This is a genomic window from Streptomyces sp. SirexAA-E (assembly GCF_000177195.2).
In the GTDB taxonomy this organism is placed as follows: domain Bacteria; phylum Actinomycetota; class Actinomycetes; order Streptomycetales; family Streptomycetaceae; genus Streptomyces; species Streptomyces flavovirens.
In genome coordinates this window covers 4966528-5023420 of the sequence record NC_015953.1, presented here as the reverse complement: position 1 = coordinate 5023420, position 56893 = coordinate 4966528, and the positions used below count along the sequence as shown (strand labels likewise).

The following is a 56893-nucleotide window of genomic DNA, read 5'->3' as shown; positions in this document are numbered from 1 at the left end:
CACGGGCACGGTGACGCCGATGAGCCCGGGCCGGTCCGTGGTGAGCAGCCGCACCCGGTTCAGCTGCGTCTCGGGCAGCCCGCCCCAGTTGCGGCCGATGTCGAGCCGGTACACGCGGTACGCCGTCGAGTTGGCCACCGTGAACGCGCGTTCCTGGAAGCGCTCGGGGAAGGCCTCGTTCACCCGGTCGTCGAGTGTGTACCACGTGTTGCCGTCCATCGAGCCCAGCAGGCGCCAGTCCCGGGGGTCGCGATCGCGGTAGTCGTTGGCGGAGGTGAGCGTGTAGGCGGTGACGGCGGTCGGTTCGAGGGGCGAGAAGTCCAGGGTCACCCTGTCGTCCCAGCCCAGCCACTTGTCCGGGCCGTCGCCGAGGAGGTTGTCGGCGACCTCGTCGGCCTCCGGGTGCTCGTCGCTCGCCACGACCTCGCCCACCTTCACCGGCACGGTGCTCTCGACCCACGGCACGGCTCGCAGCGCCACGGATATGAAGGTGTCCCGCCGGTCTCGCCAGGTGATCCGCTCGACGGGGGCCCCGCCGTCGTCCAGGACCAGGCGCAGCATGCCGTCAGCCACCGGAGCGCCGGGCCCCGACACCTCGGTCGCGAAGACACGCGTCCGGCAGTCGGACACGTCCGCGGCGTCCGCCCGGTGCCGGCTCTCCGTCCCGCGGTACTCCTGCGGTGTTCCGTCGGCGGCCCGCCGGTGCCCGCGGAATCGGCCAGTCCCCCCGTCGAAGACGACGGTGGCCTCCGCGCCGTCCTCGGACCTCCAGGCCAGCTCCACCAACTCGGTCGCCTCTCCCCGGTCCAGACGCACCGTCAGCCGCGGGGCCCTCTCCCACTCGCCCTCGGCTCGGACCTCGGTGTCGTAGACGGTCACGGGGCTGCCGGGGGCACCTGCGGAGGAGCCGGTCGGGCGGGGAAGGGTCAGGCCGGGCATGGGACGCTCCATCGAGTCGTTCGTCGGGTCGCTGCGCGGACCGTCCCCAGCCGTCACCCCGGCCGGAACGGTCCGACGGAGAACACTCAAGCAGGGGGGTCTGACATCGACGCCCGTGGCAACGGGCGGCTCGGGCCGACGCCTTGGGGCTCCGGTCACGCCCGGGTGCGCTGTTGGGGCCGCTGCGGGCGCGCGGGGGCGCCTCGTCGTAGGGGGTCAGCTCCGGGGAGGGACCCGCAGGGCCAGCAGCGCGGTGTCGTCGCTGGCCCAGTCGCCGCTGTGCTCGGCCAGCAGTTCTCCGAGGTGGGCGACGATGCCGGCCGCGTCCATGTCCCGGCAGCCGGACAGCGCGGCGGCCAGGGCGTCCTCGCCGAACTGCGGGCGGGCGCCGGACACCGCGGTGCGCCGGGCGCGGGCCTCGGTGGCGCCGTCCGTGTAGAGCAGGAGCGCGTCGCCTGGGGCGAGGCGGAAACGGACGTCGGCCAGCCGGGCCTCCGGGAGGACGCCGAGGAAGCTGCCCTGCCGTCCGACCTGCTGGATCCGGCCGTCGGCACGGCGGATCAGGGCCGGGGGGTGGCCCGCGGTGCAGAGGCGCCCGGCTATACCGCCGGGGGTGACCCGGAAGGTGGCGTAGACGGCGGTCAGGAACCGCTCGCCCTTGCGCTGGTCGATGAGCGCGGAGTTCAGGTGCTCGAAGACGGTCGCCGGTGAGAGGTGCTGGGTGGCCTCGGCGCGCAGGGTGTAGCGGGCCAGGGCCGTGACCTTCGCGGCCTCGGTGCCCTTGCCGCACACGTCGCCCATCACGGTGCACCACCACGGGCCCTTGGCGTGGAAGAGGTCGTAGAAGTCCCCGATCACGGTCGTGCCGCCCGCCGCCGGCAGGTACGAGGCGGCCGCCTCCAGTCCGGGGACCGTCCGCAGGACCGGGGGGAGCAGGCTGTCCTGGAGGCTGCGGGCCAGCCCGGTGGCCGCGGTGAGGGCTTCCCGCGCGGTGGCCAGTGAGGTGCGGAGGTTGATCTCGTTGCTGACCGCCCTGGCCATCGTGGCGAGCGTGCCCAGCTCGGCGGGCTGCCAGGCGTGCGGGGCGTCGTCGATCACGCACATACTGCCCAGCACCTCACCGGCCGGTCCCAGGATCGGGAATCCGGCCCAGGCGCCGATCTTCATCGGCGCCACCGACGGATGCCCGCTGGTCCTCGGGTCGGTGGCCGCGTCGTCGATCACGAACGGCTCGCCGCCGAGACCGACGAGAAAGTAGCAGAAGCTCTCGTTCACGGGGTTCTGCCGTTCGGCCACCCCGTCGACGGGCACACCGACGCAGGACTTCCAGAACGAACGCGTGTCGTCGACCAGTGTGATGAAGGCGCGACGGCAGCCGGTCACCGTGGCCGCCAGCCGGGCAAGATCCTCGAAGGCTTCCTCCGGACCGCTGTCCATCAGCCCGGTCGCCTTCACCGCGGCCAGCCGTCGCGGGTCCGACAGAGCCGCCGGGAGACCGTCTGCTCTCGGACCGTCGGGGAACAAGGTGTCCAGCACCGCGGCTTCCCTGCCCTTCGACAGCTGTACGGCGACAGCCGCCATGGCAAACGATCATGGATCGCCCGTGCGTCAAACCGTTTGGCGCACGACAACATTAACTCGGTCGGCCCCCGGTGAGGTCGCCCTCCTCGGCGCGGCCCACCCGTTCAGGGCGACCACGCGTGGTATCGCACCTGGCAAGCCCCTGAGCGGCCGAGCTCCGAGGAGACGCAGATCACGGTCTGAGCGGCACCGGAACGGGCACGTGTGCCCGGGCGGAAGGAGCGGCGTGCCTGGGGAGGTCTGCCGCTCCTTCTTCTCCTCCCGGGACCGCGTCCCACGGTGAACGGCCTGACCGCCCTGCCCCGTCCGGTCGGCGCGCGACCGCCGCCGCAGGCGGGTGACGCCCCGCTCCGGCGACCTGACCGGGGCGCCGGGACCCGGCCCGCGCCGAAGAGCTGGGCCGCCGGGCCCGGACGTGGCGGAGCCCGGGAGTCGTATCCAGCTCCCGGGCCCCTGGGGTTGCCGAAGCTGGAGCGGGAGTCTGAGTGTGCTCACGGTGGGCCTCTGCCCTGTCGGGCCACCCCGGCAGGTGGTGTCGGGGAAGGACTCGAACCTTCACCTTCGACCGTGTCGTCAGGCTGAACGTCAGTTTCAGCTTGCGCTCGTCACGCGGTCCGGGCCTCGTTCCGGCCGCGTCAGGTCACGCAACCCCCGCGTCACGCGTGGGGCGATCGGGGATCGTACTGCGTCCGGTGTCAGCCGAGCAGGTAGCCGAACACCGCTTCGCCGACCCGCTGGTCGGTGGCCTCGGCACCGTTGGCACGCTGACGACGTCGGCCGGCGACAGGGAGCCGTGTGCGGCGAGGGGGTGCCCGGCGGGCAGGACGGCGATCTGCCCCTCGGTCATCAGTTCCTCGCTGTCGAACCCGGTGAGGGAGTTGAACGGCGCGTGCATGAGTGCCACGTCGGCCCGGCCGTCGCGCAGCATCTCCCTCGGCTGCTGCGGCGGTCGCCGAACATCCCGCTCATCCCCGGCACCTCGTCGGTGGCGCACCTGCGCGAGAACATCGCCGGCGCTGGGCTCCCGCTCCCCGACGAGGCGCTCGCCGAACTGGACAGGATCGGACTCCGAGCCCTAAAGCCCGTCCCCACCCGAACGAGACGCCTGGCCGCCCGGGGCGATCCCGTCGATGAGCAGGTCCAGCCGCGCGCTCTCGCCGAGCGCCGGGACCCTGCCGGTCGCCGAGAGAGCGGAGATCCCGTGCAGAGCGGCCCACAGCAGTTCGGCACGGGCCTCGCGCCCCTCGATCCCCTCGGGCAGCGCCTCCACGAACACGTCGAAGGCGGCACGCAGCGCCGGCGGAGTCTCCTCAGCGGCGAACGCGAGCTGCGTGGGCATCACGAACATCGCCTGGTAGAGCGCCGGGTGTTCGACGGCGAAGCGCAGATACGCCCGGCACACGGCGCGCAGGCCCAGCCGCGGCTCGTCCCCTCGGGCGGCGGCCCGCTCGCGGCCCAGCAGCTCGGCCAGTTCGGTGAAGCCCTGCTCGGCGACGGCCGCGACGATGGCGTCCTTGCCCTTGAAGTGGCTGTAGAGCACCGGCTGGCTGTACTCCACGCGCTCGGCGAGGCGGCGGGTGGTGACCGCCTCCCAGCCCTCGGCCTCGGCCAGCTCCCGTGCCACGGAAAGGATCAGGCGGTGGCGCTGGGCGCGCTCCCGCTCGCGGCGGTTCCCGGTGATGGACATGCCCGGATTCTAGCATTGCTAGACATCGGGCCAGCGCTATATTCGGCATCGACCGGTACGCCGAGCGGCACCCGGCATCGAGCGGCACGCGGCGAACCTGGCGTCGAGCGGCACGCCACAAGGGGCCGGGCCCGCCCGTGCCGGTCGCCCGCCCCCCCGTCAGCCGAGGAGCCGTACGGGCGCCCCGTCGAGGTACGCCCGGATGTCCTGCACGGCGTGCGTGTAGTACGTCGCGTAGTTGGCCCGCGTCACATAGCCCAGGTGCGGGGTGGCCAGCAGGCGCGGCGCCGTGCGCATCGGGTGGCCGGCCGGCAGGGGTTCCACGTCGAACACGTCGACGCCCGCTCCGGCGATGGCCCCCCTGGCGAGTGCGTCGAGCAGCGCGTCCTGGTCCACGATCGCCGCCCGCGAGGTGTTGACGAGGTAGGCCGTGGGGCGCATCAGCGCCAGCTCCGCCGCCCCGACCAGACCCCGGGTGCGCTCACCCAGCACCAGGTGCACGGAGACGAAGTCGCTGCTCTCCAGCAGTTCCTCCTTGGACGCGGCGAGGCCCACCCCCACCTCGTCGGCCCGCTCCTGGGTGAGGTTCCGGCTCCACGCCACCACGTCCATACCGAAGGCCAGGCCCACGGCGGCGACCCGGCCGCCGATCTTGCCCAGGCCGAGGAGTCCGAGCCGGCGGCCGTGCAGATCGGCCCCCACGGTGGACTGCCAGGGCCCTCCCTCACGCAGGGCACCGGACTCGGCGACGATGCCGCGCGCCAGGCCCAGCAGCAGCGCCCAGGTGAGCTCGACGGGCGGCGTGACCGTACTGGCGGTGCCGCAGACGGTCACCCCGTGGAGCGCGGCGGCCGCGTGGTCGATGACGGAGTTGCGCATGCCGGAGGCGACGAGCAGCCGCAACCGGGGGAGCCGCTCGATCAGCCGGGCGGGGAACGGCACACGTTCCCGCAGGGTGACCACGATGTCGAACTCCGCCAAGGCGGCAGCGAGTTCGTCCTCGGTGGCGAAGTGCTGGGCGAAGCAGACGACCTCGACCTCGTCGGTGACCGGTGACCAGTCGGCGGCGGTGGACGCGACGGACTGGTAGTCGTCGAGCACGGCACAGCGCAGCTTCATCGTGTCTTCTCCCTCGGCGGCGGCACCCGGAATCTACCCGGTGCCGCCGCCCGGATCAGGCACCCGCCCAGGCCTCCCGGTGCCGCGCCACGTCGTAGACCCGCTCCACCTGGGTGGGGGTGAGCACACCGTTCAGCGGGGCCAGCGCCGACACCTGACGCTCCCTCAGGATGCGTACGTCCGGCGGGGTGGTGACCACGTCCAGCGACGAGACACCGGTGAAGACCAGGACGGTCCCGACCGGCACGGGGAAGGTGCAGTACGCCTCCAGCACCCGCTGGGCCCGCCCGGCCCCGAAGCGGTCGTCCAGGGCGTACGGCTCGGGATCACCGTCGCCGATCCGCAGGGTGCCGTCGCCGATCCGTACCGACGCCTGGGGATGGTGCTCCGCGTGTACGGCGAAGACCCCGCCCGGGCCGATCAGCAGGTGCCCGATCTCGGTGCCGTCCGGCAGTGGTACGGAGTGCAGGACCCGCCAGCCGTGCCGCATCAGCCGCCGCAGCTCGGCCCCCACCCGGCGCTCACCGGCCAGTGCGGTACGGCGGGGGTCCGCCTCCTTCTGCCTCCGCAGCGCCCCGGTGGCGACACGCACGAGGGTGCCGGCCCCGGACTCGCCCAGCTGCTCGCGGAGCATGGCACCGGGGCGGCGCGCGGCGAGATCGTCGGCTGGGCCGAGCGCGGGCAGCTCCGGCGGCCCGGTACGCCCGGTGGCCTGCTCCTCGGGGCGCGGCTGCGCCTGCTTCACCGGGGACGTCTGCCGCCGGGCCCCCTGCTCCCGCTCCGGCCGGGGCTCCGATGTCTGCTCCTGGCGGGGCGGCCGCGCCTGTTCCGGGACGCGCGGGCCCGGTGCCGGAGGCGCGGCGGCCTCCGCCTCCGGTACGCGCGCCACCGCACCCTCCCCCTTGCGCATCCGTGTCCGCCGCAGCGGTGGGATCCGGGGGACCGGCGGGGGCGCGAACGCCGGCCTCGGGGGCTCCGCCTCGCCGAGGGCCGGCATGTCCGGGACCTGGCGGGCGAGCGCGTCCGTGACGGCGTCGCGGTAGCGCGGGTGCAGGACGGTGATCGTGCCGCTGCCCAGGTCCGCCCAGCCGATCGCGGTGCCGTCGGGCAGGTTCACATAGAGCCGGTCATGCCCGAAAAGCTGCCATGACGTGACCTTCAGATCGTGCATCGTGCCCCCTCGTGTTCGCCGTTCCGCCTCTCCGACTCCCCCGCTCCCCCGGTTGCTCTCCACCCTGTACGGCAGTTCGACCGCCGGACAGGGCGCAGAGCGGGCGCGCGGAGTCGATGACCCGGCGTTCCGGAGCGGCCTTGACCCCGCGCACACCGCACTGCCCCGGCGGCCCGGTCAGACCAGGGGGAGGCCCGGTGCCGGACAGGCGTCCATCATCGCCTTCACCTCCGCCCTGACCTCGGAAATCCTGGTTTCGTCACCTGTACGAGCGGCATCCACCACACGATCGATCCACTGTGCGACGGCGCCCATCTGCGAGGCGGGTACGCCCCGGGACGTCAGGGCGGGGGTCCCGATACGGATGCCGGACGGGTCGAACGGCTTGCGGGGGTCGTACGGGACGCTGTTGTGGTTGACGACGATCCCCGCCCGGTCCAGGGCCTTGGCCGCCACCTTCCCCGGTACGTCCTTCCCGGTGAGGTCGATCAGCAGCAGGTGGTTGTCCGTGCCTCCGGAGACCAGGTCGAAGCCGCGCGCGGCCAGCTCCTCCCCCAGGGCGCGGGCGTTGGCGACGACCTGGTGGGCGTACGCGCCGAACTCCGGTGCGGCGGCCTCCTTCAGGGCGACCGCGATGGCGGCCGTGGTCTGGTTGTGGGGGCCGCCCTGGAGGCCGGGGAAGACCGCGCGGTCGATGGCCTTGGCGTGCTCCGCCCTGGACAGCAGCATCGCGCCGCGCGGCCCGCGCAGGGTCTTGTGGGTGGTGGTGGACACCACGTCCGCGTACGGGGCCGGCGACGGATGGGCGCCACCGGCGATCAGTCCGGCGATGTGGGCCACGTCGGCGACCAGGACCGCCCCGACCTCGCGGGCGATCTCCGCGAACCCGGCGAAGTCGACGACCCGGGGCACCGCGGTGCCGCCGCAGAAGATCACCTTGGGCCGTTCGGCGCGTGCCAGGTCGCGCACCTCGTCCAGGTCGACGCGGCCGGTGTCGCGTCGCACCCCGTACCGAACGCCCCGGAACCAGGTGCCGGTCGCCGAGACCCCCCAGCCGTGCGTGAGGTGACCCCCCATCGGCAGCGACATCCCCAGGACGGTGTCCCCCGGCTCCAGGAACGCCAGGTAGACGGCCAGGTTGGCCGGGGAGCCGGAGTACGGCTGCACATTGGCGTGGTCCATCCGGAACAGCGCGCGGGCCCGCTCGGCGGCGAGCGTCTCCACCTGGTCGATGACCTGCTGGCCCTCGTAGTAGCGGCGCCCGGGGTAGCCCTCGGAGTACTTGTTCTGGAGTACGGTGCCGGACGCCTCCAGGACGGCGGCGGACACGTAGTTCTCGCTGGGGATCAGACGCAGGGTGTCGGCCTGGAGCCGCTCCTCCGCGTCCACCAGCGCCGCGAGTTCCGGATCAGCTGCGGACAGGGCGGGACGGCGGTCTTCGGTCGTTCGTACGGCCACGGGGGTCCTCCCGGGTCGGTCGCGCGGAGGCGACGTGGACCCGGACTGCCCAGGCGGACGGCCTTCCGGCGACGACGCCCCGGGGCGGTGCCCGGGGAGTGCCGCTCCCTCGTGGTCGGTTCCACGGAGCGCCCTGCCGGGCGCGCGCCAGTCGCGGCACCGAGAACTCTACTGCTCCGGACCCCGTTTCGGCATGGCACCACGCACCGTTCCGGGACGGCCGGCCGGACTCGTCGGACGCTCGGTGGCCCCAGGCGGGGCCGGGTCGGACGGGACCGGGTCAGGCGGAGGTGCGTTTGCGGGTCTGCCGGGAGGACGAGCCGGACGTGTCGCCGCGCCCGCCCGAGGCCGTCTTCTTCCCGGCGGCTCGCTTCCCGGCGGGCGCCTTCTTCGCGGGGGACTTCCGGGACGCCGCCTTCTTCGATGCCGACTTCTCCGGCGCCTTCTTCTCCGGTGCCGTTTCCTTCGACGCCGTTTCCTTCGACGCGGTCTTCTTCGCAGCGGTCTTCTTCGCAGCGGGCTTCTTCGCGGCGGGCTTCTTCGCGGCGGGCTTCTCGCCCGCCGCCGTCTCCTTCCCCTGGGCCGCCCTTTTCCCGTCCGTCCCCCGCGACGCCTCCGCCGCCTTCTTCCTCGTGCCGCCGCCGCGCTTCGCCGATGCCTTGCCGGAGGAGATGGGGTGGACCTCGGCCACCTCACCGTCGTCCTCCTGGCCGCCGTGGGACTCCTTCGCCGCGCGCACGCTGTTCTCCAGGGCCGCCATGAGGTCGATCACCTTGCCCTCGCCCGGCTCCTCCTCGCCCTCCGGTTCCACGGGCTCCCCCGCGGCCTTCGCCGCGACGAGCTCCTCGACCGCCTCCCGGTAGTCGTCGTGCAGGGTGTCGAGGTCGGCCTCGCCCAGGGTGTTCATCAGGGCGTCCGCCAAGTCCAGTTCGGCGTCCCGCACCTTGACGTTCGAGTCGGGTGCGACGCCTTCTGGGGCGCGGATCTCGTCCGGCCACAGGAGGCCGTGCAGAGCGATCACGTCGTCGATCACCCGGAGCATGCCGAGCCGTTCCCGGCCGCGCAGGGCGTACTTGGCGACGGCCACCTTCTCGCTGCGGCGCAGCGCCTCCCGCAGCAGCGCGTACGGCTTGGCGGCGGGCACCCCGTTGACCGCGAGGTAGTACGCCGAGTCCAACTGGAGCGTGTCGACGGCGGAGGCGGGCACGAAGCCCTCGATCTCGATCGTCTTCGCTGTGGGCAGCGGCAGTGAGGCGAGGTCCTCGTCGGTGATGGGGATGACCGTGCCGTCGGCGTCCTCGTACGCCTTTCCGGTCTCGGCGCTGCTGACCTCCTGCTCGTCGAGCTCGCACACCTTGCGGTACCGGATCCGGCCGCCGTCGGCGAGGTGGATCTGCCGGAAGGAGATCGAGTGGTTCTCCGTGGCGTTCATCAGCTTGACGGGGATGCTGACGAGCCCGAAGGAGATGGCGCCGTTCCAGATGGACCTCACCGTTCACCCCTTGCGCGTGCGACGACCTGTTTGCCACGGTTTCGTGCGATTCTTATCGTATGACGCCGATCACAGAGGTGGAGGGGCGGCGCCTGGCGCTCAGCAATCTCGACAAGGTGCTGTATCCGGCCACCGGCACCACCAAGGGCGAGGTGCTGCACTACTACGCGGCCACCGCGGCCGACGCGATGCTCCCCCACCTGCGCGACCGCCCGCTGTCCTTCCTCCGCTACCCCGACGGGCCCGACGGGCTGCGCTTCTTCACCAAGAACCCGCCGCCCGGTACGCCCGACTGGGTGCGCACCGCGCCGGTGCCCCGCACCGATGACCCGGACGCCCGGCAGGTGCTCGTGCAGGATCTGCCCTCGCTGATGTGGGCGGCCAATCTCGTGGTGGAGTTCCACACCCACCAGTGGCGCCGCGGGACGCCCGCGGTCGCTGACCGGATGGTGTTCGACCTGGACCCCGGAGCACCGGCGAGCGTCGTCGAGTGCTGCGCCGTCGCCCTCTGGCTGCGGGAGCGGCTGGCGGCGGACGGGCTGACCGCGTACGGGAAGACCTCGGGCTCCAAGGGGCTGCATCTGATCGTGCCGCTGGAACCCGCCCCCGCCGAGGACGTCACGGCCTACGCCAAGTCGCTGGCCGTCGAGGCGCAGAAGGCACTGCCGGATCTGGTGGTGCACCGGATGACCCGGGCGCTGCGCCCGGGGAAGGTCTTCGTCGATTTCAGCCAGAACGCCGCGGCGAAGACGACCGCCGCGCCCTACACCCTGCGGGCGAAGGACAGCCCCACGGTGTCCGCACCCGTCACCTGGGAGGAGGTCGAGGCCTGCGCCGACCCCGCCGACCTGGTCTTCCTCGCCGGGGACATGGCCGCACGGCTGGAGCGGTACGGGGATCTGCTCGGCCCGCTCACCGGCCCCGGCCCGGCCCGCCCCCTGCCGGGCGTCTGAGGCCGGCCCCCGGGCGACGCGGCGCGGACAGGAAGGTCACAGCACGTCCACAGGCGGCCCTGCACACGTCAGGAAAGGCCGCAAGTGGAGGGTGGATTGTCAGGCACGTGGTGCACACTCTGCCCAGAGCTGCTTCTTGGACACGGCCCACCGGGTTCGCGGTGCAGAGGACGACACGGGGAGGGAACGGCGTGTTCGCGGGGATCGACGAGGTCGACTGGGCATCGATGGAGCACGCCTACGGGCCGGCCGACGACGTGCCCGCACTCCTGCGGGGCCTGGCCTCGGCCGACCCGGCCGAGCGGGAGAGCGCGCTCGACGGGATGTACGGCGCGGTCCACCACCAGGGCGACGTGTACGCGTGCACGCTCGCCTGCATCCCCTTCCTCTTCGAGCTGGTCGTCGACCCCGGCGTCCAGGACCGGGGCAGCATCGTCGAACTGCTCACGAGCATCGGCGGCATCGACCTCGACGAGGACGACGAGGACGAGATCGACGAGGACGAGATCGAGGGCGCCGCGAACTACGCGATGGCGGCGGCCGCCGTCACGGCCGGTGCCGGGGTGTTCTGCGAGCTGATAGCCGACGAGGACCCGGGCGTGCGGCTCGCCGCCCCGCTGGCCCTCGCCACCCTGCACAGCCGCCCGGCCCAGGTGCTGGCCCTGCTGCGCGAGCGGCTGCCCGTGGAGGCCGCGGAGGAGGTGCGCCTCGCACTGGTGGAGGCGGCGGGACGCGTCGCCCTGCGCCACCGCCCGCTGGCCGGGCAGGCCGCCGACTGGCTGAGCCGCCTCGCCGCGGAGGCGTACGCGCCCGGTCTGCGGCTCGCCGCCCTCGCCCAGCTCGCCCGGTGCGCCCCGGACGCCCTGCCCGGCGACGTCGTCACGATGGTGTCGGGGCTGCTGCGGGAGTTGCGCACCCGCCCCGGGAGGGCGGGGCGTGGCGGGCCCGAGGTGCCCACCGGTGACGCGGCGTCGGAGCGGACGCCCGCCCCGACGCTGGTGGGGCAGTTGCGGGCGCTGTCCGCCGAGGAGACCTCGGGGCGCACCGCGCCCTGGGCCGCCGACCTGCTCCGCACCCTGCACGTGGGCCTGGACGACCGGGTGGCGGAGCGTACGGCGCTCCTCGCCGACCAGCTGCGCAGCCCCGACCCCTGGCAGCGCATCGACGCCGTACGGATGAGCAGCGGGCTGATACGGGCCTGGCGCGGCGCGTACGACGAGCTGGTGCGGCTGGTCGCGGGGCAGCTCACCGACCCGGAGCCGCGTCTGGCGGAGGCGGCCTCGCACGTGCTGGAGGAGCTGTTCTCGCTGGCAGCGCCGGCCGCCGACGCCCTGGCCGCGCGGGTGGCGGCGGAACCCGGTGCCTGGGTGCGGCAGTGGGCGAGCGGCCCGCCCGGCCTCGGCTCGGCGGTCAAGGCGCTGGCCAGGCTGGGGGACGCCCGGGTGCTGCCCGCGCTCGCCACGGCTCTGGCGCAGCCGGAGGTGCCGCACGACGTGGGGTTCGCCATCCGGTATCTGGGCGAGGCGGCCGCTCCCCTCGCGGGGACGCTGCGGCGCCGCCTGGGCGAGGTCGGCCTGGACGAGGGCGCGTACGACCGGGCGGCTCCGCTGCTCGCCGGGCTGACGGCGCTGCGGGCGGGCGGGGCGACGCCGGAGGTCCTGCGGGTGCTGCGGGGGGCGCCGGAATACCGGGGCGAGTGGCTGCGCACGGCGGCGTTGCGGGCGCTCGACGCGTTCGGGCCCGCCGCCCGCGAGGCGGTGCCGGAGCTGCGGGCGCTGATCCGGCGGCCGGGTACGGCGGCGACGGAGGCGGCCGAGGCCCTTTGGTCGGTCGAGGGGGACGCGGGCGCGGTGCTGCCGGTGCTGCTGGAGGGGCTGGGGGCGGAGCGGGTGCACGACTGCCGGGCAGCCGCCGTCGCGCTGGGCCGGCTCGGCGGGGAGGCGGCGGTGGCGGTGCCACGGCTGCGCGCCCTGCTCGCCCACGACGAGCTGTGGCTGCGCGTCGACGCCGCTGTCGCCCTGTGGGAGATCTCCGGGCGGACCGGTGAGAGCGTCCCGGTCCTCCTCGCGGCCTGGGAGCAGAACCGCCACGTCAGGGTCCGGGTCGCCCAGTGCCTGGTGCGGATGGGCCTGCCCGGCGCGGGACCGGACGCGGCCCAGGTGCTGCGGGCCGAACTGCTGTCGGTGCGCCGCCACAACGCGATGGACGGCGGCTACGGCAGTCACGACACTTATGAGGACGAGAAGCTCCTGGCGCTCTGCCGGCGGGCTCTCGGGGTCGATACGGGGAAAGGGACCACATCATGATCATTTTCGGTACGCGAGGCTATCTCCAGCAGCTGGCCGTCCTCACGATGGTGTGCGGCTGGTGCGGCAATCCCGCCGCCCACACACTGCGCAAGCGGGTCACGAAGTTCACGCTGTTCTTCGTGCCGCTCTTCCCCTTCTCCACGAAGTACGCGACGCAGTGCACGTTCTGCGCCGGGGAGCGGCAGATACCCAAGGAGGAGGCCGAGCGGCTGCTCGTCCAGGCGCAGGCGGGCCAGGACGGCAATCCGTACGGCACCGCCCCGCAGCAGCCCGGGTACGCGCCGGGCGGCGGCAACCCCTACCAGGGCTGAGGGGTGGCGCGGGGCTGACATAAGGGAAATACGACCCGCCTCTTGCTACGTTGCGGGGCATGACCGCATCGACGGCGGACGCGCGCCCGCCCGAGCTACGCCTGCCCAAGCGGCGCGGGGTCGAGCTCTCGCTCCTGATCGGGGCCGTGCTCATCTCCGTCTACGGCTACGCGGCCGTCGGCCTCGCCAGGAACAACGCGGTCCCCCCGGACGTCGCCGGGTACGGCGCCGGTCTCGGCCTCCTCGCCCTGCTCGCCCATCTCGCGGTCCGGCTGCGCGCGCCGTACGCCGATCCGTTGCTGCTGCCCATCGCGGTCCTGCTCAACGGCCTGGGCCTGGTGCTGATCTACCGGCTCGACCTGGAGACGCCCCGGGACCAGGCCGCCACGACCCAACTGGTCTGGTCCACCCTGGGGGTGGCGTTCTTCATCGCCGTCGTCGTCCTGCTGCGCGACCACCGGGTGCTCCAGCGCTACGCGTACCTCGCGGTCGCCACGGCGCTGGTGCTGATGACGGTGCCGATCTTCTTCCCGGCGGTGAACGGCGCCAAGATCTGGATCCGGGTCGGCGGATTCTCCTTCCAGCCGGGCGAGTTCGCCAAGATCCTGCTCGCCGTGTTCTTCGCCGCCTACCTCGCGGCGAACCGCAACGCGCTGGCGTACACCGGCCGCCGGATCTGGCGGCTCCAGCTGCCCACCGGCCGGGTGCTGGGCCCGATCGTCGCGATCTGGCTGCTCAGCGTGGGGGTGCTGGTCCTGGAGAGGGACCTCGGCACCTCGCTGCTCTTCTTCGGTCTCTTCGTGATCATGCTGTACGTCGCCACCGGCCGGACGGGCTGGATCGCGGTGGGGCTGCTGCTGGCCGCGGCGGGCGCGTTCGTCGTGGGCTCGTTCGAACCCCATGTGCACAGCAGGGTGCAGGACTGGCTGGACCCGTTCGCCAGCATCGACGCGGGCCGGGGGCCCAGCCAGCTCGCCCAGTCGCTGTTCGCGTTCGCCGCCGGGGGCATGCTCGGCACCGGGCTGGGGCTCGGCCACTCCATCCTCATCGGTTTCGCGGCCAAGTCCGACTTCATCCTGGCGACGGCGGGCGAGGAGCTGGGCCTGACCGGGCTCACCGCGATCTTCCTGCTGTACGCCCTGCTGGTGGCCCGCGGTTACCGGGCGGGGCTCGCACTGCGCGACCCCTTCGGGCGGCTGCTGTCGATCGGGCTGGCCTCCATCCTGGCGCTCCAGGTCTTCGTGATCGCGGGCGGGGTGATGGGGCTGATCCCGCTGACCGGTATGGCCATGCCCTTCCTGGCCCAGGGGGGTTCCTCCGTCGTCACCAACTGGATCATCGTGGCGCTGCTCATCCGGGTCAGCGCCGAGGCCCGCGCGCCGCACCCGGGCCGGACGGAGGCCGGGGCGATCGCGCCGATCGTCGAGGAGGACCCGCCGGACGTCGGGCACCACCAGGGGGCCGGACGGTGATCCGCTACATCCGGCGGGCCGCCGCCTTCTGCCTGCTGCTCCTGGTGGCGCTGCTGGTCAACGCCGCCCGGGTACAGCTCTTCGAGGCCGACGCCTTGGACGACAACCCCGCCAACCGCCGTACGACGATCGAGCGTTACGACCAGCCGCGTGGCGACATCGTGGTCGGCGACGAGCCCGTCACGGGCTCGAAGGACACCGGCGAGCAGCTCGCCCACGAACGCACCTACCGCCACGGCCCGCTGTACGCCCCGGTGACGGGCTACGCCTCCCAGACGTACGGCACCACTCTGCTGGAGAACGCCGAGGACGACGTCCTGTCCGGTACCGCCTCGGTGCTGGCGCCGCTCCCCCTGTGGGGCGATCTCACCCGCAGCCGGCAGCCGGGCGGCGATGTCGTCACCACCGTCGACGCCGCCGTGCAGCGGGCCGGGTACGAGGGGCTGGCGGGCCGGCGCGGCGCGGTCGCCGCGCTGGATCCCGGGACGGGCGCGATCCTGGCGCTGGTCTCCTCCCCGTCGTACGACCCCGAGCGGCTCTCCGGCACGGGCTCCTCGGTCACGGACGCGTGGGCCGAGCTCAACCGGTCGGCGAGCCGGCCGATGCTCAACCGGGCCATCCGGCAGACCTATCCGCCGGGCTCCGCGTTCAAGATCGTCACGGCCGCCGCCGCCCTGGACGCCGGGGTGGTGGAGGATCCGGACGAGGAGACCGACACCCCGTCCCCGTACGTGCTGCCGGGCACCACGACGACGCTCCCGGACGAGGCGCGGGGCTGCGAGAACGCGTCGCTGGCCGAGGCGATCCGGGTCTCCTGCAACACCGTGATGGCCCGTCTCGGGGTGGAGGTGGGCCTGGAGGACATGCTGGAGGCGGTCGGCGGGTTCGGCTTCAACGACGACGACCTGCGGATCCCGTCCCGTGTGGCCCGCTCCAACTTCGACACCGACATGAGCGACGACCAGCTCGCGCAGTCCGCGATCGGCCAGTTCGACACGACCGCGACCCCGCTCCAGATGGCGATGGTCGCGGCGGCGGTCGCGAACGACGGCGAACTCCGGCGCCCGCACCTGGTGGACCGCGTCACCGACCACGACGGCCGTACCGTCCGGCGGGAGGGCTCGGACACCTACCGCCGGGCGACGAAGCGGGAGACGGCCCGTCAGCTGCAGCGGATGATGGTGGACGTGGTGGAGAACGGGACCGGCACGAACGCGGCGATCGACGGGGTGCGGGTCGGCGGCAAGACGGGGACCGCGCAGCACGGCGTCGACAACACCGGTACGCCGTACGCCTGGTTCATCTCGTGGGCGCGGGACCCGGACTCCGGGCGTCCCGCGGTCGCCGTGGCCGTGGTCGTGGAGGACGCCTCCGCGAACCGGGCCGACGTCAGCGGGGGCGGCAACGCGGCCCCGATCGCCCGGGCCGTGATGGAGGCGGCGCTGACGAGGTCGCGCTGACAGACTGGGCGCATGACGTCAGGCGTGGCACAGGCGCTGGGCCGGATCGCCGAACGGGACCCGGAACTGGGCGCGTTCACCGAGGTCTGGCCCGACGAGGCCCTGGCCCGCGAGCGGGATGCACGGGAACTGCCGCTGGCCGGGATGCCGTTCGCGGTGAAGGGTCGGGCGGGGGCCCGTTCCTGTCCGGCGCGCCGGCTGATCGCCGCCGGGGCGGTCCCGGTCGGCGCGACCTCCGTGCCCGGGGCGGGCACCCGCTGGCAGACCTGGGGCCTGGGCGCGCACGGCCGCACGGTCAACCCCTGGCGTGCCGACCGGACGCCCGGCGGGTCGTCGGCCGGTTCGGCGGTGGCGGTCGCGGCGGGCATGGTGGAGCTGGCCACGGGCAGCGACGGGGCGGGTTCGGTGCGCATCCCGGCGGCGTGGTGCGGGGTGTTCGGCCTGAAGACGACCACGGGCCTCCTGCCCTCCCCCGACCCTACGGGTCTGGCCTCCCCCGGGGTGCTCGCGTGTTCGGCGGCACGGGCCGAGACGTATCTGCGGCACGTCCTGGACGGCTACGTGCCCCGGCCTGCCCGGCTGCCGGTCCCGGCCGTCCTCAGCCCCGGCCTGGGCTTCGCCTCCGTCGACCCGGAGGTGGCACGCGTGGTGCGGGCCGCCGTGGACCGGCTGGCGGCGGCGGGGGTCGTACGCCTGGTCGAGCACCCCCTCACCCTGCCGGACCCGGCCGAGGCGTGGGCGGCGGTGCGCGGGAACGCGGTGACCCCGGCGACGCGGCGGGTACGGGAGGCCGGCGACCGCGCCCTGGACGCCCTGTTCGCCCGGGTACCGCTGCTGCTCACCCCGGTCACGCCCACCACGCCGCACGGCCACGACGGTCCGGGCGAGGTCTACTCCACGGCGCTCACCTGGTCGTTCAACCTCAGCGGGCATCCGGCGGCGAGCGTGCCGGCCGGGTTCACACCGGACGGCTGCCCGGTCGGCCTCCAGCTGGTGACCGACCGGGGCACGGACGCGGAGCTGCTGGGCGCGGCGCTCGCGGTGGAGCGGGTCCTGCCGCCCTCGCGGCCGCGCCGGTTCAGCTGAGCGGCTCGCGGATCTCGGAGCGGACCTTCGCGGTCTCCTCGGCGACCTTCTCCAGGTCGAGGGAGGCGGCGTCCCGGGAGAGGTCGGCCTGCCGGAGCAGCGCGACCACGGCGGCGGTGTTGCCGTCGCCCCACGCGCACATCGGCATGCTGGTGGTCAGCCCCGCCTCGTGGGACCGCACGACCTGGCACTCCACCGTGATGCCGTACCCCTCCGGTTCGAACTCCCGGGGCGGCACGACGACCTCGGCGCCGTCCGCCGCGGCCGCCCCCTCCATGATCTTGCCCCGCATGAGCCCGGGGCTGGAGAGCCGTCCGTACATGCCGGAGAGCACCAGCATGTCGTCGTCCTCCGAGCGGTACTGGGCGACCACCGCCTTGCCGCCCCGGACGGACGGGTCCGGGGTGTCCTCGATCTTCTTCCCCTCGGTGTCCGACAGGTCCACGTTGAGGGTGAACTCCCCGTCCAGCACCGCCTTCTCGACGACGAGCCGGTGCGTGGCCTCGGGGAAGACGGCGTCGGCGCCCGCGTCGATCAGCTCGTAGGCGCCGAACCCGAGTCCGGCCACGAGGACCAGCGCACCGGCCACGACGCCCACGATCAGCCCCGTCCGGCTCCTGCGCGGCGGCTGCGGAAAGGGCGGCACGCCAGGCTGCCCCCAGAGCCCGGGACCGCCCTGCGGCCGCTGCTGCGGGTAGCCGTACGGTGCGGGCTGCTGCTGCGGGAAGAAGGCGGGGGCCGCCGGGGGTTGCTGCCCGTAGGGCTGGGGCTGCCCGTACGGGTCCGGGGGCGGCTGTGGCGGCGTGGTCATGCTGTGGACGGTACGTCACCGGGGAGCGGGCACGGAGGGCGAACGGACGATCGGTACCAGGTCGAGAGCTGTTCGCACGCCGGGGAGCCCCCGGCGTGCGCGGCTGAGTCGGTGCGCACGGGGAGATGAGTACGGGGGCTCATGGTCCGCGCCGCCGGGCGCGGCAGGCTGGAACCACCGACCGAACCCCAGGGAGACCGACGATGAGCAGGACCCGCCGACTTCACCGCCCGTCCCGCGCCACGGCGGGTCTGACCGCCGCCGCAGCCGTCCTGGCGCTGTTCACCGGGGCCTGCTCGATCGAGGAGGCGGTCTGCGGCGGCGGCGAGTACCCGGTGATGACCGTCAACGGTGGCGGCAGCGCCTGCGTCCCGGACGGCGAGGAGCCCTCGAAGGGCTGGGTGCGTTACCCGGAGGGGAAGGTCCCCCAGCACGTGGGCGACACCTGGGACGTCTACTGGGAGACCCACACCCTGGACGAGAACGGCAGGACGGTCGAGCTCCCGGAAGGTGAGTGACCGTGCCCCGCCCCTGACGGCCCGTCGGCGGTCAGCCGTCCGCCGCCCGGCCCTGGCCGATCGCCTCGGTCACCTCCGCCACCCGCTCCCTCTCCTCGGCGGCGAAGCGGTCCCGGTCCAGCTGTTCGGCGATCTCCTCGTCCTGGGCCATCAGCAGGTCCAGGTTGGAGTCGCCCAGGTCGAAGACGCCCATGTCGACGTAGGCCCTCTGCAACCGCTCCCCCCACAGCCCGATGTCCTTGACGCAGGGGACGATCCGGCTGAACAGCAGCTTGCGGAACAGCTGGAGGTATTCGGAGTGCTCGGAGAGGTCCTTGGCCTCCTGCTTGCCGATGCCGAAGTTCTCCAGAACCTCCACCCCGCTGAGCCGGTCCCGCATCAGATGACAGCCCTCGATGACGAACTCCTCGCGCTCGCGCAGCTCCGCGTCGCCGAGCTGCTTGTAGTAGTCGCGCAGGGCCATCCGTCCGAAGGCGACGTGCCGGGCCTCGTCCTGCATGACGTAGGCGAGGATCTGCTTGGGCAGCGGCCGGGTCGTCGTGTCGCGGATCATGCCGAAGGCGGCGAGCGCCAGGCCCTCGATGAGGACCTGCATGCCGAGGTAGGGCATGTCCCAGCGGGAGTCGCGCAGGGTGTCGCCGAGCAGCCCCTGGAGGTTGTCGTTGATCGGATAGAGCATCCCCACCTTCTCGTGGAGGAAGCGCCCGTAGATCTCGGCGTGCCGCGCCTCGTCCATCGCCTGGGTCGCGGAGTAGAACTTCGCGTCGAGGTCGGGGACGGCCTCCACGATCCGGGCCGCGCAGACCATCGCGCCCTGCTCGCCGTGCAGGAACTGGCTGAACTGCCAGGAGGTGTAGTGCCTGCGCAGCTCACCGCGGTCGCGCGCGGTCATCTTGGCCCAGTGCGGGGTGCCGTGGAGCGTCAGCGCCTCGTCGGGGGTGCCCAGCGGGTCGTCGGGGTCGACCTCCAGGCTCCAGTCGATGCGCTTGTTGCCGTCCCACTGCTTGTCCTTGCCCTTCTGGTAGAGCGCGAGCAGGCGTTCGCGGCCGTCGTCGTAGTCCCAGCTGAAGCGGGCCGCGCCGCTGGCGGGTACCTGCCACGCGGGGCCATCGGGCGGTGTGGTGTAGAGGTCGTGTGTCGACACGGACAGCTCCTTCGCCTGGCGAGGATCGTGACTTCCGTGGTGCTGACGTCCGTTGGCAGGTTCACACGCTGGTAGACACTCGGTCAACAAGTCGCGCACAGGGGATTGACGGGCTTGCTGACAAGCAGTCTCATAAAGCATGACCGCCGGTAACCCATGTGCGAGGGGCCTTCTGCCATGACGACAGTGACCGAACAGGACGTCCAGGCACTGCGCGACGCTCTCGGCCCGCTCAGGGACCGCGAGCAGGTCGCGGTGCGCCTGCTGGAGGCCTCGGCCAAGCACTCCTTCGACCCGGACACCGAGCTCGACTGGGACGCGGGCGTCGAGGACGGCAAGTGGTTCTGGCCGCCCGAGCTGGTCTCCCTCTACGACACCCCGCTCTGGCGGAGGATGTCCGAGGAGCAGCGGATGGACCTGGCCCGCCACGAGGCCGCGTCGCTGGCCTCGCTGGGTATCTGGTTCGAGATCATCCTGATGCAGCTGCTCGTCCGGCACATCTACGACAAGCCCGTGACCAGCAACCACGTCCGCTACGCGCTCACCGAGATAGCGGACGAGTGCCGGCACTCGATGATGTTCGGCCGCATGATCCAGTGGGGCGGCGCCCCCACCTACCCGGTGCCGCGCGCCTACCACAACGCGGCGCGCATCCTCAAGACCGTCTCCACCACGCCCGGTTCGTTCGCCGCGACCCTCCTGGGCGAGGAGATCCTCGACTGGATGCAGCGCCTCACGTTCCCCGACGAGCGTGTCCAGACCCTGGTCCGCGGGGTGACGCGCATCCATGTCGTCGAGGAGGCCCGCCATGTGCGCTACGCCCGCGAGGAGTTGCGCCGCCAGATGGTGACGGCGCCCGCTTGGGAGCGTCGGATGACCCGGCTGAGCTGCGGCGAGGCGGCCCGCATCTTCTCCGTCTGCTTCATCAACCCGCAGGTGTACGAGAACGTCGGCCTGGACCGCCGACAGGCCGTCGCCCAGGTGAAGGCGAGCGGCCACCGGACCGAGGTGATGCAGACGGGAGCCAAGCGGCTCACCGACTTCTTCGACGACATCGGTGTGCTGAACGGCGTGGGACGCAGGCTGTGGAAGAGCTCGGGCCTGCTGGCCTGAGGGCTCTCCGGGCGCCAGGGGGAACGCTTAGTCTTCGGGGTATGACCTCCGTCCCCGCCGCACCTGTGACCCGTGCCTACCGAAGGCTCGGTGTCGAGGAGCGCCGGGCGCAGCTCCTCGGAGCCGCGCTCACGCTCTTCGCCCACCGGGCGCCGGACGACGTCTCGATCGACGAGGTGGCCGTGGCGGCGGGTGTCTCCCGGCCACTGGTCTACCGCTACTTCCCCGGTGGGAGGCAGCAGTTGTACGAAGCGGCGCTCGGCTCGGCCGCGGAGCAGCTCACCCTCTGCTTCGCCGAGCCGGCGGTCGGGCCGCCCACCGAGCGGGTGAGCCGTGTCCTGGACCGCTACCTCGGCTTCGTCGATCAGCACGACGCCGGGTTCAGCGCGCTGCTGCGCGGCGGCAGCGTCGCCGAGACCTCGCGTACGTCGGCGATCGTGGACGGGGTGCGCCGGGCCGCGGCGGAGCAGATCCTGCTGCACCTCGGGCGCGGCACGGGTCCGGGGCAGGAGCCCGCCGGGCCCCGGCTGCGGATGATGGTGCGGACCTGGATCGCGGCGGTCGAGGCGGCCTCGCTGATCTGGCTGGACGAGGAGAAGCAGCCGGCGGCCGCCGATCTGCGGGGCTGGCTGGTGGACCATCTGATCGCCCTGCTGGCGGTGACCGCGGCGTCGGACGGCGAGAGCGCGGCGGTGGTCGCCGCGCTGGTGGACCAGGAGACCGCCGACGGGCCGGCCGGGCGGCTGGCGGCGCTGGTGGTCCCGGCGGCCGGGCGCGCGGCCCATCTGCTGCCGCCGGGCTGAGAGCCTGCGGGCTTCCGACCGCGGCGTGGCCGCCCGAGCGCAGGCCGCCCGACGGGCGCCGAGACCTCCGGCACCGGCGGGCCGCGTGTGCCCGGGCCCCTCGGCCTGGGCCAGACTGGCCCGGTGAAAAGCGAGAACACCCCCTTCACCGGTGGGCCGCTGGACGGCCGGGTCCTGCCCGTGCTGCTCGGCCCGACCGGGCACCCGCCCAAGTGGTACGAGGTCCCCGTGCCCGGCACCGACGGCCGCCCCGCCACCGTGCACACCTACCGGCGCGCGCCGGCGGGCTACTCGAAGCGGCTCGGCCTCCAGCGCGGCTGGGTCTACGAGTACGCCTCGGAGGGCCGCGAGCGCCGGCGCCTCAAGTGGCCCTGGACGAAGCCGGAACGCGGCGTCTGAGCGGCGGACCCGCCGGGGCGGGACGCACCCCCTAAGATCGACGGTCAGGTGCCGAGGCACGGTCACAAGGGGGGTGCGCCATGGAGGCGCTGCGTCAGGACGATCCACGCCGCTTCGGCCCGTACACGGCCCTGGTCCGCTTCCGTGAGACCGCGAGCGCGGTGCTGTACCTGGCCCACGACGCGGACGGCGACGGCCGCGTCGTGGTCACCGCCGCCCGGCCGAAGCTCGCCGCGGTGCCCGCGTTCCGCCGCCGCTTCCAGGCCGAGATCCGTCTCGCGGAGCGGCTGTCCGGCGGCTGGGTGCAGCCGCCGCTCGCCGGGCCGAAGGACGACGGCCTGTGGACGGCGGCGGCGTACGTACCCGCGCTGACGCTCGCCGAGGCGATCGCGCTCGCGGGCCCGCTGCCGGAACGGGCCGTGCGGATACTGGGCGCGGGGCTCGCCGAGACGCTCTCCCGGGTGCACGCCACCGGTTCCGTGCTCCAGGGCCTCGCACCGGGGACGGTGCTGCTGGCCGAGGACGGGCCCAGGCTGACGGCGTTCGGGCCGCTCGGCGGTGCGGCCTCCGCCGAGGCCAGGGCGGGTGGCCAGCTCTCCGTGCGGCTGGGCTATCTCACCCCCGAACAGATCGAGGGCAGGGAGGCGGGCACCCCGTCGGACCTCTTCGTGCTGGGACTGCTGCTGGCGTACGCGGCGAGTGGGACGACCCCGTTCGCGGACGGTCCGGTGGACGGGGCGGCCGAGCGGATCGCCCACGCCCCGGCCGAACTGGACGGTGTGCCGGACGCGTTGCGCGAGCTGATCGCCGGCTGCCTGGCCAAGGACCCCGCCGACCGGCCCGGCGCGGGAGCGGTCGCGGCCAAGCTGGCGCTGGAGGGCGCGGCGGGCATGGCCCGGGGCGGCTGGCTCCCCGACCCGGTCGCCGCGGCCGTCACGGACCAGGCCGCGCGGGTCCGCGCCCTGGCGGCGCCCTCGGACGCCAGGACGGGCGCGGGTACGTCTCCCGCCGCTCCGGCCGATGCGGAACCCACCGACGCGCCTCCGGTGCACGCGGCCCCGCTCGGCTCCGGAGAGGCCGCCGACGGCGCCGAGGAGGACACGGGCACCACCCGGTTCCCGCGGACCGGGCCGCGCGCCCCGCAGGGCGACCGGGCGACGACCCAGCTGTCCGTCCCCCGCGAACTCCCCGCCCCGGCCGCCCCGCAGGCGCCGCCCGCCCTCCCCGCGCACCAGCCCTACCCGTACGCCGCCCGGCCCCTCCCCCGGGCGGTGCCCGGCTCCGTACCGTCCGCGCCCGGGCCCCCGGCTCCCGCGCCCGGCCGGCGGGCCCTGCTCACCGCCGTCGCCGCCGGGGCGGCCGGGCTGGTCGTCGGCGGGGGTGGCGTGCTGGCCGTCGGATCCGACGGCACCGCGGCCGCCACCGACGACAAGCCCGTGGCGAAACCGCGCCCGACGGTCCCCGGCAGGGCCCCCGAACCCCGGTGGACGTACTCCCATCCGGCCGGCGAACCCGCCCCGCTCACCGCCGGGATCTGGCAGGACGAGCTGCTGGTGCTGACCAGCTCCGCCGGGGCCACCGGAGTCGACCTGCGGACCGGGCGCGCACGCTGGACGTGCGAGGAGGCCGCGGGCGCCCAGACCGTACGGGCCGCCGGTGACACGCTCTGCCTCCTGGCCGGCCCGACCGAGCTCCTCTGGTTGTCGCCCCGGGACGGGCGGGTGGAGCACCGCGTCCGGTACGCGGACCAGTTCACCGGCGTACCCGGTCTCGAGGTGGGTCCGGTGGTCGGCGCGGACGGGGCGGTGCTGTGGTTCACCGGTTCCCACACCGTCACCGTGAAGGCGCCGAAACCGAAGAAGGGCAAGAAACCCGGCAAGGACACCCAGGTCGCCAAGGCCTACCTCTTCGCGTACGACGTCGTGCGGCGCAAGGAGGTCTGGCGCGCCGCGGTCCCCGCGGGCCGGGACACGGGCACCCCCGCCTACCGGCTGACGGCCGTCCGGACGACGGACGTCGTCGTCGTCCAGGACCCGGCGACGCTCACCCCGGCCGACGTCGCGGCGGGCAAGGGCAAGGCCACCTTCCGGTGCTTCGACCGCACCACCGGGAAGCAGCTGTGGACCCGGCAGTTCGGTTCCGTCGCCCCGGCCGCCGCGTCGGCCGGCGACGAGGAGGGGCGGCTGTACGCCGCCGTCGGCGACGGCCTCCAGGCCTTCGAGACGGACACCGGGAAGCCGGTGTGGACGCTCTCCGGCACCAAGTCGTCCGTGTTCGGCACCCCCGTCCGCGCCGGGAAGCTCCTGCACACCACCAGTCGCGACCAGGAGGTCGGCGCGGTCGACGCGGCCACCGGACGGACGGCCTGGCGGCGGTCCACGGAGGTCCCGCTCGGCGGCGACGCCCCCGCCCTCACGCTCAGCGGCGGCGGGAAGACCCTGCTCGCGGCGGACGCCACCCAGGTGACGGCGTTCGCCGTGGCGGACGGGCGCAGGTTGTGGAAGTTCCAGGACATCGGCGTGCAGGATCCGCGGGGAGACACGGTCAGCGCGGCCTACCGGGTGCTGGCGGCGGGGAAGAACGCCGTCGTCCAGCGCGAGCGAGCCTTCTACGCCTTCCCGGTGGCCTGAGACGCCTGACGGTGGCCACGTCCGCCCGGTCGGAGGCCGCCCGACCGGCTCCACGGCCAGGCGTGGGGCGTTCGGGCGTTCCTGGCGGCGCCACGCCGAGCGGTGCTTGCCTCACCTGACACCGAGTGACCGGATGGACAGGATCCGATCATTTGTGGGGTAGTCCGCCGATCCGATTCACCTACGGAAGGGCGGGCCCGGCCCCGTCACCGGAGGTGATGTCGTGTCAGGCAGACTCGTGCGCATCCTCTGCACGGCGGCGACCGCGGCGGTCGTGGCCGCCTCCCCCGCCCTCGCGGAACCTCCCCCCGGACCGGCCTCCGGCGCCCCGGCGCCCGAGAAGGCCCCGCAGGACGTCTCCGCACTGCTGAAGCGGTTGCAGACCCTCTACCTGGAGGCGGAGAAGGCCGGGGAGCGGTACAACGCCACCGCCGAGGCGCTGAAGAAGAAGACCGCCGAGGTCAAGCGGCTGAACACCCGGCTCTCCGCGGCCCGCGGCGCCCTGACCGTCGCCCGGCGCGACGCGGGACGCCTGGCCCGCGACCAGTACCAGGGGCACACCGACTTCTCCGTCTATCTGCGGCTCCTGCTGGCCCGGGACCCGCAGCAGGCCTTCGACCAGAGCCATGTGCTCGCACGCGCCCAGGCCGGGAGGACCGCCACCGTCGAACAGCTCTCCGCCGCGGAGAAGCGGGCCGAGGACCTGGCGGCGGCGTCACGTGAGGCGCTGCGACGGCAACGGACGCTGACGACGGAGCGGAAGGAGCAGCGCGACGCGGTCTGGTCCAGGATGCGGGACGTCGAGGCGATGCTCGCCTCGCTCTCCGAGGAGCAGCTCGCCCGGCTGACGGAGCTGGAGCGGCGGAACACCGAGGCGGCGCAGCAGAAGCTGGTCACCTCCGGCGCGCTCAGCAGCACTCGGGCACCGTCGCGGCAGGGCGGCGAGGCCGTCCGGTACGCCGTGGGCCAGATCGGCAAGCCGTACGTGTGGGGCGCCGAGGGACCGGAGTCCTTCGACTGCTCGGGGCTGACCTCGACGGCCTGGTCGGCGGCGGGGCGCGCCATTCCGCGTACCTCGCAGGAGCAGTGGCGGCGGCTGCCCCGCGTCCCGGTCTCGCAGCTGCGACCGGGGGACCTGGTGGTCTACTTCCCCGAGGCCACCCATGTGGCTCTCTACATCGGCGACGGGTGGGTGGTGCAGGCGCCCAGACCCGGGGCCACCGTCAAGGTGTCGCCGCTGGCGTCCAACCCGTTGCTCGGGGCGGTGCGGCCGGACCCGGGGAGCGCGCCGCTGGACGCGTACACCCCGCCCCGGCTGCCGGACGGCGCCGGCTCGGGGCCGGACACCGGCTACGACGCCCGGACCGCCTGAGGACCGCCCCGCCCTCGTGACGGGCGGGGCGGTCGCGGGCGGCGCCGGGGGTCAGGTCTGGGCGGCGGCCGTGACCTCGGCGAGGTAGGCGTTCGTCCGGTCCGGCTCGAAGAAGAAGTTGTCCAGGTCGGCCGGGTCGTCGAAGGCGTTGGCGAACCGGTCGGCGACCGGCTGGAGCTGCCCGCCCGCGCCGATCAGGTTCAGCACGTGCTCCGGCGGCGGCGCCAGCATGGCGTTCGTCCACCGCACGACGTGCTGGGTCTTCTCCCAGTGCCGGTCGAAGGTGGCCTGCATCCACGCGGCGTCGAAGTCGCGGTCCCCGTGCTCGACGATCGAGCGCAGGTAGGAGTGGGCGCACTTGGACGCGGTGTTGGAGCCCTGCCCGGTGATCGGGTCGTTGGCGACGACGACGTCCCCGACGCCCAGGACCAGGCCGCCGCCCGGCAGCCGGCCGATCGGCTTGCGGACGGTCGGGGCGTAGCGGCCCGCCAGGGTGCCGTTGGCGTCGGTCAGCTCGACCTTGGTGGCGCGGGCGTACTCCCAGGGCGTGAACCTCTCCATCAGCTCCAGCGTCTTGGCCAGGTGCTCGGTGGGGTCCTTGATGCCCTGGAAGGCGTCCAGCGGACCGCCGGGCACGCCCTCCCAGAACAGGATGTCGGCGCGGCCCGAGGTGGTCAGGGTCGGCATGACGAAGAGCTCGCCGACCCCCGGCACCAGGTTGCAGCGGACCGCGTCGAAGTCCGGGTGCTCCGGGCGCGGCGCCAGGCCGTGCACATAGGCGACGGCGAGGGCGCGCTGCGGGGCGTCGTAGGGGGAACGCGCCGCGTCGCGGCCGAACATGGAGACCAGCTCGCCCTTGCCGGCCGAGACCATCACCAGGTCGTAGGTGCGGGAGAAGTAGTCCAGGTCGGACACGGCGGCACCGTGGATGACGAGCTGCCCGCCACGCTGCGCGAACGTCTCCATCCAGCCGGCCATCTTCACGCGCTGGTCCACGGACTGCGCGAAACCGTCCAGTCTGCCCACCCAGTCGACGGCCCGGGAGGAGTCCGGCGCGGCCACCGAGACGCCGAGACCCTCGATGCGGGGGGCCTGCGACTCCCAGAAGTCGAGCTGGAGTTCGCGCTCGTGCTCCAGCGCCGTGTGGAACATGCACTGGGTCGACATGACCCGGCCGGTCCGGATCTCGTCGGCCGTGCGGTTGGACATGAGGGTGACCTCATACCCCCGGGACTGGAGGCCGAGAGCCAGCTGAAGACCGGACTGGCCCGCTCCGACTATGAGTATCTTCCGCATCGCGGTTCTCCGTTACGTGGACGTGGGTGCGTGGCGCTTACGCGGGAGTGACGTCGAGGGCGTGGCTCACCAGGGCGAGCAGCGCCTCGACGACGGTGATCCTCCGCCGCGCGTCCATGATCACGACAGGCACGTGCGGCGGGACGGTCAGGGCCTCCCTGACGTCCGCCTCCTCGTAACCGGTCGTCCCCTCGAAGTGGTTGACGGCGACGATGTACGGCAGCCCGCAGCTCTCGAAGTAGTCGAGCGCGGCGAAGCAGTCGGCGAGGCGGCGGGTGTCGGCCAGGACGACCGCACCGATCGCGCCGCGCACCAGGTCGTCCCACATGAACCAGAAGCGCTGCTGGCCGGGCGTGCCGAAGACGTACAGCACCAGGTCGTCGTCGAGGGTGAGCCGGCCGAAGTCCATCGCGACGGTCGTGGTGACCTTGTCGGGAGTGGCGCTGAGGTCGTCCGTGGCCTCGCTGGCCCGGGTCATCAGCGCTTCGGTCTGCAGCGGGGTTATCTCCGAGACGGAGGTGACGAAGGTCGTCTTGCCGACCCCGAACCCGCCCGCGACGACGATCTTGGTCGCGATGGGCGCCCGGGTGTGGTCGAGCTGCCAGGCCTGCACCGACTCCTCGGGCTGGTCCTGCGGCCCCGGCTGACGCGGGGCGAAGAGCGGAGCCTCAGAGACGGCGGAGTCCATTGAGCACCCTTTCGAGCAGTGCGCGGTCGGGCTGACCGGCGCCGTGGCCGGTCCCGTACACGCGGATCTTTCCCTGGTCGGCCAAGTCGCTGAGCAGCACCCGGACCACGCCGAGCGGCATCTTCAGCAGGGCCGAGATCTCCGCGACCGTACGCATCCGGCGGCAGAGCTCCACGATGGCGCGGAGCTCCGGCATGACGCGCGAGGAGAGGTTGCCGTTGGTCAGCTCGCGCCGCTCCTCGGGTGCCTCCAGCGCGGCCACGAACGTCTCGACGAGCAGGACGTGCCCGAAGCGCGTACGGCCGCCGGTGAGGGAGTACGGGCGCACCCGGGCGGGTGTGCGGCCGGCGCCCCGGACGGGAAGCTTGCGTACGGGTTCAGCGGCGGACGTCACTGGGCGCTCTCCATCGATTTGCGCAGCTCACTGCGGAGTTCGGGGGTGAGTACATGTCCGGCGCGGCCGACGAAGAGCGCCATGTGGTAGGCGATGACGCTCATGTCGCAGTCCGGTGTGGCGTGTACGCCGAGCAGGGACCCGTCGCTGATCGACATGACGAAGACGCTGCCCTCGTCCATCGCGACCATCGTCTGCTTGATCCCTCCGCCGTCCATCAGCTTGGCGGCGCCTACGGTCAGCGAGCCGATCCCCGAGACGATGGTGGCGAGGTCGGCACTGGAGCCTCTGGGGCCCCGCTGCCCACCCGCCGCCTTGGCCGTGGCGAGCCCGGGGTCGGAGGACAGCAGCATCAGCCCGTCGGACGAGACGACGGTGACCGAGTGGACCCCTGGCACCTCCTCCACGAGATTGCTCAGCAACCAGTGCAGGTTCCGGGCCTCGCTGCTCAGCCCGAACGTGCTGGGAGCAGTCAACTGCGTGCCTCCTCGACTGTGTCCCCCGTCTCATCGGTCTCTGAAGTGTTCTCGGCGAGTTCGGCCTCGACGTCGCGCCTGCCCTCCATCGCGCCTTGGTGGAAGCCGCCGAGCCTGCGGCGCAGGGCGTCCTTGTCGAGGGTGCCCTTGCGGTCGGTGGCCGGCGCGGTGGGCGGTGCGACGATCTTGGGCGTCCGCTTGGGCAGGCCCTTGTCGGTGAGCCGCTCGGGCACCGGAGCCGGATCGGGCACCTCCTCGCCCAGTCCCTCGCCCGGGAACCCGGCGGCCGGCCCGTCGTCGTCGACGGGGGCGGTGAGGGGCTGCCGGGGGCCGGGAAGGGCGGCGGACGCGGTGGAGGCGGGCGGAGCGGCTCCCGGGTCCGCGGGGGCGGCCGGGCTGCTGTCGGCGGCGCGCTCGTGGCGGTCGGGGCCGATGGCGTACGGGTCCCGGGCGCTCTGCGGCGAGGGCAGCCGGACCTGCATCGTGGTCTCGGGGTCCGGCTCGGCGGGCGGAGTGGCCTGGTGGCCGTCCGGGACGGGCCAGTCGTCCACGGGGGCGGGAGCCGGGGCGTCCTCTTCTCCCCCGTCCTCGACCTCGTCCTCGACCTCGTCCTCGACCGCGGAGACGTCGGCGGCGGCGGGCACGTCCTCGGGCGCGGCGGCGGCGGGCGCGGCGATGTCCGCCTCGGGCACGGCTGTCGACGCCTCGGCCGGTGCGGGCCCCTCGGCCCCCTCGGTCGCTTCGGCCGCCTCGGACTCGGCGTCGGCGGACGCGGTGTCCGCGCCGGCCTCCCGGAGCGTCCGCTCGGCGGCGGCGATCATCGGGTCGCCGTCGGGGGCCGCCGAACGCGGCGGAAGCGCGTTGGAGTTGGCCTCGGCGACGGAGCCGGGCAGGTTCAGGGTGGGCGCGTCCCCCGGCATCTGCACCGCCGGCGGGGAGGCGGCGGGCGGCGCCTTCGGCAGCAGGGCCTGCGGAAGGACCACGACAGCGGTCACCCCGTTCCCCTTCTGCTCGCGCAGCTCGACCCGTACGCCGTGGCGCGCGGCCAGCAGCGAGATCACCTGGAGGCCGAGCCCGGCCCCGTCCGCGGCCTGTTCGCCGGCTTCGAAGGACGCCGGGTCGGTCAGCCTGGCATTGAGCTCGCTCATCCGGACCGCCGACATGCCGATGCCCTCGTCCTGCACGGAGAGCATCACCTCACCGGTCTCCAGCAGCCAGCCGGACAGCTCGACATGGGAGTCCGGGGGCGAGAAGGAGGTGGCGTTCTCCAGGAGTTCGGCGACCAGGTGGCTCAGGTCGTCGGCGGCGAAGCCGGCGATCTGCGCGTGCGGAGGCAGGGACTGGATGGTGACCCGCTCGTACCGCTCGATCTCGCTGACGGCGGCCCGCAACACGTCCACCAGCGGGATCGGGCCCGCGTGGCCCTGGTTGTGCTCGGTGCCCGCCAGGACCAGCATGTTCTCGCTGTGGCGCCGCATGACGGTGGCCATGTGGTCCAGTTTGAAGAGGGTGGCGAGGCGCTCCGGGTCCTGCTCGCGCTCCTCCAGCCCCTCGATGACGGCGAGCTGGCGCTCGACGAGTCCGAGGGTGCGCAGCGACAGGTTGACGAAGGTGTGGTGGACGGTGTTCTTCAGCTGTTCCAGCTGCTTGGTCAGTTCGGCGACCTCGGCCTGGAGTTCGGCGCGCCGGGTGGTGAGCTCCTCGCGGGCGGCGGTGAGTTCGCCGTGCTCGGCCTCCAGCGTCTCCAGCCGGCCCGTGGTGCCCTGTCGCATGCCGTGGAGCTTGCCGTGCAGGGTGTTGATGGAGCGCACGACCTGGGCGAACTCGTCGTTGCGCCCGGTGTAGCGGACCGGCTCGGCGGTCTCGGGCTCGGCGGCGATCCGGCCGGCACCGAGCCGCAGGACGGCGAGCGGCTGCGTGAGGGTGCGGGCGACGGCGGTGGAGACGCCGACCGCGATCAGCAGGCAGCCGCCGAGCAGGGCGAGCCGGATCTCCAGGGCGGTGACGTCGTCGTCCCGCAGCTTCTCCAGGCGTGCGACCTGGGCGGTGCCGAGAGCGGACTCGGCGCTGCGCATCCGGTCGACACGGGCGGAGAGAGCGGCCTCGACCTTCTCGGGATCCGACCGGCGGTCCGCGTCGGACAGCTCGGGCCGGTCGGTCAGCCGGGTGAGGTACTTCTCCGCCGTGTTGACCTCGGGACCGGTGACCGTGGAGGCGAGCCGGTCCCGCGCGGCGGGTCCGGCCGCCTGGTCGAATTCGGCGAGGGAGGCGAGCTCCCGCACCCGGGCCTGCTGGGCGGCAGCGCTCAGCTCGTCGCGGGTGCGGGACTCCTCGCTGCCGCTCTCGTCCTGGCTCCGGACCGGGAGGCCGGTGTACGGGTCGATCTCCGGTGCGGACGGCTTCGTGCCGGGCACGGCGAGCGCGGCCAGGAGCAGACCGCGGGTGGCGGACGCCTGCTCCACGGCGCCGCCGAGCGCGAGCGGGGCGCGAGTGGCGTCGGCGGCCCGTGGCGGGGTCTTCTCGGCGAGCTCGCCGGCCAGACCGTGGAGCTTGGCGATGACCTCGGAGTACGCCTGGAAGGCCTCGGTCGCCGATCCCTTGCCGGTGAGGGCCTCACGGCGCAGGGAGGGGATGGTCGAGAGGTCGCGGCGCAGCGAGGCCGACGCGTCCGGACCGATCTCGTCGACCTTCCGGTCGACCCGTGCGGCGGCGTCGGCGGGATCGTTCCCGCCCTCCTCGTCACGGCCGGCCGCGATGTAACCGACGACCTCGTCACGCTCGTCCGCGAGGGCGTGCGCGAGGGTGATCGCCTGCTGGTTCAGCTCGGCGAGCGTGACCAGCCGCTGGGATTCGTTGAGGTCGGCCGAGGCACCGAGGGCCATCGGGGCGCCCGCGGCGATCACGGTGATTCCGACGACGGCGACGCCGGCGACCAGCCTGCTGCGTACCCGTACGGTCCGCTTGCCCGCGCCCACGGCCGGAGGCGTCGCCCCGGACCCGTCGCGCGTGCTGTCCTTGCTCCGAGGCCGCTTCTTCTGCACCGGTGCTCGCAATCTTGACTCGTCCACCCATGAAGCAGAGATGACGCACGGTCACGTGTTGGTAGGGCGCCCCACCCCTGGTACGGCTTCCGACCATTCCAGCGCTTTTGAGAGGGGGGCGCGCATCAACCGCTCCGCCACTCGAACGAGTGAACATCACTACGGAGTTGGCGAACAAGTCTCCCCAGAGCCGCCCCCCGTCATGCACGGGCCGCCGGGTGGAACTTCCGCCCAGGCTTTGGCAAGATGCCCGCCCGCACCTCCCGGACGCCCCTGCTTCCGGCCCGTCAGGCGGCGCTGACCTGCTGGTACGGACCGGTCACCGGCATCGTGGCAGCCCGGTGAAGGCATCGTGCAGACTGACCTGATGCGTATCGCACTCGCCACCGAGCCGGGCCGCCCCGAAGGCCCCAACGAGGACTGGGCATCGACCGCCGTCCCGGCATCCGGCCTGGGCGGCGTCCTCGTCGTCCTCGACGGTGTGACACCGCCCCTGGGGGACGACGGGTGTGTGCACTCGGTGCCGTGGTTCACCGCCCGGCTGGGCGGCTCACTGGTCGAACTGTCCGCTTCGCGCCCGGAACTGACGCTCACCGAGGTCCTGGCGGCGTCCATCCGACGTACCGCCGACGCCCACCGCTCCTCCTGTGACCTTTCTCACGCGCGTACGCCTCAGGCAACGGTGGTCCTGGCGCGTTGGGACGCGCGGCGCGTGGAGCACCTGGTGCTCTCCGACTCGGCGTTGCTCCTGGAGGCGCCGGACGGCACGGTACGCCCCGTCCTCGACGACCGTCTCGACCGGCTCCCGCCCGGCACCCTGGCGTCCGAGGCGGTCGCGGACGCGCGGGCGCGCAACAAGGAGGGCGGCTTCTTCACGGCCGCGGCCGACCCCGGGGTGGCGTCACGCGCGGTGACCGGCGAGACCCCTCTCGCGGAGGTCCGTTCGCTGAACGCCCTGACCGACGGGGCGAGCCGCTGGACGGAGACGTTCGGCGCGGGCGACTGGGCCGACCTGCCGGGGCTGGTGCGCGAGGAGGGGCCGCAGGGGCTGATCGGCCGCGTCCGGGAGCTGGAGCGGGCCGACACCGACCGCGTCTTCCTGCGGCGCGGCAAGAGGCACGACGACGCGACCGCGGTCCTGGTGGAGCTGTAGGACGCCCGCACCGCGGGCGTGCGGACCGCCTCATCCCTCGGCGCGTGCGTTGAAGTGGTGCAGCAGCCGGGCGAGTTCCGCGACCTCCGCGCGGTCCCAGTCCGCCAGCTTGTCGGCGTACCGGCCCCGCCGGGCGTCGCGGACGCGCCGGAAGCGGGCGAGCCCCTCGTCCGTGAGCCGGACGAGCGAGACACGGCCGTCAGCCGGATCACTCTCACGGGAGACCAGGCCGAGGCCCTCCAGGGCGTGCAGCTGACGGCTCATGGTCGCCCTGCCGACCCCGAAGTAGGCGGCGAGGTCCGTGGGGCGCTGCCGCCCCGCCGACTCCAGGCGTACGAGGATCCCGTAGGCCGCCGGCTCCAGATCCGGGTGGACCTCCCGGGCCATCTCCCCGGAATTGGCCCGCGCCCGGCGCAGGAAGACCGCCAACTCCCGCTCCAACGCGAGGAATTCGTGGTTCACACCACTCCTGGCCGTCGGGCCGGGTTCACCATCGCTTTCGCTCCCGCGCACGTCAGCACCCCTCATACGCTTTCCGGCCGATGAAAGTTTCTGCCAACCGCGGCCATCGCCGCAGCTCGGCCAGTATTTCGCAGGAGTAGACCTCCGGCGGCGACCGGGCCCTCTTCCGCCGGGTGGGTCTACGTGCGTAGCGTCAGGGGTGCCACGGGTGGCATGTCCACACCACGGCGCACGCCCCACAGGAGTGTCCCGCACCCGCTCCTGGGTCATGAGCTCCCCCCCACCGAGCCTTCGGAGGCACGCAGATGCCCGTGCACAGATCCGGAACCGCACCGAGCCGCCGCCCCCGCCTCGCGGCGGCGGGCGCACTCCTCGCCGCACTCGCCCTCACGCTCACCCTGCCCGGCGCCGCGTCCGCCGCCGACGGCACCGCCGTCCCCGAACGGGGGACGGCGAGGATGGGCCAGGGCGTCATCGCGCACGACGGCCAGGGGGGCGGCAGCCCCGTCGGCACCGCCGCCGTACAGACCGAAGGGGTGGACGTCAGCAGCCACCAGGGCAACGTCGCCTGGCCGACGTTGTGGAGCAGCGGTGTGAAGTGGGCCTACACGAAGGCCACCGAGGGGACGTACTACAAGAACCCGTACTTCGCTCAGCAGTACAACGGCTCCTACAACGTGGGCATGATCCGCGGCTCGTACCACTTCGCCACCCCGGACACGACCAGCGGCGCGGCACAGGCCAACTACTTCGTGGACAACGGCGGTGGGTGGTCTCGGGACGGCAAGACCCTGCCCGGGGTGCTGGACATCGAGTGGAACCCGTACGGCGCACAGTGCTACGGCAAGACCCAGGCCGCCATGGTCGCCTGGATCCGCGACTTCGTGAACACCTACAAGGCGCGCACCGGTCGGGACGCGGTGATCTACACCGCGACCAGCTGGTGGAAGGACTGCACGGGCAACAACGCGGGCTTCGGCACCACCAACCCGCTCTGGGTGGCCCGGTACAACACGACGGTCGGCGAACTCCCGGCCGGCTGGGGCGTCTACACGATCTGGCAGTACACCTCGTCCGGCCCCACGGTCGGGGACCACAACCACTTCAACGGCGCCCTCGACCGCGTCCAGGCCCTCGCGAACGGCTGATCCGCCGCCCGCGGGGACCGCACAGCCCCGGTGGCCGGCCCGGCCGCCGGGGCTCCGCGCCGCCCGGCGCCCCCACTATGCACTCCGTTTATACGCAGTATGTATAGTCGCGGCATGCCGCGCCATCAGGGTGCGGACCTGCTCCGGGAGTGACCGCTGTGCCCAGAAAGACGACGCCGCTCGGTACGGGGTTGGCCGCCGCCCTTGTGACCGTCCTCACTCTGACGCTCAGCGGCTGTTCCATGGAGACGACGGCCCCCGGTTCCGCACGGGCCGACGCCGCCTCCGACGCCAAGGGCTCCTTCGGCTCGGTGGACTGCCGCAAGGCGAAGTGCATCGCGCTGACCTTCGACGCCGGGCCCGGTGAGGACACCCCGCACCTCCTGGACGTCCTCAAGGAGAAGAAGGTCCCGGCGACGTTCTTCCTGCTGGGCAAGAACCACGTGCTGAAGCACCCGGACACCGTGCGCCGCATCGAGGCGGAGGGGCACGAGGTCGCCAACCACACCTGGTCGCACGAGATCCTGACGGACAAGAAGCCCGACGAGATACGCGCCGAGCTGGAGAAGACGCAGGACGCGATAGCGGAGATCACGGGCAGGAAGCCGCGGCTGATGCGTCCGCCGCAGGGCCGGACCGACGACACGGTCTCCGAGATCAGCAAGGAGCTCGGCCTCTCCCAGATCCTGTGGAGCACGACCGCCAAGGACTACTCGACGAACGACTCCGCGCTGATCAGGAAGCGGACGCTCGACCAGGCGGCCAAGGACGGGATCATCCTGCTGCACGACATCTACAAGGGGACGGTCCCCGCGGTGCCCGGCATCATCGACGCGCTGCACAAGGAGGGCTACACCTTCGTGACGGTCCCCCAGCTCATGGCCCCCGCCGAGCCGGAACCGGGCACGGTCTACCGCCCCTGACCCCGGAGCCCTCACCCCCGGAACCCTCACCCCCGGCACGCGGAACGGCCCGCCCTCCCTCGCGGGGAGGAGCGGGCCGCCCGTACCGGCCGTGTCCGTGGTGCCGCGCCCGTCACAGCGTGGCACCTACGCCGCGGCCGGGATCCTTTCCCTGGCCGAGGCCGGGGCGAGTGCGATCTCCAGCACCTGGCGGACGTCGGTGACCGGGTGGACGTCCAGCTTCTCCAGCACCTCGGCCGGGACGTCGTCCAGGTCGGCCTCGTTGCGCTGGGGGATCACCACGGTGGTGATGCCCGCCCGGTGCGCCGCCAGCAGCTTCTGCTTGAGGCCGCCGATCGGCAGCACCCGTCCGGTCAGCGACACCTCACCGGTCATCGCCACGTCCGTGCGGACCAGCCGCCCGGAGAGCAGTGAGGCCAGCGCCGTCGTCAGCGTGATGCCGGCGCTCGGGCCGTCCTTGGGGACCGCGCCCGCCGGGAAGTGGATGTGCACGCCCCGGTCCTTGAGGTCGGCGACCGGCAGCTCCAGCTCCGCCCCGTGCGACCGCAGGAAGCTGAGGGCGATCTGCGCGCTCTCCTTCATCACGTCGCCCAGCTGGCCGGTCAGGGTCAGCCCGGACGCCCCGGTCTCCGGATCGGCCAGTGACGCCTCGACGTACAGCACGTCGCCGCCCGCTCCGGTCACCGCGAGGCCGGTGGCCACCCCGGGCACCGCCGTGCGGCGCTCGGCCGGGTCCTGGGCGGACTCGGGCACGTGGTGCGGGCGTCCGATCAGACCCCTGAGGTCGGCGTCCGTCACCGTGAACGGAAGCGTCCGGTCGCCCAGTTCGTGCTGGGCCGCGACCTTGCGGAGCAGCCGGGCGACCGCCCGCTCCAGGTTCCGTACGCCCGCCTCCCGGGTGTACTCGCCGGCCAGCTTGCGCAGCGCCGACTCGTCCAGGGTGACCTCCTCCGGCTCCAGGCCGGTCCGCTCCAGCTGGCGCGGGAGCAGGTGGTCCCGGGCGATGACGACCTTCTCGTCCTCGGTGTAGCCGTCGAGGCGGACCAGCTCCATGCGGTCGAGCAGGGCCTCCGGGATGGCTTCGAGGACGTTGGCCGTGGCCAGGAACACCACGTCGCTGAGGTCGAGTTCGACCTCCAGGTAGTGGTCGCGGAAGGTGTGGTTCTGCGCGGGGTCGAGGACCTCCAGCAGGGCCGCGGCCGGGTCGCCCCGGAAGTCGGAGCCGACCTTGTCGATCTCGTCGAGCAGGACGACCGGGTTCATCGAACCGGCCTCCTTGATCGCCCGCACGATACGTCCGGGCAGCGCGCCGACGTACGTACGCCGGTGTCCCCGGATCTCCGCCTCGTCCCGGACACCTCCGAGCGCGACGCGGACGAACTTCCGGCCCATGGCGTGCGCGACGGACTCACCGAGCGAGGTCTTGCCGACGCCGGGAGGTCCGACCAGTGCCAGTACGGCACCGCCGCGCCTGCCGCCGACGACGCCGAGGCCCCGGTCGGCGCGCCGCTTGCGCACCGCGAGGTACTCGGTGATGCGCTCCTTGACGTCCGCCAGGCCCGCGTGTTCGGCGTCCAGGATCTCCTGGGCGCCCTTGATGTCGTAGGCGTCCTCGGTCCGCTCGGTCCAGGGCAGTTCGAGGACGGTGTCCAGCCAGGTCCGGATCCAGGAGCCCTCGGGGCTCTGGTCGGACGCCCGCTCCAGCTTGTCGACCTCCTTGAGGGCGGCCTCACGGACGTGGTCCGGCAGGTCGGCGGCCTCGACACGGGCCCGGTAGTCGTCGGACTCGTCCTCGGCGTCACCGTTGAGCTCGGAGAGCTCCTTGCGGACGGCGTCGAGCTGGCGCCGCAGCAGGAACTCGCGCTGCTGCTTGTCGACGCCCTCCTGGACGTCCTTGGCGATGGATTCGGCCACGTCCTGCTCGGCGAGGTGCTCACTCAGCCACTGGATAGCGAGCTTCAGCCGGTCGACCGGGTCGACGGTCTCCAGCAGCCGCACCTTCTGGGCCGTGGTCAAGAACGGCGAGTACCCGGAGTTGTCGGCGAGGGCGGACACGTCGTCGATCTGCTGGACGCGGTCCACGACCTGCCAGGCACCGCGCTTCTTCAGCCAGCTGGTGGCGAGCGCCTTGTACTCCTTGACGAGCTCGGCGACGGAGCCGGGGAGGGGGTCGGGCGCGGGCGCCTCGATCCTGGTGCCCTCCACCCACAGCGCGCTCCCGGGCCCGCTGGTCCCGGCACCGATCCGCACCCGGTCACGGGCCCGGATGAGGGCACCCGGGTCGCCGTCCGAGAGTCGTCCGACCTGTTCCACGGTGCCCAGGACACCGGTGCCGGTGTAGTTCCCGTCGATGCGCGGCACGAGCAGCACCTCGGGCTTGCCGCCGCCGGGCCGAGCCACGGCCTGGGCGGCCTCCACGGCGGCGCGTACCTCCGCGTCGGACAGGTCGAGCGGAACCACCATGCCCGGCAGGACGACCTCGTCGTCGAGCGGCAGCACGGGCAGGTCGATCGGCGTGAACGCCTGGGACGCGTTGGACTCAGCAGTCATGATCTCCCCTTCGGCAGGCAAGTTGAGCTATGTGGACTCAATGCTTGTGAGCCGCCGAATGTTCCCCGGGCTCTGTTCGCTCTCAGCGATCACTTCTCCGAGCCCGCCCCCGCCCTCCGGTCAGCAACGACGGCGGCACCCCCATTCCCCCGGCCGGAACGGGGCCGCGGCCCCACCCGTAACCGGCTGGCCCCGGCGCGGGGGTTGCGGGAAGGATGGGCGGGCCATGCCCGCCGACCGGAGACCGGAGACAGTGCCCATGACCGCCACGGACATCCCCACCCCCGTCACCCTCGACCGGCGCGAGGGGCCGTACGGCGAGGTCGTGCTGCGGGAGCGCGGCGACGACTTCGAGATCATCGCCAACGGGTGCTTCCTCATGGACACCTCCGACGGGCGTTCCGAGCGGCTGCTGATCGACGCGGCCCTGGACGCCCTGCCCGACGGGCGTCCGGATCCGGCCGTTCTCATCGGCGGGCTGGGCGTCGGTTTCTCGCTCGTACGGGCCGCGGCCGGGCCCCGCTGGGGACGGATCGCCGTCGTCGAGCGGGAACAGGCCATCGTCGACTGGCATCTGGAGGGGCCGCTCGCCCGGATCTCCGGCGCGGCGCTCGCCGATCCGCGGACCGAGATCCTCCGGACGGACCTCGTGACCTACCTCCACACGACCACTGAGCGTTACGACGCACTGTGCCTGGACATCGACAACGGCCCCGACTGGACGGTCACCGAGGACAACGGAACCCTCTATTCCCCCTCCGGTCTGGCGGCCTGCCGGGAGCGCCTGACGCCCGGCGGAGTGCTCGCCGTGTGGTCCGCCCAGCCCTCCGAGGCGTTCGAGGAAACGCTGCGGAATGCCGGGTTCCACGCGGTACGGACCGAAGAAGTAGCCGTTGCCCGAGGTGTTCCCGACGTGGTCCATCTCGCACTGCGCGCGAGCTGAACCCCCACCCGGTATACGGGGCGCCCGCCCCCCACGGGACGGACGCCCCGCGACCGGCGGTCCGCCTCCGCGACCGGGACCGCTCCCCGGCTCCGGACAACACCCTGCGTAGCCGGAAGCCCTCCTCGCCCCTTACGCTGCTGAGCGGCACAGGGGCTGTGACCCACGAAATCCACGAGCGAAAACCGCGTCTCCGGGGGAATGGCCTCCGCGAGAGCGGGCAGGGGCGGGGCGATGGAACAGACACACACCACCCACAACGGCGTCGCGGCCACCCCCGGTGCCCAGCGCCGGGTTCTGGTGGTCGAGGACGACGCGACGATCGTCGACGCCATCTCCGCCCGTCTGCGGGCCGAGGGCTTTCTGGTGCAGACCGCACTGGACGGGCCGGCGGCCGTGGACGCGGCCGAGTCCTGGCAGCCCGACCTGATGGTGCTCGACATCATGCTGCCGGGCTTCGACGGTCTGGAGGTCTGCCGGCGCGTGCAGGCCCAGCGCCCGGTTCCGGTGCTGATGCTCACCGCGCGGGACGACGAGACCGACATGCTGGTCGGGCTCGGGGTCGGCGCCGACGACTACATGACGAAGCCGTTCTCCATGCGTGAACTGGCCGCGCGGGTGCACGTGCTGCTGCGCCGGGTCGAGCGGGCCGCCCTGGCCGCGGTGACGCCGCGCAGCGGCATCCTGCGCCTGGGCGAGCTGGAGATCGACCACGCGCAGCGCCGGGTCCGGGTGCGTGCCGAGGACGTCCATCTCACACCGACCGAGTTCGACCTGCTGGTCTGCCTGGCCAACACCCCCCGCGCGGTGCTCTCCCGGGAGCAGCTGCTCGCCGAGGTGTGGGACTGGGCGGACGCCTCCGGGACGCGCACGGTCGACAGCCACATCAAGGCTCTGCGCCGCAAGATCGGCGCCGAGCGGATCCGTACCGTGCACGGCGTCGGCTACGCCCTGGAGACCCCCGCGCCATGACCCGGCCCGGCTCGGGACTGCGGCCCTTCTCGATCAAGGCGAAACTCGGCACGCTCGTGGTGGTCTCGGTGTTCATCACCACCGGGCTGCTGATCGTCGCCCTGCGCACCCGGACCGAGTTCCGGTTCATCACGGTCTTCTCGGTGATCGCGACCCTGCTCATCACCCAGTTCGTGGCGCACGGTCTGACGGCGCCGCTGGACGAGATGAGGGCCGTGGCCCGGTCGATCTCGCACGGCGACTACACCAGACGGGTGAGCGGCGCCGGGCGCCGCGACGAGCTCGGGGACCTCGCCCAGACCATCAACCGCATGGCGGACGACCTGGAGGCGGAGGACCGGCACCGCAAGGAGCTGGTGGCCAACGTCTCTCACGAGCTGCGCACGCCCATCGCGGCGCTCAGAGCCGTGCTGGAGAACGTGGTGGACGGGGTCTCCGCCGCCGACCCCGAGACGATGCGCACGGCCCTCAAGCAGACGGAACGCCTGGGCAGACTGGTGGAGACGCTGCTGGACCTCTCACGGCTGGACAACGGCGTGGTGACGCTCAAGGCGCGCCGCTTCGAGGTCTGGCCGTATCTGTCGGGCGTGCTGAAGGAGGCCAACCTCGCGGCCTCGCAGCGCCGGCTCTCCTCCGGCTCCGGCAACCACTCCCGTACGGACGTCCACCTCCACCTGGACGTGTCGCCGCCGGAGCTGACGGCGCACGCGGACGCGGAGCGGCTGCACCAGGTGGTCGCCAACCTCATCGACAACGCTGTCAAGCACAGTCCGCCGCACGGCCGGGTCACGGTGCTCGCCCGGCGCGGGCGGTATCCGGAGTCGCTGGAGCTGGAGGTCGTCGACGAGGGCCCGGGCATCCCGGAGGCCGAGCGCCACCGGGTCTTCGAGCGCTTCAACCGGGGGCAGGCACCGTCCCCGCAGGGCCCCGGCAGCGACGGCGGTACCGGGCTCGGCCTGGCGATCGCCCGCTGGGCCGTCGATCTGCACGGCGGCCGCATCGGTGTGGCCGAATCAGCCCGGGGTTGCCGGATCCAGGTCACTCTTCCGGGGAACCCACAGTTGCGCGGTTGACCCGGAGTTCGATCCGGAGGGCCAGGTTCTCCCTCCTGACCAGGAACGAGATACGGTCCAAGGGGCCGAACCCCGGCCCCGCGTACCGAAGTGCAGCGGAACCCCGCTTGTTTCCCGCCATTTCATGCGCCGAAACCCGGCTTCCGATGTGATGTGCACGACGAAGACCGGCCCGGCCTGCACGTAACGGCTCGGGGGGCGTAGCCTTGATTTCCGCTGTCCATCACCTTGTGAAGCGGAAGAGGGCGGTTGCCGCCGTGTCGTCTCAGTCCCCCAGTAACTCGAGTATCTCGACCGATCAAGAAGCGGGCTCCGGGTCCAACCCGGCGGCCGCTTTCGGTGCCAATGAGTGGCTCGTCGACGAGATCTACCAGCAGTACCTCCAGGATCCCAGTTCGGTCGACCGCGCCTGGTGGGACTTCTTCGCCGACTACAAGCCGGGCACGTCCGGCACGGCGGACAAGCCCGTTCCCGCGACGGCGGGTGCCGCGGTGACCCCGGCTCCGGCCGCGGGCACCGCGAACAACACCCCGGCCGCCGCGCCCGCTCCGGCCAAGGCCGCGGCCCCCTCGTCCGCCCCCGCCTCCCCGGCGAAGGCAGCCCCGGCGGCCGCACCCGCGAAGCCCGCCGCCGCGCAGGCCGCTCCGGCGAAGGCCGCCCCCGCCAAGGCGGCCCCGGCGAAGGCGGCTCCGGCCGCCGAGAAGAAGGCCGACGACGCGACCGAGGCCCCGGCCGGCCCCGAGTACGTGACGCTGCGCGGCCCCTCGGCCGCCGTCGCGAAGAACATGAACGCCTCGCTGGAGCTGCCGACGGCCACGTCCGTCCGCGCGGTCCCGGTGAAGCTGCTGTTCGACAACCGCATCGTCATCAACAACCACCTCAAGCGCGCCCGCGGCGGGAAGATCTCCTTCACGCACCTCATCGGGTACGCGATGGTGCAGGCCCTCAAGGCCATGCCGTCGATGAACCACTCCTTCGCGGTCAAGGACGGCAAGCCGACCCTGGTCAAGCCGGAGCACGTCAACCTCGGCCTCGCCATCGACCTGGTGAAGCCGAACGGCGACCGCCAGCTGGTCGTCGCGGCCATCAAGAAGGCCGAGACGCTCAACTTCTTCGAGTTCTGGCAGGCGTACGAGGACATCGTCCGCCGCGCCCGTGTCGGCAAGCTCGGCATGGACGACTTCACCGGTGTCACCGCCTCGCTGACCAACCCCGGCGGCATCGGCACCGTGCACTCGGTGCCCCGCCTGATGCCCGGACAGGGCCTCATCATGGGCGTCGGCGCGATGGACTACCCGGCCGAGTTCCAGGGCACCTCGCAGGACACCCTGAACAAGCTGGGCATCTCCAAGGTCATGACGCTGACCTCGACGTACGACCACCGGGTCATCCAGGGTGCGGCGTCCGGCGAGTTCCTCCGCGTCCTGGCCCAGCTCCTGCTCGGCGAGAACGACTTCTACGACGAGATCTTCAAGGCGCTGCGCATCCCCTACGAGCCGGTCCGCTGGCTCAAGGACATCGACGCCTCGCACGACGACGACGTCACCAAGGCCGCGCGGGTCTTCGAGCTGATCCACTCCTACCGGGTCCGGGGCCACGTCATGGCCGACACCGACCCGCTGGAGTACCGCCAGCGCAAGCACCCCGACCTGGACATCACCGAGCACGGCCTCACCCTGTGGGACCTGGAGCGGGACTTCGCGGTCGGCGGCTTCGCCGGCAAGACGATGATGAAGCTCCGCGACATCCTCGGCGTCCTGCGTGAGTCGTACTGCCGCACCACCGGCATCGAGTTCATGCACATCCAGGACCCGAAGGAGCGCAAGTGGATCCAGGACCGGGTGGAGCGTCCGCGCCCGGCCCCGGAGCGTGAGGAGCAGCTGCGGATCCTGCGCCGCCTCAACGCCGCCGAGGCGTTCGAGACGTTCCTGCAGACCAAGTACGTCGGTCAGAAGCGGTTCTCGCTGGAGGGCGGCGAGTCCGTCATCCCGCTGCTCGACGCGGTCATCGACTCCGCGGCGGAGGCGCGCCTGGACGAGGTCGTCATCGGCATGGCCCACCGCGGCCGTCTGAACGTCCTGGCGAACATCGTCGGCAAGTCGTACGCGCAGATCTTCCGGGAGTTCGAGGGCAACCTCGACCCGCGGTCGATGCACGGCTCCGGCGACGTCAAGTACCACCTGGGCGCCGAGGGCACCTTCACCGGTCTGGACGGCGAGCAGATCAAGGTCTCGCTGGCCGCCAACCCCTCGCACCTGGAGGCGGTCGACCCGGTCCTGGAGGGCATCGCCCGCGCCAAGCAGGACATCATCAACAAGGGCGGTACGGACTTCACGGTCCTGCCCGTCGCGCTCCACGGCGACGCGGCCTTCGCGGGCCAGGGTGTCGTCGCGGAGACGCTCAACATGTCGCAGCTGCGCGGTTACCGCACCGGCGGCACCGTGCACGTGGTGATCAACAACCAGGTCGGCTTCACCGCCGCACCGGAGTCCTCGCGCTCCTCGATGTACGCCACCGACGTGGCGCGCATGATCGAGGCGCCGATCATCCACGTCAACGGCGACGACCCGGAGGCCGTGGTGCGGGTCGCGCGCCTCGCCTTCGAGTACCGGCAGACGTTCAACAAGGATGTCGTGATCGACCTCATCTGCTACCGCCGCCGCGGTCACAACGAGGGCGACAACCCGGAGTTCACCAACCCGCAGATGTACACCCTGATCGACAAGAAGCGCTCGGTGCGCAAGCTCTACACCGAGTCCCTCATCGGTCGCGGCGACATCACGCTGGAAGAGGCCGAGCAGGCGCTCCAGGACTTCCAGGGCCAGCTGGAGAAGGTCTTCGCGGAGGTCCGCGAGGCCACCTCGGCGCCGTCCCAGCCGCATGTCCCGGACGTGCAGGCCGAGTTCCCCGTCGCCGTGAACACCGCGGTGTCCTCGGAGGTCGTCAAGCTGATCGCCGAGTCCCAGGTGAACATCCCCGACACGGTGACCGTGCACCCGCGTCTGCTGCCGCAGATGCAGCGCCGCGCCTCCTCGGTGGAGAACGGCACGATCGACTGGGGCATGGGCGAGACCCTGGCCATCGGTTCGCTGCTGATGGAGGGCACCCCGGTCCGGCTCGCCGGCCAGGACACCCGCCGCGGCACGTTCGGGCAGCGTCACGCCGTGCTCGTCGACCAGAAGACCGGCGAGGACTACACCCCGCTGCTCTACCTCTCCGAGGACCAGGCCCGTTACAACGTCTACGACTCGCTGCTCAGCGAGTACGCGGCGATGGGCTTCGAGTACGGCTACTCGCTGGCCCGCCCGGAGTCGCTGGTGATCTGGGAGGCCCAGTTCGGTGACTTCGTCAACGGCGCCCAGACCGTCGTGGACGAGTTCATCTCCTCGGCCGAGCAGAAGTGGGGCCAGACGTCCGGCGTCACCCTGCTGCTGCCGCACGGCTACGAGGGCCAGGGGCCGGACCACTCGTCCGCCCGCCCGGAGCGTTTCCTGCAGATGTGCGCGCAGGACAACATGACGGTCGCGATGCCCACCCTGCCGTCGAACTACTTCCACCTCCTGCGGTGGCAGGTGCACAACCCGCACCACAAGCCGCTGATCGTCTTCACGCCGAAGTCGATGCTGCGCCTCAAGGCCGCGGCGTCGAAGGTGGAGGAGTTCACCACGGGCGGGTTCCGTCCGGTCATCGGCGACGACTCGGTCGAGGCGGAAGCCGTCCGCAAGGTCGTCTTCTGCGCCGGCAAGCTCTTCTACGACCTGGACGCCGAGCGTGTGAAGCGCGGCGACACGGAGACGGCGATCATCCGTCTGGAGCGCCTGTACCCGCTGCCGGGTGCGGAGATCCAGGCCGAGATCGCCAAGTACCCGAACGCGGAGAAGTACCTCTGGGCCCAGGAGGAGCCGGCCAACCAGGGTGCGTGGCCGTTCATCGCGCTCAACCTGATCGACCACCTGGACCTGGCCGTGGGTGCCGACGTGCCGCACGGCGAGCGTCTGCGCCGCATCTCGCGTCCGCACGGGTCGTCCCCGGCGGTCGGCTCGGCCAAGCGCCACCAGGCCGAGCAGACCCAGCTGATCGACGAGGTCTTCGAGGCCTGACCGGCTGCCGTACGTGAGGGAGGCCCGGTCCGCGAGATGTTCGCGGGCCGGGCCTTCGGCCTGTGCGGCCTCGTTATCCTGGTGCCATGTACTTCACGGACCGTGGCATCGAGGAACTGGAGAAGCGGCGCGGCGAGGAGGAGGTCACCTTCGAGTGGCTCGCCGAGCAGCTGCGGACGTTCGTCGATCTCAACCCCGACTTCGAGGTCCCCGTCGAGCGCCTCGCGACCTGGCTCGCCCGGCTGGACGACGACGAGGACGAGTAGTCACCACGTCGGGCCGCCCCGTGCGTCTCGTCGCGCCTCGGCCCTGAACCGGTCGTAGGCGAGCCCCAGGGCCCCTTGGGCCAGCAGGACCAGCCCGGCCGTGATCCATCCCCCGCTGCGTCTGCGGGCTCCCCACAGGGTGAGCGGGAGGCCCGCGGCGACCTGTGCGGTCGCGACGGCGCGGGCGCGCGGGCCGCGCATCCACGGGCCGAGGCCGGTGCTCTCGACGGCGTCGAGCTCGGCCTGCACGGTGTCACGCCAGCCGGCCCACTCGATCCGCTCCACCTGCGGGTGGACATCGGCGGCGGTGCGCAGCCGGTCGGCCGGTTCCCCCGGCGCGAGTCCGGGCGGCAGGGCCACCCCGGTACGGGTGAGCACGGCGAGCAGGCCACGGAGCCGGGCGTCGGCGTCGGTCTCCGGGTCCTGGCGGGTGAGGGCCTCCAGCTCCTGGACGTCCAGCACCGGGTCGAGGCCCAGTCGGGCCGCGAAGGTCCGCATGGCCTCGTCCTCTCCGGCCGGGGTGCCGTCGGCCAGCCAGACGTAGCCGACCGGGCGGCGGAAGCCTGCGGCGAGCGTGTAGCCGGACCGGTCGCCGTCCCACCACAGCGCGAGGACGGGCCAGCTGGAGCCCACCGCGAGTGCGGTGGCCCAGCCGCCCATGACCCGGTCGACGGGTTCGGCTCCGCCGCCGTCGCCGGTGTCGGAGCCGGTGCCCCGGCCGTCGGCCGGACCGTCCCGCCAGGGCTTCCCCTCGGGGACGAGGACGCTCCAGCCGTCCCCGGCGGGCAGGAGCAGCATCCGCTCCTGCAGCAGGTGAGCCGGCGGCCGTACGGTCTCGGGGTCGGCCCGGCAGAGCAGCAGGGCACCCACGGAGGTAGCGGTCATGCTCTCCACGCTAGGCCACCTTGTCCGCGTATGAGGTGATTCGGCGTGCGGCTCGGGCATCCACACCCGCCCAGCCGCCCCTTGACTTGCAGCAACCGCGATATATCGTGTTCATAAGAGACGCGATATGTTGCGTGCCGCCGTGCCTTGGGAGGTCAGTTCCATGCCTGATTCGACGTGGACCGTCGCCGAACCGCAGAAGCTCACCTTCGACGACCCCGTGACGGCGCTGCGCGTGCGCGTCGTCGACGGCACGGTCAACGTCGTCGGCACGACGGAGCCGACGGCGCGACTGGAGGTGTCCGAGATCGAGGGCCCACCCCTGATCGTCACGCGGCGGGGCTCGACCCTGACCGTCGCGTACGAGGATCTGCCGTGGAAGGGGTTCCTGAGCTGGCTCGACCGCCGGAGTCCGCGCCGGCGGGCGGTCGTCTCGCTCGCCGTACCGGCCGGTTCGGGGGTGGAGGTCGGGGTGGTCGGCGCGAGCGCGGTCGTCTCGGGCATCCACGGGCGCACGGAGGTGCGCGGGGTCGGTGGTGACACGACCCTGGTGGGGCTCTCCGGCAAGGTCCGCGCGGAGACCGTCTCGGGGAGCCTGGAGGCCCAGGCCGTGACCGGTGACCTCCGCTTCCATTCGGTGTCCGGCGACCTGACGGTCGTCGAGGGGGCCGGCACGTCGGTGCGGGCGGAGTCCGTCAGTGGTGACATGGTGCTGGACCTCGACACCTCCGCCGAGCCGACGGACATCAGGCTGACCACGGTCTCCGGCGAGATCGCCATACGGCTGCCGCACCCGGCGGACGCCAAGGTGGAGGCGAACACCGCGACCGGCGAGGTCAGCAACGCCTTCGAGGACCTGCGGGTGGGCGGCCAGTGGGGGGCGAAGAAGATTACCGGGAAGCTCGGCGCCGGTACGGGCACGCTCAGGGCGACCACGGTCTCCGGATCGATCGCCCTGCTGCGCCGCCCACCGGCCAAGGACGACCCGCGTGACGCCGAGCCGACCGGAAAGGTGCTCTGACATGCCCCCCGTATTCGCCCATGGACGCCTGCGTCTCTACCTCCTCAAGCTTCTGGACGAGGCCCCGCGCCACGGTTACGAGGTGATCCGGCTGCTGGAGGAGCGCTTCCAGGGCCTGTACGCACCCTCGGCGGGCACGGTCTATCCGCGGCTGGCCAAGCTGGAGGCCGAGGGACTGGTCACCCACGCCACGGAGGGCGGCCGCAAGGTCTACTCCATCACCGACGCGGGACGCGACGAGCTCGCGGGCCGTGGCGGGGAGCTGGCCGATCTGGAGCTGGAGATCCACGAGTCGGTCTCGGAGCTCGCCGCGGAGATACGCGACGACGTGCGCGGCGCGGCGGGCAAGCTGCGCAGCGAGATGCGCGCGGCGGCCTCCGAGTCCAAGAGCGGCGCCGGCGGCGGTTCCGGGCAGGAGGCCGACGCCTGGCGCACCGCGAAGGAAGAGCTGCGCAAGGCGAAGCAGGAGTGGAAGGAGCAGGCCCGCCGGGCCAAGGACGAGTCCCGCCGCGCCCGCGAGGACGCCGACCGGGCCCGCCGTCAGGCCCAGGAGGCGCACGAGAAGGCGCGCGAGCAGATGCAGAACGCCGCCCGGCAGGTACAGGAGCACTTCGCCCGCGGCGACTGGCCCACCGGCGTGCGGGAAGGCCTGGCCGAGATCACGGGGCAGCTGGGCGGCTTCGCCAGATCCGGCACCTGGCCGTCGTACACCAGGCCCGATCCGGCCGAGCCGGACGCCGGCTGGAAGCCCTCGGACCGGCCGGACGTCGAGTGGGCCGCCGACACTCCGGCGACCGGCGACCCGGCCCGGGACCTGGACCGGCTGCTGGACCGCTTCCGCGACGACATCCGGGACGCGGCGCGGGACCGGGGCATCAGCGAGACCCAGCTGACGGAGGCCCGCCACCACCTCGCCACGGCCGCGAGCCGCATCGACGCGCTGCTCCGCGAGCCCGGCGAGGGCGGTGAGGACCGGCAGGACGCCGGACCACGAGCGAAGGGGCTCTGACCACCGGCGGGTGAGCGGCGGATCCTCTGCGGGCGGATGCCGAACGGGGGCCTCCGTCGCAAGTGGCGGCTGTGGAGGGTCCCGGTGTCACGGTCGTGTCAATCAGAGTTGGCACGGTCCGTGGCGAGGCGGGCGTGGCGTTCCACGTCGTACCGGACGTCCTCGTACCGGAGCTTTCCGCGTTCGACGCCCTCCGCCGCGAAGCCGGCCCGCCGGGCCACCGCGCAGGAGGCCGGGTTGTCCGTCCGGTGACCGAGTTCCAGCCGGTAGAGCCCCAGGTCGTCGAAGGCCCAGCGGGCGAGCGCCCGCACCCCGGCCGTGGCCGCGCCCGAACCGCGGGCCGCCTCGGTGGTCCAGTACGAGACCCAGCCGCAGTCGTGGACCTGGTTCATGGCGGTCACGGCCACACAGCCGAGCGCCTCGTCCTCCTCCGCCCTGACGACGGCCCAGGCGTATCCGGTGCCGGCCACACGTTCCCGCTCCCGGCGGGCGACCCACTCCAGCGCGTCGGCCGGCGTGGCGACCAGGTGGCCACCGGACTGCCGGACCATCTCGTCCGGCGCGAAGGCCCGGAGCACGGCCGGTGCGTCGGACGGCCGCCAGTGCCGCAGCAGGAACCGGGCGGGCGCCCGGCGCCCGGTCCCCGGCCTCACGGGGCGGTCAGCACGATCTTCCCGAACAGGTCACCCGCGGCAAGCCGTTCGAACCCCTCCCGGGCCCGGTCGAGCGGCAGGGCTTCGTCGATGACCGGCCGTACTCCGGTGGCCGCGCAGAAGGACAGCAGGTCCTCCAGCTCGTCCTTGGACCCCATCGTGGAGCCGACGACCTTGAGCTCCAGGAAGAAGATCCGGGTCAGTTCGGCGTGCGCGGGCCGATCGCCGCTGGTGGCACCCGAGATGACCAGAGTGCCCCCGGGCCGGAGCGACTTCACCGAGTGGGACCAGGTCGCGGCCCCGACGGTCTCGATGACGGCGTCGACCCGCCGCGGCAGTCGCGCGCCGGGCTCGTACGCCTCCACGGCCCCCAGCTCGACGGCCTTCTCGCGCTTGGCCTCGTCACGGCTGGTGGCGTACACCCTGAGCCCGGCGGCCTTGCCCAGCACGATCGCCGCCGTGGCCACGCCGCCTCCGGCGCCCTGGACGAGTACGGAGTCCCCGGGGCGCACACCGGCGTTGGTAAAGAGCATGCGGTACGCCGTCAGCCAGGCCGTGGGCAGGCAGGCGGCCTGCTCGAAGGTCAGCTCCCTGGGCTTCGGCAGGACGTTCCAGCTGGGGACGGTGACCTGCTCGGCGAAGGTGCCCTGGTAGCGCTCGGTGAGGATGGAGCGCGGTTCGTCGGGGCCGACCCCGTGACCGGTCTGGCCGATGACGGAGTGCAGGACGACCTCGTTGCCGTCCTGGTCGATCCCGGCGGCGTCGCAGCCGAGGATCATGGGCAGCTTGTCCTCGGTGATCCCGACCCCGCGCAGGGACCACAGGTCATGGTGGTTGAGGGAGGCGGCCTTGACCTGGACGGTGGTCCAGCCGGGCCGCGCCTCGGGCGCGGGGCGTTCGCCCAGCTCGAGGCCGTTGAGGGGCTGGTCGCGGTCGATGCGTGCGGCGTAGGCGGCGAACATGGCCACGACGATAGGCCGTGACGCGCCGTGACGTAACCGTTCGGTGGTGTGACACAGGCCCCAGAGCACGGGCCGTGCGAGGGGCGGGAAGGAGGCCGTTCCCCTCCCGCCCCTCCGGCGCGTCAGCGGCGTGCCACGCCCTCGGCGCGGGCCGCGGCCGCCACCGCGGCCGTGACCGCCGGGGCGACCCGCTCGTCGAACGGGGACGGGATCACGTAGTCGGCGGACAGTTCGTCACCGACGACGTCCGCGAGCGCGTTCGCCGCGGCGATCTTCATACCCTCGGTGATCCGGGAGGCCCGGACCTGGAGGGCGCCCGCGAAGATGCCGGGGAACGCCAGCACGTTGTTGATCTGGTTCGGGTAGTCCGACCGGCCGGTCGCCACCACGGAGGCGTACTTGTGCGCGGTCTCGGGGTGGACCTCGGGGTTCGGGTTGGCCATGGCGAAGACGAACGCGCCCGGCGCCATGGAGGCGACGGCCGGCTCGGGGACCGTGCCTCCGGAGACACCGATGAACACGTCGGCCCCCGCCAGGGCCACTTCGAGGGAACCGGTGAGGCCTGCCCGGTTGGTGAGCTCGGCCAGTTCCCGCTTGACGTCGGTGAGGTCGTCCCGGTCCTTGCTCACGATGCCCTTGCGGTCGGCGACGGCGACATCGCCGATGCCCGCCTCCAGCAGGAACTTCGCGATGGCCACACCGGCCGCGCCGGCACCCGAGATGACGCCGCGCAGATCACCGAGCGTCCGGCCGGAGAGCTTCGCCGCGTTCCGCAGGGCGGCGAGCGTCACGACGGCCGTACCGTGCTGGTCGTCGTGGAACACCGGGATGTCCAGGCGCTCCTGGAGCTTGCGCTCGATCTCGAAGCACCGGGGCGCCGAGATGTCCTCCAGGTTGACCCCGCCGAAGGACGGCGCGAGGCGCACCACGGTGTCGACGATCTCGTCCGCGTCGGTCGTGGCGAGCGCGATCGGCACCGCGTCGACCCCGCCGAACTGCTTGAAGAGGATCGCCTTGCCCTCCATCACCGGGAGGGATGCCTCGGGTCCGATGTCGCCCAGGCCGAGCACGGCGGTGCCGTCCGTCACGACGGCCACGACCTGGGACTTCCAGGTGTAGTCGTGCACCAGCTCGGGGTTGTCGGCGATGGCGCTGCACACCTTGGCCACGCCGGGCGTGTACGCGAGGGACAGGTCGTCCTTGTCGCGGATCGGGACGGTGGACCGCACCGCCATCTTCCCGCCGCGGTGCAGGGCGAAGGCCGGATCGAAGGGTTCGTCCGTACCGCTGATGCCGTCCGCGCCGGCCGGGCCGGGCGCGCTGTCGCTGCGAGGATTGACGATCTCCGCTGCCATTGTGTTGACCCCTTAAGTCTTCATCATTGAGGGTGGCCACTCCTGGTTGAGGAGGGGTGGGCGGGCACCGCGTACGTCCCCGGCACCGAGCGGTCGATCCGCTCCGGCCGGGGGGTGGTACGCGCGGGCGCGCCGCACACGCGCCCTGAGCCCCGGATGAGGGGTGTAAAGGTCTTTCTTACCCGACGGACCGGGCTCGGGACGAGTCCATATCGACGCGGTGATGTGACTCATAGTCGAATATCTGGACAAGTCCACTAAGGAGCACAAAGGTCGTCCACGGGTCGAGACGTACCGGAGATTCTCCGGGGCAAAGCTCGAATTCCAACAGATGATCCGGCCTTACGGCACAGCCTCGTTGGGGTCCGGGGATCACCCGTTACCCGATTTTGACATGCTCGGCCCCCTGAATGGACCCGTCCGAATGGCAAGATGCCCTAATCACACAAGGTGGCGACACTCGAAGGTGCGTGCGCACCCACCTGACCAGCATTCCCTCACCGCCGGAGGACACCGACCATGACCGCAAGCACCCTCTGTCGTACGACCGCGAAGTCCCGGATTGCCGCGGTCTGCGCGGTCGCGGTCGCCGGCACCCTGCTGCTGACCGCCTGTGGCGACCAGACCGACGGCGGTTCGACGAAGGCCGGTGACACCACCGCCTCCAAGAGCGGTGCCCCGCTCTTCGACAAGCTGCCGGAGAAGTACCGGAAGTCCGGTGTCATCAAGGTCGGCACCAATGCCGAGTACGCCCCGATGGAATCCGTCGAGAACGGCAAGATCGTCGGCGTCGACCCGGATCTCGCCGACGCCCTCGGCAAGCAGCTCGGCGTGAAGTTCGAGTTCACCTCCGGTTCCTTCGACGGCCTGATCACCGCCCTGAACACCGGCCGCCACGACATCGCCATGTCGTCCATCACGGACAACAAGCAGCGCCAGGAAGGCCTCGACGACAGCGGCAAGAAGCTCGGCAAGGGCGTGGACTTCGTCGACTACTTCCTGGCCGGCACCGCCGTCTACACCAAGAAGGGCAACCCCGAGGGCATCAAGTCCATCGAGGACCTGTGCGGCAAGGTCGCGGCCGTCCAGCGCGGCACCACCTACGAGGACGCGCTGAAGAAGCAGTCCAAGGCCTGCACCGACGGCGGCGGGAAGGCCGTCAAGATCGAGTCCTTCGAGAACGACACGGAGGCCCAGACCCGCGTGAAGTCGGGCGGCGCGGTCGCCGGTGTCAACGACTACCCGGTCGCGGTGGACCTGGCCCGCAAGGCCGGCGGCGGCAACGACTTCGAGGTGGTCGGCGAGCAGGTCGACGCGGGTCCGTTCGGCATCGCGGTCAACAAGGACAACACCGAGCTGCGCGACGTCCTCAAGGAGGCCGTGGACGCGATCATCGCCGACGGCTCCTACAAGGCGGTGCTCGACAAGTGGGGTGCCGGCACCGGAGCGATCGACAAGGCCGCCGTCAACGGCGGCAAGTGACCGGCGCACCCTGAAGGGCAGTCACCGTGACTGACAAGTTCGACAAGGTGCCCGGCGGCCCATCGGTCGCCGACGCGCCCGTCTCCGGTCCCACCACCGTCGCGCCGGAGACCATCAGAGCCGTTCCCGTCCGGCACTACGGCCGCTGGATCAGCGCCGTGGTCGTCATCGCTCTGCTCGCCGCCCTGGTGTACGCCTTCTCGCAGGGCAACATCCAGTGGCACGCGGTCCAGGACAAGCTGTTCGACGACACCGTGCTGGCCGGAGCCGGCCGCACACTGATGATCAGCGTGCTCGCCATGGTCCTCGGCGTGGTCCTGGGTGTGGTCCTCGCCGTCATGCGGCTCTCGAAGAACCCGGTGACCAGCTGGGTCGCCTGGCTCTACATCTGGTTCTTCCGCGGCACGCCCGTCTACGTGCAGCTGCTGCTCTGGTTCAACCTCGCCCTGGTCTTCCCGATCCTCAACATCCCGTTCGTCTACAAGGACGAGATGACCGATGTGATGACCCCCTTCATGTGCGCCCTGCTGGGGCTCGGCCTCAACGAGGCCGCGTACATGGCGGAGATCTGCCGGGCGGGCATCCAGTCGGTGGACGAGGGCCAGACCGAGGCCTCGCACGCGCTGGGCATGACCCAGGCCAAGACCATGCGCCGCGTGGTGCTCCCGCAGGCGCTGCGGGTCATCATCCCGCCGACCGGCAACGAGTTCATCAACATGCTGAAGACCTCGTCCCTGGTGTACGCGGTCACCTACAACGAGCTGCTGCGCTCGACGTCGCAGATCGGCTCGACCAGTTACGCGGTGATGGAGATGCTCTTCGTCGCCTCCATCTGGTACATCGTCATGACCAGCATCTTCAGCGTGGGCCAGTACTACCTGGAGCGCCGGTACGCCCGGGGCTCGCTGCGGAGCCTGCCGCTCACCCCGTTCCAGCGGGTCAAGGTGGCTCTCACCTCCTTCAGCAACCGCCCCTCGGGAGGTGTCTCCGCATGACCGCCATGGTGAAGGCCGAGGGCGTACACAAGTCCTTCGGCGCCGCGCACATCCTCAAGGGCATCGACCTGGAGGTCGCCCCGCGTGAGGTCTTCTGCCTGATCGGCCCGTCCGGCTCCGGCAAGTCGACGTTCCTGCGGTGCATCAACCACCTGGAGAAGATCAACGCCGGCCGGCTGTACGTCGACGGCGACCTGGTCGGCTACCGGCAGAAGGGCGACCGGCTCCACGAGCTCAAGGACAGCGAGGTCGCCCTGAAGCGCCGGGACATCGGCATGGTCTTCCAGCGCTTCAACCTGTTCCCGCACATGACGGCGGTCGAGAACGTCATGGAGGCCCCGATCCAGGTCAAGGGCGAGGCCAAGGCCGTCGCCCGGGCCCGCGCCGAGCGGCTCCTGGACCGCGTCGGCCTCTCGGACAAGGCGGGGAACTACCCCTCGCAGCTCTCCGGCGGCCAGCAGCAGCGGGTGGCCATCGCCCGCGCCCTGGCCATGGAGCCGAAGCTGATGCTGTTCGACGAGCCGACCTCGGCGCTCGACCCGGAGCTGGTCGGCGACGTCCTGGACGTCATGCGCGGCCTCGCCGAGGACGGCATGACGATGATCGTGGTCACCCATGAGATGGGCTTCGCCCGCGAGGTGGGCGACGCGCTGGTGTTCATGGACGACGGGGTCGTGGTCGAGTCGGGCCACCCCCGCGATGTCCTGACGAGCCCTCAGCACGACCGGACGAAGTCCTTCCTGTCCAAGGTGTTGTAGGTCCGGCCGCACGGCGAAGGGCGGTACGGGCCGGTGGTCCGTACCGCCCTTCGCGCATGACATCAGCCCCGCGGTCGCAGCTCCGGCCGCAGCATCAGAGCGCGCACCTGCGCGCGGTCGAGCGGCGGGTTCCTCAGCAGCGGCCCCTGGGAGCGCGGTCCGAGATAGCCGGTGCTGGAGCGCACGGCGAGCAGTGAGCCGTCCTTCAGCACCAGCCGCCCGGTGATCTCGGGCCCCCACTGCGGGCTGCCGCCGTACGCCATGGCGTCCCGCCAGGTCGTCAGGACGCCGCCGTCCGGCAGCCGCTCGCGGACGCAGTCGGTGCGCGGCGGCTCCTTGCCCTGGGTGGCACACAGGTCGCCGCCGAGGCTTCCGCCGAACTTCCTCTCCACCTGGGCGGGCTTCATGAACGACAGGGTCAGATAGCCGGCACCGCCGTCCTCGCGGATCAGGTACTGCCCGTCCAGCGGGCCGACGTACGTCTCCCCGGCATGCTCGGGGGGCACGCCCTTGATCAGGGCGGCGAGGGAGACCTGCTCGACGCCGCCCACGGCCTCGGGCAGCAGGGCGGCCAGCCGGCCGGCCTTGTCGCCTCCGCTCGCCGTGGCGACCGGGGCCGCCGCGACGGAGGTGCCCGTGGGCGTGCCGTCGGTCAGCTGGGGCAGGGCCACTCCCCCGGTGGCGACGACCGCGAGCGCGGCCCCCGCGACGCCCGCCCGGCGGCGGAAGCGGACCCGGGCGGCCCTGGCGTACACCGCCCCGGTGGAGACCGCCGGGCGGCCGGCGTCCCGGGCGGCCCGTGCCAGCAGTTCACGCACGTCGTTCATACCAGTTCCTCCATGATGTCCGCCGCCATCCGCGTGCGCAGCGCCGCCAGCCCCCGGGCCGTGTGGCTCTTGACCGTGTTCTCCCGCATGCCGAGCGTCTCGGCCGCCTCGGCCACGCTCAGGTCCTCCCAGTAGCGCAGGACGAGCACGGCACGCTGCTTGGCGGTGAGTCCGGCGAGCGCCTGACGCACCACCAGCCCGGTGTCCGTGTCGGTCGGCGCCGCCGCGTGGTCAGGCAGCTCCGCGTAGGCCTGTTCACGCCGCCAGAACCGGCGGCGGCTCGCGATGAAGGTGTTGACCAGGGTCTTGCGTGCGTACGCCTCGATGTTGTCGAGCCGTCCGTGACGCCTTCCGCCGAGCACGACCTTGACCAGGGCCGTCTGGACCAGGTCCTCGGCCTCGTGCCGGTCGCCGCACAACAGGTAGGCGCTGCGGAACAGCGCGGTGCGGCGGTTCTCCACGAAGGCGTACAGCGCGGCGTCGTCATCGATCCGCATCGTCGGCGCCCCTCTCCGGGCCCGCGGGCGCGGACCGTCTCACCCTTCCAGTGCGGTGGGCCCGGCGGGAGGTTGCGGGCACACGAAAGGAGTCAGGGCCGTCCCTGACTCCTTTCGGTGCCGGCTACTTGACCGCGAGGACCAGGCTGTCGGAGGGCGAGCTCCAGACCGCGCGTGCCTCGGCGAAGCCGGCGGCGCGCAGGGTGGCGGCGTGCCACTGCGGGGAGGGCATGTCACCGTCCGCGTGCTCGCCGTAGATGCGGAAGCGCTCGGCGGTCGGCGCCGCGAGGACCGGGTCCTCGGCGGCCAGGGCCCACCAGTCGGCCCAGTCGACGGCTCCCTCTGCCCGGGCGCGGTCCATCGCGGCGTGCCGGTGCGCGCGTTCGGCGGCGTTGATTCGCGGGGTCGCCGTGTCGATCATGTGGTCGGCGTTCATGAACACCCCGCCGTCACGGACCAGTCGCCCGACCTGCCCGTACAGTTCCGCGAGCGGCTCGCTGTGCAGCCAGTGCAGGGCCGTGGCGGTCAGGACCGCGTCGTACGAGGTGTGCGGGAGGCGTTCCGTCCAGGCCGGGTCCTTGAGGTCGGCGGTCACGAAGGTGACCCGGTCGTCGCCCTCGAAGGTGCCGCGGGCGATGGCCAGCAGGGCGGGGTCCAGGTCGACACCGGTGCTGGTGGCGTCCGGGAACCGCTTGAAGAGGCGGTCGGTGATACTTCCCGTACCGCACGCCAGGTCGAGGACCCTCGGTGCGGGCCCCACGACGGCCTCCACCATGTCCAGCATCACCCGGAACCGCTCCTCGCGGTCCGGCATGTACCACTCCTGCTGCCGGTCCCAGCTCTCCTGCCAGGAGTGCCAGTCGGTAATCTGCGCAGCCTCCGCCATCCCAACCTCCACGTAATGCCCAGTAAGCATGCTCGACCATTACACTGGTCGACAACAGCGACCCTAGACCGATGCCGTAAGGACTACAAGTGGAACTGGCCCATTACTCGGATTACGCCGTGCGTCTGGTGAACACCGAGGAGCCGGCCCGCGCCAAGGATTCGCTCACCACCGTCGAGTCCGTGCGCGAGCTCTTCGGTGCCAACGCCCAGGCCGCCCGACGCGCCACCGACGCGGACGTGACGCGCTT

49 protein-coding genes and 2 pseudogenes (2 of these 51 running past the window's edge) are annotated in these 56893 nt (G+C 72.3%); 27 read left to right on the top strand and 24 right to left on the bottom strand.

Features of this window, described 5'->3' with window-relative positions; translation table 11 throughout:
- The 3 genes and pseudogenes from SACTE_RS22570 to SACTE_RS35160 all read right to left on the bottom strand — a co-directional run.
- On the bottom strand, window positions 1-939 hold the 5' portion of the coding sequence (locus tag SACTE_RS22570; RefSeq protein WP_014048330.1) for a coagulation factor 5/8 type domain-containing protein. It extends 594 nt beyond the left edge of the window; only the first 939 of its 1533 coding nucleotides appear in the window; its start codon is at window positions 937-939; the stop codon falls past the left edge of the window.
- A gap of 216 nt (window positions 940-1155) precedes the next feature.
- The gene (locus SACTE_RS22565; protein WP_014048329.1) at window positions 1156-2520 is read right to left on the bottom strand and encodes a GAF domain-containing SpoIIE family protein phosphatase; all 1365 of its coding nucleotides are present in this window, start codon (window positions 2518-2520) and stop codon (window positions 1156-1158) included.
- A gap of 748 nt (window positions 2521-3268) precedes the next feature.
- A pseudogene (locus SACTE_RS35160) lies at window positions 3269-3448 on the bottom strand (LysR family transcriptional regulator substrate-binding protein); the annotation flags it as partial.
- Between the two features lie 9 nt (window positions 3449-3457).
- On the opposite strand from SACTE_RS35160, the pseudogene SACTE_RS35155 reads away from it, so the two are divergent.
- Window positions 3458-3586, top strand: a pseudogene (locus tag SACTE_RS35155) (oxidoreductase); the annotation flags it as partial.
- 9 nt (window positions 3587-3595) lie between these two features.
- On the opposite strand, the gene SACTE_RS22555 reads toward SACTE_RS35155, so the two are convergent.
- From SACTE_RS22555 to SACTE_RS22535, 5 genes are all read right to left on the bottom strand, one after another.
- On the bottom strand, window positions 3596-4207 hold the full coding sequence (locus tag SACTE_RS22555; protein WP_014048328.1) for a TetR/AcrR family transcriptional regulator: 612 nt from the start codon (window positions 4205-4207) through the stop codon (window positions 3596-3598).
- A gap of 159 nt (window positions 4208-4366) precedes the next feature.
- The gene (locus SACTE_RS22550; protein WP_014048327.1) at window positions 4367-5326 is read right to left on the bottom strand and encodes a D-2-hydroxyacid dehydrogenase family protein; all 960 of its coding nucleotides are present in this window, start codon (window positions 5324-5326) and stop codon (window positions 4367-4369) included.
- A gap of 55 nt (window positions 5327-5381) precedes the next feature.
- A complete protein-coding gene (locus SACTE_RS22545; RefSeq protein WP_014048326.1) occupies window positions 5382-6497 on the bottom strand; it encodes a nuclease-related domain-containing protein in 1116 nt (371 codons plus the stop codon).
- A 177-nt stretch (window positions 6498-6674) separates the two neighbouring features.
- Entirely contained in the window at window positions 6675-7955 is a 1281-nt protein-coding gene (glyA, locus tag SACTE_RS22540; protein ID WP_014048325.1) for a serine hydroxymethyltransferase, read from the bottom strand.
- 280 nt (window positions 7956-8235) lie between these two features.
- The gene (locus tag SACTE_RS22535; RefSeq protein ID WP_014048324.1) at window positions 8236-9447 is read right to left on the bottom strand and encodes a Ku protein; all 1212 of its coding nucleotides are present in this window, start codon (window positions 9445-9447) and stop codon (window positions 8236-8238) included.
- A 59-nt stretch (window positions 9448-9506) separates the two neighbouring features.
- Here SACTE_RS22535 and ligD point away from each other — a divergent pair, with 59 nt between their 5' ends.
- The 6 genes from ligD to SACTE_RS22505 all read left to right on the top strand — a co-directional run bounded on the left by ligD (window position 9507) and on the right by SACTE_RS22505 (window position 17038).
- Entirely contained in the window at window positions 9507-10400 is an 894-nt protein-coding gene (ligD, locus tag SACTE_RS22530; RefSeq protein WP_014048323.1) for a non-homologous end-joining DNA ligase, read from the top strand.
- Window positions 10401-10591: 191 nt separating this feature from the next.
- Complete coding sequence (locus SACTE_RS22525; protein ID WP_014048322.1) at window positions 10592-12706, top strand: PBS lyase; 2115 nt, start codon at window positions 10592-10594, stop codon at window positions 12704-12706.
- Complete coding sequence (locus SACTE_RS22520) at window positions 12703-13020, top strand: zinc-ribbon domain-containing protein (RefSeq protein ID WP_014048321.1); 318 nt, start codon at window positions 12703-12705, stop codon at window positions 13018-13020. The genes SACTE_RS22525 and SACTE_RS22520 overlap by 4 nt, the downstream gene beginning before the upstream one ends.
- 59 nt (window positions 13021-13079) lie before the next feature.
- A complete protein-coding gene (locus SACTE_RS22515; RefSeq protein ID WP_014048320.1) occupies window positions 13080-14492 on the top strand; it encodes an FtsW/RodA/SpoVE family cell cycle protein in 1413 nt (470 codons plus the stop codon).
- The gene (locus tag SACTE_RS22510) at window positions 14489-15952 is read left to right on the top strand and encodes a penicillin-binding transpeptidase domain-containing protein (protein ID WP_014048319.1); all 1464 of its coding nucleotides are present in this window, start codon (window positions 14489-14491) and stop codon (window positions 15950-15952) included. Before SACTE_RS22515 ends, SACTE_RS22510 begins: the two co-directional genes overlap by 4 nt.
- Window positions 15953-15964: 12 nt before the next feature.
- Complete coding sequence (locus SACTE_RS22505; RefSeq protein WP_014048318.1) at window positions 15965-17038, top strand: amidase; 1074 nt, start codon at window positions 15965-15967, stop codon at window positions 17036-17038.
- Here the strand turns inward: SACTE_RS22505 and SACTE_RS22500 are convergent.
- Entirely contained in the window at window positions 17031-17849 is an 819-nt protein-coding gene (locus tag SACTE_RS22500) for a hypothetical protein (RefSeq protein WP_014048317.1), read from the bottom strand. The genes SACTE_RS22505 and SACTE_RS22500 overlap by 8 nt on opposite strands.
- Before the next feature lie 203 nt (window positions 17850-18052).
- Here SACTE_RS22500 and SACTE_RS22495 point away from each other — a divergent pair, with 203 nt between their 5' ends.
- The gene (locus tag SACTE_RS22495; RefSeq protein WP_014048316.1) at window positions 18053-18367 is read left to right on the top strand and encodes a hypothetical protein; all 315 of its coding nucleotides are present in this window, start codon (window positions 18053-18055) and stop codon (window positions 18365-18367) included.
- A gap of 31 nt (window positions 18368-18398) precedes the next feature.
- On the opposite strand, the gene SACTE_RS22490 is transcribed toward SACTE_RS22495, so the two are convergent.
- Complete coding sequence (locus SACTE_RS22490) at window positions 18399-19511, bottom strand: ferritin-like domain-containing protein (RefSeq protein WP_014048315.1); 1113 nt, start codon at window positions 19509-19511, stop codon at window positions 18399-18401.
- A 177-nt stretch (window positions 19512-19688) separates the two neighbouring features.
- On the opposite strand from SACTE_RS22490, the gene SACTE_RS22485 reads away from it, so the two are divergent.
- The 5 genes from SACTE_RS22485 (at window position 19689) to SACTE_RS22465 (ending at window position 25828) form a co-directional block, all read left to right on the top strand.
- Window positions 19689-20624 carry a diiron oxygenase gene (locus tag SACTE_RS22485; RefSeq protein WP_014048314.1) on the top strand — a complete coding sequence of 312 codons (936 nt, stop codon included), beginning with the start codon at window positions 19689-19691 and terminating at the stop codon, window positions 20622-20624.
- A 41-nt stretch (window positions 20625-20665) separates the two neighbouring features.
- Window positions 20666-21427 carry a TetR/AcrR family transcriptional regulator gene (locus SACTE_RS22480; RefSeq protein WP_014048313.1) on the top strand — a complete coding sequence of 254 codons (762 nt, stop codon included), beginning with the start codon at window positions 20666-20668 and terminating at the stop codon, window positions 21425-21427.
- A 123-nt stretch (window positions 21428-21550) separates the two neighbouring features.
- Complete coding sequence (locus SACTE_RS22475) at window positions 21551-21826, top strand: hypothetical protein (protein ID WP_019992358.1); 276 nt, start codon at window positions 21551-21553, stop codon at window positions 21824-21826.
- A gap of 80 nt (window positions 21827-21906) precedes the next feature.
- Window positions 21907-24456, top strand: coding sequence for a PQQ-binding-like beta-propeller repeat protein (locus SACTE_RS22470; RefSeq protein WP_014048311.1), 2550 nt, complete (start codon window positions 21907-21909; stop codon window positions 24454-24456).
- 223 nt (window positions 24457-24679) lie between these two features.
- A complete protein-coding gene (locus SACTE_RS22465; protein WP_014048310.1) occupies window positions 24680-25828 on the top strand; it encodes a C40 family peptidase in 1149 nt (382 codons plus the stop codon).
- Between the two features lie 51 nt (window positions 25829-25879).
- Here the strand turns inward: SACTE_RS22465 and SACTE_RS22460 are convergent, their stop codons facing one another.
- The 5 genes from SACTE_RS22460 to SACTE_RS22440 are packed head-to-tail and all read right to left on the bottom strand — an operon-like array spanning window position 25880 to window position 31723.
- Entirely contained in the window at window positions 25880-27124 is a 1245-nt protein-coding gene (locus SACTE_RS22460) for a styrene monooxygenase/indole monooxygenase family protein (RefSeq protein WP_014048309.1), read from the bottom strand.
- Window positions 27125-27161: 37 nt separating this feature from the next.
- Window positions 27162-27812: an ATP/GTP-binding protein gene (locus SACTE_RS22455; RefSeq protein WP_014048308.1), complete on the bottom strand. Its 651-nt coding sequence runs from the start codon at window positions 27810-27812 to the stop codon at window positions 27162-27164.
- Complete coding sequence (locus tag SACTE_RS22450; protein WP_014048307.1) at window positions 27793-28206, bottom strand: DUF742 domain-containing protein; 414 nt, start codon at window positions 28204-28206, stop codon at window positions 27793-27795. The genes SACTE_RS22455 and SACTE_RS22450 overlap by 20 nt, the downstream gene beginning before the upstream one ends.
- Window positions 28203-28682, bottom strand: a complete 480-nt coding sequence (locus SACTE_RS22445) for a roadblock/LC7 domain-containing protein (RefSeq protein WP_014048306.1) — start codon at window positions 28680-28682, stop codon at window positions 28203-28205. Before SACTE_RS22445 ends, SACTE_RS22450 begins: the two co-directional genes overlap by 4 nt.
- On the bottom strand, window positions 28679-31723 hold the full coding sequence (locus tag SACTE_RS22440; RefSeq protein WP_014048305.1) for a nitrate- and nitrite sensing domain-containing protein: 3045 nt from the start codon (window positions 31721-31723) through the stop codon (window positions 28679-28681). Before SACTE_RS22440 ends, SACTE_RS22445 begins: the two co-directional genes overlap by 4 nt.
- Before the next feature lie 367 nt (window positions 31724-32090).
- Between SACTE_RS22440 and SACTE_RS22435 the strand changes: the two genes are divergently transcribed.
- Window positions 32091-32876 carry a hypothetical protein gene (locus tag SACTE_RS22435; protein WP_014048304.1) on the top strand — a complete coding sequence of 262 codons (786 nt, stop codon included), beginning with the start codon at window positions 32091-32093 and terminating at the stop codon, window positions 32874-32876.
- Between the two features lie 30 nt (window positions 32877-32906).
- Here SACTE_RS22435 and SACTE_RS22430 read toward each other — a convergent pair whose 3' ends face one another.
- Window positions 32907-33389, bottom strand: a complete 483-nt coding sequence (locus SACTE_RS22430) for a MarR family transcriptional regulator (RefSeq protein ID WP_014048303.1) — start codon at window positions 33387-33389, stop codon at window positions 32907-32909.
- Between the two features lie 254 nt (window positions 33390-33643).
- On the opposite strand from SACTE_RS22430, the gene SACTE_RS22425 reads away from it, so the two are divergent.
- Together SACTE_RS22425 and SACTE_RS22420 are read left to right on the top strand one after the other, a co-directional pair.
- Entirely contained in the window at window positions 33644-34486 is an 843-nt protein-coding gene (locus SACTE_RS22425) for a lysozyme (RefSeq protein ID WP_014048302.1), read from the top strand.
- A gap of 158 nt (window positions 34487-34644) precedes the next feature.
- Entirely contained in the window at window positions 34645-35409 is a 765-nt protein-coding gene (locus SACTE_RS22420) for a polysaccharide deacetylase family protein (RefSeq protein WP_014048301.1), read from the top strand.
- 126 nt (window positions 35410-35535) lie between these two features.
- Here the strand turns inward: SACTE_RS22420 and lon are convergent, their stop codons facing one another.
- On the bottom strand, window positions 35536-37959 hold the full coding sequence (gene lon, locus SACTE_RS22415; protein ID WP_014048300.1) for an endopeptidase La: 2424 nt from the start codon (window positions 37957-37959) through the stop codon (window positions 35536-35538).
- A gap of 259 nt (window positions 37960-38218) precedes the next feature.
- Between lon and SACTE_RS22410 the strand changes: the two genes are divergently transcribed.
- From SACTE_RS22410 to SACTE_RS22390, 5 genes are all read left to right on the top strand, one after another.
- Entirely contained in the window at window positions 38219-38902 is a 684-nt protein-coding gene (locus tag SACTE_RS22410) for a spermidine synthase (RefSeq protein ID WP_019992363.1), read from the top strand.
- 234 nt (window positions 38903-39136) lie between these two features.
- Window positions 39137-39874 carry a response regulator transcription factor gene (locus SACTE_RS22405; RefSeq protein WP_014048298.1) on the top strand — a complete coding sequence of 246 codons (738 nt, stop codon included), beginning with the start codon at window positions 39137-39139 and terminating at the stop codon, window positions 39872-39874.
- Window positions 39871-40947 carry a HAMP domain-containing sensor histidine kinase gene (locus SACTE_RS22400; RefSeq protein WP_014048297.1) on the top strand — a complete coding sequence of 359 codons (1077 nt, stop codon included), beginning with the start codon at window positions 39871-39873 and terminating at the stop codon, window positions 40945-40947. The genes SACTE_RS22405 and SACTE_RS22400 overlap by 4 nt, the downstream gene beginning before the upstream one ends.
- A 257-nt stretch (window positions 40948-41204) precedes the next feature.
- Window positions 41205-45047, top strand: coding sequence for a multifunctional oxoglutarate decarboxylase/oxoglutarate dehydrogenase thiamine pyrophosphate-binding subunit/dihydrolipoyllysine-residue succinyltransferase subunit (locus SACTE_RS22395; RefSeq protein WP_014048296.1), 3843 nt, complete (start codon window positions 41205-41207; stop codon window positions 45045-45047).
- A gap of 86 nt (window positions 45048-45133) precedes the next feature.
- The gene (locus SACTE_RS22390; RefSeq protein WP_014048295.1) at window positions 45134-45313 is read left to right on the top strand and encodes a DUF6104 family protein; all 180 of its coding nucleotides are present in this window, start codon (window positions 45134-45136) and stop codon (window positions 45311-45313) included.
- On the opposite strand, the gene SACTE_RS22385 is transcribed toward SACTE_RS22390, so the two are convergent.
- Window positions 45314-46198, bottom strand: a complete 885-nt coding sequence (locus SACTE_RS22385) for a hypothetical protein (protein ID WP_026358935.1) — start codon at window positions 46196-46198, stop codon at window positions 45314-45316.
- A gap of 163 nt (window positions 46199-46361) precedes the next feature.
- Here SACTE_RS22385 and SACTE_RS22380 point away from each other — a divergent pair, with 163 nt between their 5' ends.
- A complete protein-coding gene (locus SACTE_RS22380; protein WP_014048293.1) occupies window positions 46362-47219 on the top strand; it encodes a DUF4097 family beta strand repeat-containing protein in 858 nt (285 codons plus the stop codon).
- 1 nt (window position 47220) lies between these two features.
- Window positions 47221-48228, top strand: a complete 1008-nt coding sequence (locus SACTE_RS22375) for a PadR family transcriptional regulator (RefSeq protein WP_014048292.1) — start codon at window positions 47221-47223, stop codon at window positions 48226-48228.
- Window positions 48229-48326: 98 nt separating this feature from the next.
- On the opposite strand, the gene SACTE_RS22370 is transcribed toward SACTE_RS22375, so the two are convergent.
- The 3 genes from SACTE_RS22370 to SACTE_RS22360 form a co-directional block, all read right to left on the bottom strand.
- A complete protein-coding gene (locus SACTE_RS22370) occupies window positions 48327-48881 on the bottom strand; it encodes a GNAT family N-acetyltransferase (RefSeq protein ID WP_014048291.1) in 555 nt (184 codons plus the stop codon).
- Entirely contained in the window at window positions 48878-49843 is a 966-nt protein-coding gene (locus SACTE_RS22365; protein ID WP_014048290.1) for a zinc-binding dehydrogenase, read from the bottom strand. The genes SACTE_RS22370 and SACTE_RS22365 overlap by 4 nt, the downstream gene beginning before the upstream one ends.
- A gap of 122 nt (window positions 49844-49965) precedes the next feature.
- Entirely contained in the window at window positions 49966-51198 is a 1233-nt protein-coding gene (locus SACTE_RS22360; protein ID WP_014048289.1) for an NADP-dependent malic enzyme, read from the bottom strand.
- 519 nt (window positions 51199-51717) lie between these two features.
- Here SACTE_RS22360 and SACTE_RS22355 point away from each other — a divergent pair.
- The 3 genes from SACTE_RS22355 to SACTE_RS22345 are packed head-to-tail and all read left to right on the top strand — an operon-like array spanning window position 51718 to window position 54433.
- Window positions 51718-52680, top strand: coding sequence for an ABC transporter substrate-binding protein (locus tag SACTE_RS22355; RefSeq protein ID WP_014048288.1), 963 nt, complete (start codon window positions 51718-51720; stop codon window positions 52678-52680).
- Between the two features lie 47 nt (window positions 52681-52727).
- Window positions 52728-53675 carry an amino acid ABC transporter permease gene (locus SACTE_RS22350; RefSeq protein ID WP_086021294.1) on the top strand — a complete coding sequence of 316 codons (948 nt, stop codon included), beginning with the start codon at window positions 52728-52730 and terminating at the stop codon, window positions 53673-53675.
- On the top strand, window positions 53672-54433 hold the full coding sequence (locus tag SACTE_RS22345) for an amino acid ABC transporter ATP-binding protein (protein WP_014048286.1): 762 nt from the start codon (window positions 53672-53674) through the stop codon (window positions 54431-54433). The genes SACTE_RS22350 and SACTE_RS22345 overlap by 4 nt, the downstream gene beginning before the upstream one ends.
- Before the next feature lie 62 nt (window positions 54434-54495).
- Here the strand turns inward: SACTE_RS22345 and SACTE_RS22340 are convergent, their stop codons facing one another.
- The 3 genes from SACTE_RS22340 to SACTE_RS22330 form a co-directional block, all read right to left on the bottom strand.
- Complete coding sequence (locus SACTE_RS22340) at window positions 54496-55260, bottom strand: hypothetical protein (RefSeq protein ID WP_014048285.1); 765 nt, start codon at window positions 55258-55260, stop codon at window positions 54496-54498.
- Window positions 55257-55757 (bottom strand): SigE family RNA polymerase sigma factor, encoded by a 501-nt coding sequence (locus SACTE_RS22335; protein ID WP_014048284.1) that lies wholly within the window; start codon window positions 55755-55757, stop codon window positions 55257-55259. Before SACTE_RS22335 ends, SACTE_RS22340 begins: the two co-directional genes overlap by 4 nt.
- A 124-nt stretch (window positions 55758-55881) precedes the next feature.
- Entirely contained in the window at window positions 55882-56643 is a 762-nt protein-coding gene (locus tag SACTE_RS22330) for a class I SAM-dependent methyltransferase (protein WP_014048283.1), read from the bottom strand.
- Window positions 56644-56732: 89 nt separating this feature from the next.
- Between SACTE_RS22330 and SACTE_RS22325 the strand changes: the two genes are divergently transcribed.
- Window positions 56733-56893: the 5' end (the start) of a CGNR zinc finger domain-containing protein gene (locus SACTE_RS22325; RefSeq protein WP_014048282.1), read on the top strand. It continues 469 nt past the right edge of the window; 161 of the gene's 630 nt are visible here — the first part of the coding sequence; it begins with the start codon at window positions 56733-56735; its stop codon lies off the right edge, out of view.

Excerpts from the sequence above, each read along its gene's own strand:
- SACTE_RS22480 (WP_014048313.1), top strand. The coding sequence starts at position 20,666 with ATGACCTCCGTCCCCGCCGCACCTGTGACCCGTGCCTACCGAAGGCTC.
- SACTE_RS22470 (WP_014048311.1), top strand. The coding sequence starts at position 21,907 with ATGGAGGCGCTGCGTCAGGACGATCCACGCCGCTTCGGCCCGTACACG.
- SACTE_RS22565 (WP_014048329.1), bottom strand. The coding sequence starts at position 2,520 with ATGGCGGCTGTCGCCGTACAGCTGTCGAAGGGCAGGGAAGCCGCGGTG.
- SACTE_RS22360 (WP_014048289.1), bottom strand. The coding sequence starts at position 51,198 with ATGGCAGCGGAGATCGTCAATCCTCGCAGCGACAGCGCGCCCGGCCCG.
- SACTE_RS22500 (WP_014048317.1), bottom strand. The coding sequence starts at position 17,849 with ATGACCACGCCGCCACAGCCGCCCCCGGACCCGTACGGGCAGCCCCAG.
- SACTE_RS22340 (WP_014048285.1), bottom strand. The coding sequence starts at position 55,260 with ATGAACGACGTGCGTGAACTGCTGGCACGGGCCGCCCGGGACGCCGGC.
- SACTE_RS22405 (WP_014048298.1), top strand. The coding sequence starts at position 39,137 with ATGGAACAGACACACACCACCCACAACGGCGTCGCGGCCACCCCCGGT.
- SACTE_RS22550 (WP_014048327.1), bottom strand. The coding sequence starts at position 5,326 with ATGAAGCTGCGCTGTGCCGTGCTCGACGACTACCAGTCCGTCGCGTCC.
- SACTE_RS22485 (WP_014048314.1), top strand. The coding sequence starts at position 19,689 with ATGACGACAGTGACCGAACAGGACGTCCAGGCACTGCGCGACGCTCTC.
- SACTE_RS22520 (WP_014048321.1), top strand. The coding sequence starts at position 12,703 with ATGATCATTTTCGGTACGCGAGGCTATCTCCAGCAGCTGGCCGTCCTC.
- SACTE_RS22435 (WP_014048304.1), top strand. The coding sequence starts at position 32,091 with ATGCGTATCGCACTCGCCACCGAGCCGGGCCGCCCCGAAGGCCCCAAC.
- lon (WP_014048300.1), bottom strand. The coding sequence starts at position 37,959 with ATGACTGCTGAGTCCAACGCGTCCCAGGCGTTCACGCCGATCGACCTG.
- SACTE_RS22515 (WP_014048320.1), top strand. The coding sequence starts at position 13,080 with ATGACCGCATCGACGGCGGACGCGCGCCCGCCCGAGCTACGCCTGCCC.
- SACTE_RS22425 (WP_014048302.1), top strand. The coding sequence starts at position 33,644 with ATGCCCGTGCACAGATCCGGAACCGCACCGAGCCGCCGCCCCCGCCTC.
- SACTE_RS22505 (WP_014048318.1), top strand. The coding sequence starts at position 15,965 with ATGACGTCAGGCGTGGCACAGGCGCTGGGCCGGATCGCCGAACGGGAC.
- SACTE_RS22385 (WP_026358935.1), bottom strand. The coding sequence starts at position 46,198 with ATGACCGCTACCTCCGTGGGTGCCCTGCTGCTCTGCCGGGCCGACCCC.
- SACTE_RS22400 (WP_014048297.1), top strand. The coding sequence starts at position 39,871 with ATGACCCGGCCCGGCTCGGGACTGCGGCCCTTCTCGATCAAGGCGAAA.
- SACTE_RS22355 (WP_014048288.1), top strand. The coding sequence starts at position 51,718 with ATGACCGCAAGCACCCTCTGTCGTACGACCGCGAAGTCCCGGATTGCC.
- SACTE_RS22375 (WP_014048292.1), top strand. The coding sequence starts at position 47,221 with ATGCCCCCCGTATTCGCCCATGGACGCCTGCGTCTCTACCTCCTCAAG.
- SACTE_RS22455 (WP_014048308.1), bottom strand. The coding sequence starts at position 27,812 with ATGGACTCCGCCGTCTCTGAGGCTCCGCTCTTCGCCCCGCGTCAGCCG.
- SACTE_RS22410 (WP_019992363.1), top strand. The coding sequence starts at position 38,219 with ATGACCGCCACGGACATCCCCACCCCCGTCACCCTCGACCGGCGCGAG.
- SACTE_RS22380 (WP_014048293.1), top strand. The coding sequence starts at position 46,362 with ATGCCTGATTCGACGTGGACCGTCGCCGAACCGCAGAAGCTCACCTTC.
- SACTE_RS22495 (WP_014048316.1), top strand. The coding sequence starts at position 18,053 with ATGAGCAGGACCCGCCGACTTCACCGCCCGTCCCGCGCCACGGCGGGT.
- ligD (WP_014048323.1), top strand. The coding sequence starts at position 9,507 with ATGACGCCGATCACAGAGGTGGAGGGGCGGCGCCTGGCGCTCAGCAAT.
- SACTE_RS22390 (WP_014048295.1), top strand. The coding sequence starts at position 45,134 with ATGTACTTCACGGACCGTGGCATCGAGGAACTGGAGAAGCGGCGCGGC.
- SACTE_RS22545 (WP_014048326.1), bottom strand. The coding sequence starts at position 6,497 with ATGCACGATCTGAAGGTCACGTCATGGCAGCTTTTCGGGCATGACCGG.
- SACTE_RS22345 (WP_014048286.1), top strand. The coding sequence starts at position 53,672 with ATGACCGCCATGGTGAAGGCCGAGGGCGTACACAAGTCCTTCGGCGCC.
- SACTE_RS22460 (WP_014048309.1), bottom strand. The coding sequence starts at position 27,124 with ATGCGGAAGATACTCATAGTCGGAGCGGGCCAGTCCGGTCTTCAGCTG.
- SACTE_RS22555 (WP_014048328.1), bottom strand. The coding sequence starts at position 4,207 with ATGTCCATCACCGGGAACCGCCGCGAGCGGGAGCGCGCCCAGCGCCAC.
- SACTE_RS22365 (WP_014048290.1), bottom strand. The coding sequence starts at position 49,843 with ATGTTCGCCGCCTACGCCGCACGCATCGACCGCGACCAGCCCCTCAAC.
- SACTE_RS22330 (WP_014048283.1), bottom strand. The coding sequence starts at position 56,643 with ATGGCGGAGGCTGCGCAGATTACCGACTGGCACTCCTGGCAGGAGAGC.
- SACTE_RS22335 (WP_014048284.1), bottom strand. The coding sequence starts at position 55,757 with ATGCGGATCGATGACGACGCCGCGCTGTACGCCTTCGTGGAGAACCGC.